The sequence below is a fragment of the Microbacterium sp. 3J1 genome, from assembly GCF_001049495.1.
In the GTDB taxonomy this organism is placed as follows: Bacteria; Actinomycetota; Actinomycetes; order Actinomycetales; family Microbacteriaceae; genus Microbacterium.
On record NZ_CDWI01000009.1, the window covers coordinates 169296 to 226404 of the forward strand.

Below are 57109 nucleotides of genomic sequence, written 5' to 3' on the forward strand. Positions count from 1 at the left end.
CCCCAGAGCGTCCATGGCGTGGTGGGGGCGTCGTCCCCGACGCCAAGCTCGGGATACGCCGCCACCGCCGCCTGGGCGTGGCCGGGCAGCTCGATCTCGGGGACGACGGTGATTCCTCGGGCGGTCGCGTAGGCCACGATCTCGCGGATGTCGTCCTGCGTGTAGAAGCCCCCGTGCGGGCGGCCGTCGGCTGCCGAGCCGTGGGCGGCGCCGACCTGGGTCTCGGGACGCCATCCGCCCACCTCGGTGAGCCGGGGGTATCGAGCGATCTCGATGCGCCACCCCTGGTCGTCGGTGAGATGCAGGTGCAGGGTGTTGAGCCGGTGCATCGCAAGCAGATCGATGAACCGCAGCACGTCGCGAGTCGGCGCGAAGTGGCGCACGACGTCGAGCATCGCGCCTCGCCAGGGGAACCTGGGGGCGTCCTGCACGGTGGTGACCGGGGTCGTCCAGCGAACCGGGGCGCCGGGAGAGCGGCGGTACACGGCCGACGGGAACAGCTGGAGCAGTGCCTGGACCGCCCACTGCCCACCGCGATCCGACGACGCGGCGAGGCGGATCGATCGGGTCGTCGTCTCGAGCTCGAACGCCTCGGGGGCGAGGGAGGGGTCGAGGTCCAGACGGATGCTCTGCGGTGCGTCGGGCGCGGAGCCGGGCGCGGAGGACCCGGCGACGGCGACGGGAAGGACGAATCCCGTCGCCGCTCGGAGGCGCTCCTGCAGCCGGAGGGCGGGTTCGACGAGATCGGGGTGGGCGGAGAGTGCGGTGTCGGGAGCGAGCTCGAACTCTCCGGGCGTGGTGGTCCGGGAGGCGGGTCGGGGCAGAAGGGTCGGCATCGGAGCAACTTCCTCGTGATTTCGCGAGGGCATGAATTAGTTGGTTACATGCCCTAATAGTTAGTAAATAATGTGACCTAATTCGACCGGCATCCTTTCCCGTGAAGGCGAAACAATGCCGTCATATTGCGGAAACCTAACAGTTCGGTCAATACCAACATAATGATTGACAAAGGATATGCAACAGATGTGTACTAACTTCACCGCACGGCACATCGACGTATCCGTTCGCGGTATCCCACCTACCAAGGAGAGTTAAGTGGCAATCAGGAAGTTGGCGACGGTCGGTGCGATGGGCATCGTCACCGCTCTCGCGCTCAGCGCATGTTCGGGTTCCGCCGGTGCGGGCAGCGCAGCTGCCCCGAGCGACGGAAAAGTGCCCGAGGTCGACGGGGCAGGCGAGAAGATCACCGTCTGGGTGATGCAGAACGACTACACGCAGGAGACGCTGGACGCGATCAATGCGGAATTCACCGAGAAGACGGGTGCAGAGGTCACCGTGCAGTCCCAGACGTGGGACGGCATCACGACCAAGCTGACCACGGCGCTGGCCACCGACACCCCTCCGGACGTGGTGGATGTCGGCAACACCCAGATCGCCAGCTACGCGGCGACCGGCGGACTCCTCGATCTCACCCCCTACCAGGACGACCTCGCTCAGGGGCAGACCTGGCTGGACGGACTCGTCGAGCCCGCGACGATCGAGGGGAGCCTGTACGGCGTCCCCGGCTTCGCCGGCGCACGAGCGGTCATCTACAACAAGAAGATGTGGGCGGATGCCGGGGTGACCGAGGCTCCGACGACGTACGAGGAGCTCACGGCCGCTCTCGACAAGGTGAAGGCGGCGAACGCTCAGACCCCCGACTTCTCGGCGTTCTACCTCCCCGGCCAGTACTTCTACGCCGGAATGCAGTTCGTCTGGGACGCCGGCGGCGACATCGCCGCGGAGGAGGGCGGCGAGTGGACCTCCGGCTTCAGCTCCGACGAGGCGATCGAGGGGCTCGAGGCATTCAAGACGTTCCAGAACGAGTACTCCACCGCGGCCTCCGCGACGCTCGACACCTTCGAGCCGAACCAGAGCCAGCTCTTCGCCGACGGCAAGACCTCCGCGATCCTCAACACCAACACCGGCGCGATCCTGAAGATCAACCCGGCGCTCGAGCCCGAGCTCGGCACCTTCCCCTTCCCCGGCATCTCGGGTGAGGCGCAGCCGGTGATGCTCGGCGGGTCGGACTGGGCGGTGCCGGTCAAGTCGAAGAACTCCGACCTCGCACTGAACTGGGTGAAGATCGCGGCCAGCCCGGAGATCCAGGAGGAGTACGTCTTCGGCACCGACGGGTGGATCCCGAACAGCGTCGAGGGCATCGAATTCGCGCAGGAGTCGCTCGACGACGTCAAGTCCAGCTTCTTCACCGCGGCCCTGACCTCGAAGGCCACCCCCGCCAACGCCAACTGGACGACCATCGAGAGCAACAAGGCGATCAACAGCCTGTTCTCGGCGATCGCATCCGGCTCGAAGAGCGTCGAAGAGGCGGCGAAGGACTTCGATGCCGACGCCGACAAGACCCTGAACACCCAGTGACGCGAACGGATGCCGTGCGGACGCGCGCGACCGCACGGCATCCGTTTCCCTCCGATCCCCGGCCGCTGCGCGTGCGCGGCGCCTCCGACCTGACGAAAGGCGAGTCCTTGGTCACCACGTCCCTGGAGTCTCCCCCGACGACTCCCCCCTCCTCTTCCCGGCCCGCGTCGACGTCGACGCGGCGCCGGTCAGGCGGCCTCACCCGCTCTACGGCGCCGTTCTGGCTGCTGACCCCCGCAGGCCTGATGATCGTGTTCGTCACGCTCCTGCCGATCGGGTTCCTCGTCTTCACGTCCTTCACGAACTACAACCAGCGCACGCTGTTCACCGGAGCCTTCGACTTCGTCGGCCTTCAGCAGTATGCGGCCGTCCTGTCCGATCAGGCGTTCTGGCTGTCACTGATCCGCACCATCATCTTCACCGCGGCGCTCGTCGTCGGCAGCGTGGCCATCGGCGCCGGCATGTCGCACCTCATGACGCGGCTGCCGTCGGGCATCCGCCACCTCACCACCGTCGTCCTGATCCTCGCCTGGGCCATGCCCAACGTGGCTTCCTCGATCGTCTGGTCCTGGCTGTTCCAGCCGCAGTACGGCGTGATCAACTGGATGCTCACGCAGCTGCGCGTCTTCGGCGACATGACCAGCCGCGACTGGGCATCAGACCCGGTCCTCGCCTGGGTGTGCATCTGGCTGCTCGTCGTGTGGGGAGCGGTGCCCTTCATCGCCCTGACCCTGTATGCGGCGGAGACGCAGGTCGCGGTCGAGCTCAAAGAAGCCGCGCGTCTCGACGGGGCGTCCGAATGGCGGATCTATCGCGTGGTGGTCCTCCCGTCGATCGGTCCGACGATCCTGCTCGTGACCATGCTCTCGATCATCTGGGACTTCAACGTCTTCAACCAGATCTGGCTCATCTCCGAGGGCGGCCCGAACGGCGCCACGTCGACGCTCGGCGTCTTCACGTACACCACGGCCTTCTCGGGCAACCTGCAGATCGGCGCCGGATCGGCGATCGCCGTCGCCTCGACGATCATCCTCGCGGCGCTGAGCGCCGTCTACATCCGCCACCTCGTGCGCTCGGGAGAGGACCTCTGACATGACCACTCGCACACGCCGGCTGCGTCGGCTCCCCTGGGTGAGCAGCAGCATCGCGATCCTGTTCTGCATCGTGTGGGCGTTCCCCGTCTACTGGATGGTCAACACCGCGTTCAAACCGCGCTCGGAGATGCTCAGCAGCACGCCGCACTTCTTTCCCGAGTCGCCGACCCTCGACAACTTCTTCACCGCGATCGGCTCCGGGCAGTTCCTCGTCTATCTGCAGAACTCGGTGATCGTGGTCGCAGGAGCGGTGATCTTCGCCATCGTGCTGGGGATCTTCGCCGCGGCCGCACTGTCGAGGTTCCGCTTCCGCGGACGTCGGCCGATCCTCGTCCTGATCCTCATCGTCCAGATGCTGCCGGGCACGGCGCTGCTGATCCCCCAGTTCCTCATCTTCAATTCGATGGGACTCCTCGGCACCTACTGGGGCCTCATCTTCGCGTACGTCGCGAGCGTTCTCCCGTTCTCGATCTGGGTCATGCGCGGGTTCTTCCTCGCCATCCCGATCGAGATCGACGAAGCCGCCCGCATCGACGGCGCCTCGACCTGGCAGGTGCTCACCAAGGTGCTGTTCCCGCTCGTCATGCCGGGCATCATCTCGAGCAGCGTCTTCGCGTTCATCGCGGCGTGGAACGACTACATCGTCGCGTTCACGTTCATGAAGGACCAGGCGAGCTACACGCTGCCGGTGTGGCTGAACTCGTTCACCGTCTCGGTCGGCGGCGACATGGGCACCGACTACGGGGGACAGATGGCTGCCGCCACGCTGTTCTCGCTCCCGGTGGTGGTGTTCTTCATGATCATCCAGCGCAACCTCGTCACCGGCATGTCGGCCGGCGCCGTCAAGGGCTGAGGTGGCGGCGCCCGACCCTGCCCTCGATGACCCCGCGCGGGAATCGTCCTCGACGACGAGCCCCGGCGGGGGACAATGGGCTGTGGCCGATCTCCGCATCACGACCAAGGCGCTCCCCGAGCACAACCGCGTGCGCAATCGGGCGATGCTGCTGCAGACCCTCTTCCACGAAGGGCCACGCAGTCGGGCGGACATCGCGCGCGGATCGGGGCTGAACAAGGTCACGGTGTCGACGATCGTCGGGGAACTCATCGACCAGGGCATCCTCGTGGAGGCAGGGCATGTCGGCGGCGGGCGCGTCGGCAAGCCGGCCACGCTCGTCGCCCTCGACGAGGATTCGCGATCGATCATCAGCCTCGACCTCTCCGACGCCCTGTCCTTCCGCGGAGCGGTGATGAACCTCCGCGGGGAGGTCTCGCATCAGCGCGAGACCGAGGTGCTCACCGAGCGCGGCGACGCGGCCATCGAGCGCGCCATGGAGCTCGCCGAGGAGCTGCTCGCCGTCGCACCGGCGCCCGTGCTGGGCATCGGCGTCGGCAGCCCCGGGATGGTCGATCGCGCCGGAGTCGTGCGCTACGCCCCGCATCTCGGCTGGTTCGACGCCGATCTCCGCGGGCCCCTGGCCGACCGATTCGGCATCCCCGTGCACGTCGTCAACGATGCGAACGGGATGGCCCTCGCGGTGCACACCTTCCGCGAGAACGACGGCCGCAGCATCCTGATCGTCACGATCCAACGCGGCGCCGGGGCGGGACTCATCGTGGGGGAGACGCTCGTCGACGGAGTCGACTTCGCGGCGGGTGAGATCGGTCACGTCGTCGTGGATCCGCGTCGCGAGACGGAGTGCCTCTGCGGACGGAACGGATGCCTCGACTCGATCGTCGCTGTTCCGCAGGTGCGACGGCGCCTCGACGACGGCGAGCACCGGGATGCCGTCATGGACGACGCTGCGGAGGCGCTCGCCGCCGCACTCGCACCGATCGTCTCGCTGCTCGGCGCCACCCGCGTCGTGCTGGTCGGGCCGCAAGACATCCTCGACGACGACTTCGCCGGACGCACGCGGCGGCACCTCACCGACCGGACCTTTCCGGCGACGACCAGTCAGATCGGCGTCGACATCGGATCGGACGGAGGGCTTCTCGCCCTGCAGGGCCCCGTGGTCGCGGTGCTCTCGGCAGAGCTGGGCATCTCGTGATGGCCGGCGGCAGACGCCCCGCAGGGCGGGAGGGCAGCTGATGGCCTCGAAGAAGGCGGATGCGATCGTGGCGAGCCGCGGGGCGACGAAGGCGCTGCCCGAGCACACCCGGCAGGTGAACCGCTCGCTGATCCTGCGGACGCTCTTCCGCAGCGAGGCGAAGAGTCGGGCCGACCTCGCCAGGGCGACCGGCCTCACGCGCGTGAGCGTGTCGCGCATCGTCGACGATCTCACGGCGGAAGGACTGGTGCGCGAGAGCGGCCCGAGCCCGGAGGGCAGGGTCGGCAAGCCGAGCACGCTCATCGCCCTGAACCCCGACGCGTACCACGTCGTCACCCTCGACCTCTCTGCTTACGCCGAGCTGAGCGGCGCCATCATGAACCTCGACGGCGAGGTCGTCCACTCGACGAGCGTGCCGACCGACGGGGCCCGGGGCGCCGCTCTCCTGACCAAGGTGTGCGCACTGGCGTCTGCGCTCGTCAAGCGCTCCACGGTGCGCGTGCTCGGGGTCGGCGTCGGGTCGCCGGGCGTCGTCAACGACGACGGAGTCGTGCGCGAGGCCGTGGCGTTCGAGTGGCACGACCTCGACGTCGCCGCGGCCATCTCGGCCGTCGTGCCGGTACCCGTGCACGTGGCGAACGACGCGAACGCCGCAGCCCTCGCGGCGCGCACGTACGGACAGCCCGGTGTCGACAACCTCGCGCTGGTGCGGATCGGCCAGGGGATCGGAAGCGGCGTGATCGTCGGAGGCACGCTCGTCACCGGTGATCGGTTCACAGCCGGCGAGATCGGGCATGTGCTCGTCGACGAGAGCGGCGAGGTGTGCCGGTGCGGACGACGCGGATGCCTCGAGGTCGTCGCCGCCGTACCCTACATCCGAAAGCGTCTCGCGGAGCCCGGGGCGCAGCCTCAGGAGATCCTGACCCGCGCCGGACACGCGCTCGGGCGCGTCCTCACCCCCGTCGTCGCGGCGCTGGGCCTCGAGCAGGTTGTCCTGTCAGGGCCCCTCGACGTCGTCGGAGGAGTGTTCCTCGAAGAGACGAGGGCCGCGATCGCACGCGAGGCGCTGGCCATCATCACGGACGACGTCGAGATCCGCGTCGCGGTGCGCGGCGACGACATCGTGCTGCTCGGCGGCACCGCACTCGTGGTCGCCGAGGAGCTCGGCATCCGCTGATCCCGAGACGGATGCCGGTGGCGCCGGCATCCGCTGCCGCGAATGTCTACGCGGCGACGCGGACGACCGCGGAGACCGCGCTCGTGAAGAAGTCGATCCCGTCGACGCCCGAGCGCATGGCGGCCGCCGTGTCGGGGCCGAAGCCGGCCTCGGTGGCGTGCTCGGGGTGCGGCATGAGCCCGACGACGTTGCCCGCCTCGTTGGTGAGGCCGGCGATGTCGCGCAGCGAGCCGTTCGGGTTGACGCCCGCGTAGCGGAAGGCCACGAGGCCCTCGCCCTCGAGACGGTCGAGCGTCTCCTCATCGGCGATGTAGCCGCCGTCCGCGTTCTTCAGCGGGATGACGATCTCCTGGCCCGTGCGGAACCGGTTGGTCCAGGCGGTGTCCGAGTTCTCCACCGTGAGTCGCTGATCGCGACGGACGAAGTGCTGGTGGTCGTTGCGGATGAGGCCGCCGGGCAGCAGGTGCGCCTCGACGAGCATCTGGAAGCCGTTGCAGATGCCGAGGATCGGCATGCCCTTGGCGGCGGCGTCCTTGACCTCGGACATGATCGGCGAGAGGGCCGCGATCGCTCCGGCACGCAGGTAGTCGCCGTAGCTGAACCCGCCGGGGAGGACCAGTGCGTCCACGCCCTCGAGATCGTGCGACCCGTGCCACAGGGCGACGGGCTCGGCGCCGGCGATGCGGACCGCGCGCTGCGCGTCGCGGTCGTCGAGCGAGCCCGGGAAGGTGATGACGCCGATGCGGACGCTCACTCAGCGACCTCGATGCCCACGACGTCCTCGATCACGGAGTTGGAGAGCACCTCGTCGGCGATGCGGCGTGCCTCGGCGAGGAGCTCGTCGGTGACATCGCCCTCGACGGTGAGCTCGAAGCGCTTGCCGATGCGGACGTCCGAGAAGCCCTCGACGCCCAGACGCGAGAAGGCGCCGGACACGGCCTTCCCCTGCGGGTCGAGCAGTTCGGGCTTGGGCATGACGTCGACGACGATGGTGGGCATGAACGGCTCCAGGAGTCGCGGGCGGACGGGCGCGACCAGTCTACCGTCCCCCGGTGAGGTGCTCTCGCGGGTGGCGCGGGGCGGCGCGGGTGGCGCGGGTCAGGCGTGGAAGACGGTGTGCAGGTCGCCGACGGCCTCGCGGCCGCCGAGCCCGTCGATCTCGAAGAGCACCGAGATGCCCACGACGTGGCTGCCGAGTCGCTCGACGAGTTCGCGTCCGGCGGCGAGCGTGCCGCCGGTGGCGAGGACGTCGTCGATCAGCAGCACGCGAGACCCTTCGGGCAGGTCGTCGTGCATCTCGATCGTCGCCGTCCCGTACTCGAGGGCGTAATCGACGGAGGCGGCCGGTCGGGGCAGCTTGCCGGCCTTGCGGATCGGGATGAGGCCCACGCCCGCGGCGATCGCGGCCGCCCCCGCGAGGATGAAGCCCCGCGCCTCGATGCCCGCAACGACGTCGAACTGCCCGGCGAACGGCTCGATGATCGCGTCGGTCGTCGCCTTCAGGGCCTCGGCGTCGGCAAGCAGCGGGGTGATGTCGCGGAAGATGATGCCCGGCTCGGGGTAGTCCGGGATGCTGCGGATCAGCGATGCGGCGCGGACGAGGGCAGGCGAGAGTTCGGTGTCGGGCACCGGTCAAGGGTACGCGGCGTGCACAACTCAGCAAAAAACGTCGCGATCGGCCGGAATGGGCCCGATTCTGCCCGTATCGGCCGATCCGTGCTGAATCACGCCCGCCGCCATTGGTGCTTGACTTCGTGGGAGCGCTCCCATAGAGTCGCTCATCAATGCGTGGGAGCGCTCCCACGCATCCCGAAGCACCGCACCACCACTGCACGACCCACCACAAAGGAGTGAACTGTGAACACACGTGCCCGCACCCGGATCCTGACCGCGACAGCGGTGGCATCCGTCGGAGCCCTCGCCCTCGCCGGCTGCGCCGCCAGCGGCTCAGGCGACGTTGAGGGAGGCGACGAGAAGATCACGCTGACCGTCACCACGTTCGGCACCTTCGGCTACGACGACCTCTACACCGAATACGAGGAGTCGCACCCGAACGTGACGATCGAGGCGACCAACATCGATACCGGCGGCAACGCCCGCACCGATGCCTTCACGAAGATCGCCGCAGGCTCGGGCCTCAGCGACGTCGTCGCGATCGAGGAGGGCTGGCTGGGCGCGGTCATGGACGTGTCCGACACGTTCATCGACCTGCGCGACCACGGCATCGAGGACCGCAAGGGCGACTGGCTGGAGTGGAAGTACGACCAGGCGACCGACGCCGACGGCCGCGTGATCGGCTACGGCACCGACATCGGTCCGAGCGGCATCTGCTACAACGGTCCCGCGCTCGAGGCCGCGGGGCTGCCCAGCGATCGCGAGGGCGTCGCGGAGCTCCTCGACGGCGACTGGGAGAACTACTTCGCCGTCGGCCAGGAGTACACCGACAAGACGGGCAAGGCCTGGTACGACCACTCGGGGTTCGTGTGGAACGCGATGGTGAACCAGCTCGACGAGGGGTACTACACCGCTGACGGCGAGCTGAACGTCGAGGGCAATGCCGAGCTCGAGGAGCGCTTCGCGCTGCTGGGCGGGGCGACCGAGGGCGGACAGTCCGCCGCGCAGAAGGCGTGGGACTGGAACGGCGGCAAGTCGTTCGTCGACGGCACGTTCGCGACGTTCGTCTGCCCGGGCTGGATGCTCGGCGTCCTGCAGGGACAGGTCGAGACCGGTGGCGGCGACGCCGCGACGGGCTGGGACTTCGCGGACGTGTTCCCGGGAGGTGCGGCCAACTGGGGTGGCGCGTGGCTGTCGATCCCGGAGACCTCTCAGCACCAGGAGGCGGCAGCCGAGCTCGCCGACTGGCTCACCCAGCCCGAGCAGCAGGTGAAGCAGTCGGCCGCCGCCGGCAACTTCCCCTCCACCGTGAAGGCGCAGGAGACGCTCGCCGAGGAGGCGACGCCGAACGCGTTCTTCAACGACGCGCCCACCGGAGCGATCCTGGCCGAGCGCGCCAAGGGCGTCGAGGCGCAGTTCAAGGGACCGCAGGACTCCGTCATCCAGGAGAACGTGTTCGGCCCGGCACTGCGGAGCCTCGACCTCGGTGAGGTGGACACCCAGGGCTCCTGGGACAAGGCGATCGACCTGCTGAACCAGTTGGTCGACTGACCCACCTCGGCCCTTCGACAGGCTCAGGGACCCTCTTGGGTTGCTGAGCCTGTCGAAGCACCTCCTCTCACGAAGGAACCCTCATGACTCTCACCGCCCCTCGGGCCGATGCCCAGAGCGCGGCATCCGCCCCGCTGCCGGACTCTCCGCCGAAGCGGCCCTGGCGTCACGGCATCTCGCGGTTCGACCAGCACGCCTCGCCGTACTTCTACATCTCGCCGTTCTTCCTCCTCTTCGGGCTCGTCGGCCTGTTCCCGCTGCTCTACACCGTCTGGGTGGCGGTCCACGAGTGGGATCTGCTGAAGGGCGAAGGCGACTTCGTCGGCCTGGGCAACTTCGGTGAGGTGCTCGCCGATGCGATGTTCTGGAACTCCATCTTCAACACCGTCAGCATCTTCCTGCTGTCGGCGATCCCTCAGCTCGCCGTCGCGCTGTTCATCGCGTACCTGCTCGACCGGGGACTGCGCACGCCCACGTTCTGGCGGATGAGCGTGCTCATCCCCTTCGTCGTGACCCCCGTCGCGGTCGCGATCATCTTCTCCAGCATCTTCAACGAGGCCGACGGCCTGGCGAACAACCTGCTCAACCTCGTCGGCATCGCCGACCAGCAGTGGAAGACGGACACGGCGCTGTCGCACATCGCGATCGCGGTCATGGTCAACTTCCGCTGGACCGGCTACAACGCCCTGATCCTGCTCGCGGCCATGCAGTCGGTGCCGCGCGACCTCTACGAATCCGCCGCTCTCGACGGCGCGGGGTCTGCTCGTCGCTTCTTCTCGATCACCATCCCGACGATCCGCCCGACCCTGATCTTCGTGATCATCACCTCGACGATCGGCGGACTGCAGATCTTCGCCGAGCCGCGGCTCTTCGACGTCTCCACCGCGGGTGGCATCGGCGGCAGCGACCGGCAGTTCCAGACGACGGTGCTCTTCCTCTGGGAGCTCGCCTTCTTCCGCCTCGACCTGGGCAAGGCATCCGCGGTGGCGATCCTGCTGTTCCTCCTCATCGTCGCGTTCGGCCTGATCAACTTCCTCATCTCCCGCAGGATCTCCACCGGAGACGACCGCAGGAACCGCGCCGCGCGCCGCCGCGATCGCTCGACCCTCACGGAGGACGCACGATGACCGCCACCCAGGCACTCAGCGTGCCCGAGAAGATCCGCCGCCGGCGCGAAACGTCATCCGGCACCGCCGGCATCGGCAGCCGGCCCGGGTTCCTCACCTACGGCCTGCTCGCCGCGTTCATCATCGGCAGCGTGTATCCGCTGTGGTGGTCGATCGTCGTGGCGAGCGGCACGAACGCGACCCGCGGCGAGACCCTGCCGCTGATCCCCGGGGGCAACTTCTTCGCGAATGCCGCGAAGGTGTTCGACGCCATCCCGTTCTGGCTGGCTCTCGGCAACTCGTTCCTGATCTCGGGCATCATCACGATCTCGGTCGTGACGTTCTCGACGCTCGCCGGCTACGCCTTCGCGAAGCTGCGCTTCAAGGGACGCGACGGGCTCATGATCTTCGTGATCGCGACCATGGCGATCCCGACGCAGCTCGGCATCATCCCGCTGTTCATGGTCATGCGCGAACTCGGCTGGACCGGCACGATCGGTGCGGTCATCGTGCCGACGCTCGTCACCGCGTTCGGTGTCTTCTTCATGCGGCAGTACCTCGTCGACGTCATCCCCGACGAGCTGATCGAGGCGGCGCGCATGGACGGCGCCAACCAGTTCCGCACCTTCCTCACCGTCGGCCTCCCGGCGGCGCGGCCCGCGATGGCGATCCTCGGGCTGTTCACGTTCATGACCGCGTGGACCGACTACCTGTGGCCGCTGATCGTGCTCTCCCCCCAGAACCCGACCCTGCAGACGGCGCTCAGCCAGCTGCAGTCGGGCTACTACATCGACTACTCGATCGTGCTCGCCGGCGCGGTGCTCGCGACCCTCCCGCTGCTCGTCCTCTTCGTGGTGGCGGGCCGGCAGCTGGTCAGTGGCATCATGGCGGGCGCGGTGAAAGGATGACCCGTATGACCCGCGCCTTCCCCGAGAACTTCCTGTTCGGCGCCGCGACAGCGGCGTACCAGATCGAGGGGGCGGCCTTCGAAGACGGGCGCACCGCGTCGATCTGGGACGCCTTCTGTCGAGTGCCCGGAGCGGTCATCGGAGGGGACGACGGCGACGTCGCGTGCGACCACTACCACCGCTACCCGCAGGACGTGGCGCTCATGAAGGAGCTCGGCCTGCAGACCTACCGCTTCTCGACGTCGTGGTCGCGCGTGCGCCCCGACGGCGGCGAGGTCAACGCGAAGGGCGTCGACTTCTACAAGCGACTGGTCGACGAGCTGCTCGCGAACGACATCCTGCCGTGGCTCACCCTCTATCACTGGGACATGCCGCAGGCGCTGCAGGAGACCGGCGGCTGGACGAACCGCGACACGGTGAGCCGGTTCCTCGAGTATGCGGGCACCATGCACGACGCCCTGGGCGACCGGGTGAACGTGTGGACGACGCTCAACGAGCCGTGGTGCTCGTCGTTCCTCTCGTATACGGGAGGCGAGCACGCCCCGGGCCATACGAGCATCGCCGAGGGTCTTCTCGCCTCGCATCACCTGCTGCTCGCGCACGGCGAGACGGTGCGCGAGCTGCGCGGGAGGGACGCGAGCCTCAACCTCGGCATCACGCTGAACCACACCGTGGCCGACCCCGCCGACCCGACGAACCCGCTCGACCTCGACGCCGCGCGCCGGGTGGACGGACAGTTCAACCGGTGGTTCCTCGACCCGATCTACCGCGGGGCGTACCCGGCGGACATCATCAGGGACATCAGGGCGGTGGATGCCGACGCCGTGGCCAGATTCGCGGATGCTGTGCACGACGGCGACCTCGACGCGATCTCCCAGCCGATCGACACGCAGGGCGTCAACTACTACCACGGCGACCTCGTCTCGGGCACGGCTCCGGTCGCGGAGGCGGTCAGCGGAGGGCCGGCGACCGCTCGCCCGACGCGCAGCCCGTACCCGTCGCACGACGGCATCCATCCCGTGGAGCGGGGTCTTGCGCGCACGGCGCAGAACTGGGAGGTGCAGCCGGAGGGGCTGACCCGGCTGCTGCAGCGAGTGTGGAGCGAGTACGCCGAGCCCGCGGGCACCGTGCTCTACATGACCGAGAACGGCGCCGCGTACGACGACGTCGCGGTCGTCGAAGACGGCGAGACGCGGGTGCACGACGAGGACCGCACCGAGTTCCTGCGTCTGCACCTCGAGGCGGTGCTCGATGCGGCGGATGCCGGGGTCGATGTGCGCGGCTACTTCTACTGGTCGCTGTTCGACAACTTCGAGTGGGCGTGGGGGTACGACAAGCGGTTCGGCATCGTCCGCGTCGATTACGACACCCAGGAGCGGACTCTGAAGGACTCGGGTCGGGAGTACGCTCGCATCATCGCCGCTCGCGCTCTCTGACGCCGGGGCGGCGGTGATGGAGCATCCGACCATGCTGTCGTCGGACGGAGGGAGAGCTGTGACGTCACGAGCGACCATCGAAGAGGTGGCCTCGGCCGCCGGGGTGTCACGGTCGACCGTCTCGCGCGTCGTGAACGGCTCGACGGCGGTGAGTCCCGAGGCGCTCGCCGCCGTGCAGCGGGCCATCGAAGAGCTCAGCTACGTGCCGAACCGCGCCGCGCGATCGCTCGCGTCGAAGCAGACGCACGCGATCGCGCTGATCGTGCCCGAGGACACGACCCGATTCTTCGGCGATCCCTTCTTCGCGGCGATCGTCGCCGGCATCACCGGGGCGCTGCGGGGATCGGACTACCTGCTCAACCTGCTGATCGCGAGCGACGACCCGGGCGACAAGATGACGAGCTTCGTGCGCAACGGCGGTGTCGACGGGGCGCTCATCGTCTCGCACCACACCAGCGACGCCTTCATCGACCGGGTCGCCGACGCGGTGCCGGTGGTGTGGGGCGGTCGCCCGGTGCGGCTGCGGGAGGGCGACTACGTCGTCGACGTCGACAACGTCGAAGGAGCCCGCACGGCGACCAAGCACCTGATCGCGACGGGACGCCGTCGCATCGCGACGATCGCCGGCCCGCTCACCATGGTGTCCTCCGTCGATCGTGTGCAGGGGTTCCGCGGCGCGCTGGCGGATGCAGGGCTCGTGCCGTTCGCCGAGGAATCGGGCGACTACAGCGAGAGCAGCGGTGCGGATGCCGCGCGTCGCATCCTCGCGGCCGGTCGCCCTGACGCGATCTTCGTCGCGAGCGACCTCATGGCGCGGGGAGCGCTCACGGCGCTGCGCGCCGCCGGCATCCGGGTTCCCGAGGACGTGGCGCTGGTCGGATTCGACGACTCGTCGGTCGCGCTCAGCACCGACCCGCCGCTGACGACGATGCGGCAGCCGATGTACGCGCAGGGCGAGGGCATGGCCGGCGTGCTGCTGTCGCGTCTCGCCGGCCGCGACACCGCGCACACGACGATCCTGCCGACCGAGCTCGTGGTGCGCGCCTCGACCTGACCCATCGGGGTGCGCCGGGCGCCCGGGCGGATATCTCCCCGTCGGGAGGACGACTGAGCCCGAAACCTCCGCCCCACGCCGAGAAGTCCGCCCGACGGGGTGGACTCAGGTACGGGGTGGGCGGCTTTTCGCGACCGCAGGCCGATGTGCGCGGGCCTGTCTGCTCCGTAGCGTCGGGAGCGAACGAAAGGCGCGAGATGATTCGAGTTCAGTCTCTGACGAAACACTATGGCGAGAGGGTCGCGGTCGACGGCATCGACTTCACCGTCGAACCGGGAAAGGTCACCGGGTTCCTCGGCCCGAACGGTGCGGGGAAGTCGACGACGATGCGGATGATCGTCGGATTGGATCGGCCCACCGCCGGCACCGCCGAGGTCAACGGGCGCGCGTATGCGGATCTCCCGGCTCCGCTCCGCGAGGTCGGCGTCCTGCTGGACGCACGGTCGGCGCACAAGCACCGCACCGCGTACAAGCACCTGCTGTCGATCGCGGCGACGCACGGCATCCGTGCCCCCAGGGTGCGGGAGGTCATCGACCTCGCCGGTCTCGACGCGGTCGCCGGACGGCGCGTCGGAAGCTTCTCCCTGGGGATGAATCAGAGGCTCGGCATCGCCGCCGCGCTGCTGGGAGACCCGCAGACCATCATCCTCGACGAGCCGGTCAACGGACTCGACCCCGACGGCATCCTCTGGATCCGCGGCCTGTTGCGTCGACTCGCGCAGGAGGGACGTACCGTGCTGCTCTCGTCGCATCTGATGACCGAGATGGCTCAGACCGCCGATCACCTGCTCGTCATCGGTCGGGGGACGATCCTGGCCGACGGCTCGCTGACCGACGTCGTCGGGCGTGCCACCTCATCCGCTGTCCGCGTGCGCACTCGCGAGGTCGAACGGCTGACGAGCGTCATCACCCGAGCGGACGCGACCGTGACGGCCTCGGCGGACGGGGCGCTGGAGATCTCGGATCTCACGGCCGAGGAGGTCGCTCGCATCGCCGCCGACGCGGGGATCGTGCTGTACGAGATCACCGCGATCGAAGGGTCGCTGGAGAACGCGTACCTCGCTCTCACCGCGCAGGACACCGAGTACCGCGCATCGGCGCGATCCGACATCGAAGGAGCGAACTGATGGCCATGACCGCGAACCCGCATCGGGCGGATGCGCGCACCCGCCGCCCCGCGTTCTCGAACATCCTCCGATCGGAGTGGATCAAGCTCCTCAGCCTGCCGTCGTTCGTGCTGGCGCTGGCGGCGATCTTCCTCATCGGAGTCGGCGGGAGCCTGTTCCTCGGCGTCACGCTCGAGTCGTCCGGGGTTCCGTCGGTCCCGTCGATCGAGCGCACCATGGCGGACGTCACGGTGCCCACGGTCGTTCTCGGTCAGATCATCGCCGGTATCCTCGGTGTCATGGTGATCGGCACCGAATACGCATCGGGCGCGATCCACCCCACGTTCGTCGCGATCCCCGACCGACTTCGAGTCCTGCGAGCGAAAGCCACCGTCGCGTTCGTCGCCGTGTCGGCCACCGCGGCGGTCACCGTGGCCACGTCGTGGGCCGTCACCACCCCGATCTACGGCCGGTTCGGCCTCGACGCACCGCTGTCGGCTCCGGGTGTCCTCGTCGCGCTCGTGAGCTCCGCGATGTACCTCGGGCTCTGCGCGCTGTTCGGGGTCGGCGTCGGAGCGCTCGTCCGCTCGACGACGGTCGGCTCCATAATCGTCTTCCTCGCCACCCTGCTGCTGCCGGTGATGACCTCCCTTCTCCCGTACGGGCTGCTCTCCCGCGTTCTGCGCATCGTCCAACTGGGCAACGCGGGTGACGCGATGAGCAGGATCGGAGCGGAAGGCGGACCGTTCCTCGATCTGTGGAGCGGTCACATCAGCGTCGGTGCGGGGTGGCTCATCGCCAGTCTGTGGGCGGCGACGGCACTCGCGGCGGGCGCGATCGCACTGCGCACGAGGGACGTGTGACCGGGCATCCGCGCCTCGGCCTCGAACGATCCGACATCCTCGTTCTCGTCGCCTACACCGCGCTCTCCGTCGCCTTCGGCTGGCTGTCGCTCGAGTCGTCGTTGGCCACCCCTTGGTGGTCGCTGACGGTCTCGTTCGTCGGGGGGATCGCGACGATCCTGCTCGTGCGACGGAACCCGGTCGCGTCGTTCATCGGCGTCCTGGTCCTCCTGCCGGTCTCGTTCGCGGGCGGTTCCGGCCTCGAAGCGGTTCTCCTCGTCGTCGCGGTCTCTCGCATCGGGACCATCGCTCGACCGCGACGAGTCTGGACCGCCTTCGCGCTCGCCGTCGCCTCCTCGGTCGTCGCCGCGCTCGTCCTGTCGTTCCGGGTGCGGACGGGGCCGCCGCTGCTCGGCCTCGCGCTGCGAGCGGACATGGATGCATGGCCGCTGGACTGGCTGAGCATCACTGTCGTCATCGTCGCAGCTCTGCTGATATCGACGCTGCTGGGTCTCAACGTCGGTCACCGTCGCAGCGAACTGCGCCGGCTCGAGGAACGAGCGGAGCAGCTGCGTCGAGAACGCGACCAGGAGGCCGACCTCGCCGCAGCCGCCGAACGCGAGAGGATCTCCCGCGAGATGCACGACGTCATCGCGCACAGCCTGTCCGTCATGATCGCCGTCGCCGACGGCGCGCAGGCGACGGCCGAGTCCCGCCCGGACGAGTCCCGGCGAGCGATCGGGCGGGTCGCGGAGACCGGACGTCGAACACTCGCCGAGATGCGACGCCTGCTGACCGCCGTGCGCGGCGAGGACACGTCGCGGTCCTCGTCGGCACGACCCGGGATCGATCAGATCCCCGCCCTCGTCGAGGAGTTCCGCGCCGCGGGCCTGCCCGTCCGCCTCGAACGCACGGGCACGCTCGATGAGGAGGCCGTCGTCGGGCTCACGATCTACCGGATCGTGCAGGAATCGCTGACGAACACCCTGCGTCACGCGCGGGACGTCCGCGAGGTCGTCGTGCGTCTAACGGTCACCGACCGGGACGTGTCGATCGTCGTCGAGGATCGGTCGGCGCCTGCAGCTCCGCCCCTCGACCCGGGGCGGGGTCTCGTCGGCATCCGCGAGAGAGCCGCGTTCTACGATGGATCCGTGGACGCCGGCCCGAGACCCGGCGGAGGGTGGCGCATCGTCGTCCGACTGCAGACGGAGGATCGATGACCGCGCAGGATGCCACCATCGTCCCGATCCGCGTGATGATCGCCGACGACCAGGAACTCGTCAGATACGGTCTGCGGCTCGTCCTCGAGGCAGAACCCGACATCGAGGTCGTCGGCGAAGCCGGAGACGGCGCGACCGCTGTCTCCGCCGCGCTGCGGCTGTCGCCCGACGTCGTGCTCATGGACGTCCGCATGCCGGGGACGGACGGGATCCACGCCACCCGCGAGCTCAGCACCCGACTGCCCGGCGCGCGCGTGCTCGTGCTCACCACGTACGACCTCGACGAGTTCGCCTTCGGGGCTCTCCGGGCGGGAGCCGTCGGGTTCCTCCTCAAGAACACCCGCCCCGCCGAGCTGGTCGCCGCCATCCGCACCATCGCATCGGGGGACGCGGTCATCTCGCCGCGTCTCACCTCACAGCTCGTGGAGATCGCCCTCCCGCAGCTGTCACGCCGCGGTCGCGAGGCTGAGGATCGAACTCTCGCGGCGCTCACCGAGAGGGAGCGGGATGTCTTCGAGCAGGTGGCTCGTGGCCTGACGAACACCGAGATCGCCGCCGCCCTCCACCTCAGCGAGTCCACCGTCAAGGCGCATTTCGGTCGGATCCTCGTCAAACTCGACCTGCCGAATCGTGTGCAAGCCGTGATCCTCGCCTACGAACTCGGAATCGTGGGCGTCGACGACTGACATCCGGCACCAGCGCTCGGCATGCCGCTCGTGCGCGTCGGACGGAAGGGGCGCGCTTGCTCCGACGGTGAGATCTGCGTCTCCCGTACGTCTCGATCCGGCCGATGCGAAACCTTCCGGTCTTCTCCCGGTGCGCACCTCGTTACCTGCGCGTTGCCGCACCCGGTGAGGGTGGCGATCGTGCGCGCCTCCGTGGCTGCGCCTTCCGGCATCCATCAGAAGGAGAATCGTGACATCCCCCGCCCCCAGCCCCTCGCGCCACCGAGGGCGACGCTGCAGCGCCGCCCTGGTCTCGACCGGCCTCGTCGCAGGCCTTCTCATCGGGGGTGTCGCCCCGGCGTCCGCCGTCGAGTCGGCCCCTCCGGCCGAGCCCGAGGCCTCCCGGTTCACCTTCGCCGTTCTGCCGGACACCCAGTTCTACTCCCGGTACTCGGTCGATCAGTTCGTCCCGCGCTACGGCACCGACCCCTTCTCCACGCAGACCACCTGGCTGACCGAGCACGCCGGCGAGCTGAACATCCCCTTCGTCGCGCATCTCGGCGATGTCGTCGACCGCGCCACGGTCCAGTCCGAGTGGGAGGCGGCGGACCGGGCCATGCAGCAGCTCGACGACGCCGATCTGCCGTACTCGATCCTGCCCGGCAACCACGATGTGCTCGACGCGGGCAAGCAGGACACCCAGCTCGACGCCGCGAACGAGCCGTTCAACCGCTGGTTCGGCGCCCCTCGCGCCGCTGAGCAGGCGACTTTCGTGGCGTCCGACCCGACGGGACTCAGCCAGGCACACATCTTCGAGGCCGAGGGGCAGCAGTTCATGTCCCTGGCCATCTCGTGGAACTCCTCCGATGCCACCCTCGCCTGGGCGCAGAGCATCCTGGACCAGCACCCCACCGTCCCGGTCATCCTCACCTCGCACGCGCTCATCAACATCGCGGGCGATCAGGTCTCTCCGATCGAGACCGGAGACAGCCAGCGCATGTGGGACAAGCTCATCAGGGGCAACGATCAGATCTTCATGACCCTCAACGGTCACTTCCACGGCGCCACTCGTCAGGTCAAGCAGAACGATTTCGGCCATGACGTGCACCAGATCCTCATGGACTACCAGATGGCGTACGAGGGCGGGAACGGGTACCTCGGCCTGTTCGAGTTCGATCTGACGAACAACACCATCTCGTTGGAGACCGGGTCGCCGTGGGTGGTCTTCAAGCCGCAGGACACGCTCACCAGCTACGACCAGCCGCTGCTCGACGGCGCCAACCAGCGATACACGCTGGACGTCGACTTCGCCGATCGCTTCGCCGGCTTCGCTCCGGAGTTCACCGCGGGCACCGCCGACGAGCCGTCGCTCTCGGCACGGGCGCGGGACATCCTGCTCGACGGCTTCGAGGGTCCTGACCCGATCTCGACCGAGCCTCCGGGCAACGAACTCGACTTCGTCGAGGCGGAGGGCACTCTCGCCCACTGGCGCTTCAACGGTGCCGAGGGCGTGCTCGACGACGAGGTCATCGAGGACGTCGCGGGCGACAACGACCTCACGCGGGTCGATCCTGCCGACACGAACGCAGTGGGCGCCGTGTGGGACGACGTGACAGTGGAGACCGGCGACGCGCACGCCTTCTCGTCCGACGGTGCGTCGGTGTGCTTCGACAACTCGTCGGGCTCGCGCTTCAGCTACCTCACCACGGCGGCGGATGCCCCGATCAACGAGGCGGATCTTCGTGACGGCTACACGATCGAGACGTTCGTGAAGATGGATGCCGACTGGAGCACGTCGGCCAACGCCTGGTCGAAATTCCTCACCCGCACGGGAAACCGGTCGCAGATCGGCGTTCCGCAGACGCGCTGGGACTGGACCGCATCGCCCAGCGCCCTCGGCATCTCGAGCCTGCGCGAGTTCCAGTGGACGAGCCTCGACGCCGACGCCTCGCTGGGCGATCGCGTCAACTGGTCGGGCGAGATCATGGTCGACAACTGGGTGCACCTGGCGGTCGTGAACGACGCTGCGAAGCGGACGACCACGATGTACGTCGACGGCGCCCCGGTGCTGCGCAATGCGAACGACGTCGGCGGAATGGCGTGGCAGCAGGGTCACTCGTGGATCCTCGGCTCGGACTGGGTCGATGACGCAGCCCGCAACGGCTGGCACGGATGCATCGGCGAGACGCGCATCATCGACCGCCCGACGGCGCCCTCCGAGTGGCTCACTCAGCGCGCCGACCTCTCGGGCTTCGCGGTGACGGACGCTCCCGAGGGCGAGCTCACCGCTCCTGTGGAGTCGGTGACCTTCGAGGGGACCGGCTTCCCCGGTGCAGAGGTGCGCATCGCGAACGCCCCGGCCGCCGACGCCTCCGCTCGCGCCCTCGAGGGTGCGACCGCGGTCGTGGCTGAGAACGGCGAGTGGTCGATCGAGGTCACCGAGGGGCTCACGACGGGAGCGCACCGGCTCTCCCTCTCGCAGGCACTCGGCGCGCGAGCGTCTGACACCAGCATCGTGGAGTTCGCGATCGTCGCAGCTCCCGTGGAGCCCGAGCCCTCGCCGACGCCCACCCCTGTCCCGGATGCGGGCGGCGAACCGCCTGTCTCCGGTGGCGGTGCGGCGGCCGGACCTGACGGGCTGGCAGACACCGGTGCCGATGGCGTGATGGCGGCCATCGCCGCCGGGGTGGGCGCCCTGCTGCTGCTCCTCGGAGCCGCGCTCGCGGCTGTGCGGGCCCGGCGCAAGCCCGTGAACGAAGGCTGATCCGCACTCGAGGGGCCTCGCCGTCGGCGGGGCCCCTCGATCTACTTCTCCTCGAACTCGGCGTCGAACCGTTCGCGTGCGAGCCTCACATCGGGGAGGTGCGTGGTGGTCCACCGCAGGAGCGCGTCGATGAGTTCCTGCAGACTGTGCCCGACCGGGGCGATGCGGTACTCGACGGCTACGGGGCGGTCGCTGAGGACCACGCGGTCGATCATGCCGTTGCGCTCGAGTCGACGGAGGGTCGAGGTCAGCGACTTCTGGGTGATGGTGGGAATCGCGCGCCGGAGTTCGTTGAAGCGCAGTGCACCCTGCTCGCAGAGCTGGTCGAGGACGTGGAGCGACCACTTGTCGAGCAGCTGGTCGAGCAGCTCGCGGTGGTCGCCGGTGATCACGGGTGCGTTCTCGGTTTCCTGCATGACACCTAGTCTCGTTGAAGTTTCCTTTGGATACCAGGTAGACAGGGTATCCCGCAAAGGAAAGAGAGACGCTCATGTCAGTCACCACCTTCAGCCCCGACGGTCTGCTGCAGCCCGTTCCCTACCACCACGTCTCGATCGGCTCCGGCTCTCGCCAGATCCACGTCGCAGGGCAGATCGCCCGTACCGCCGAAGGAGACGCCGTCGCACCCGGTGATCTCGCCGGCCAGGTCGAGCAGGCGCTGCGCAATACGGCTCTGGCGCTCGCGGGTGCGGGAGCCTCGTTCGCCGACGTGGTGCGCCTGCGATTCTTCGTCACCCGGTGGCACCCCGACCAGATGGGGGCGTTCATGGCGGGAGTGCAGGGTGTAGCCGCGGAGATCGGCCTGCCGCTGCCCATGCCGCCGGCCTCGCTCATCGGCGTCGAGATCCTCTTCGAGCCGGACGTGCTGGTCGAGGTCGAGGCATACGCGATACTCGATTGACTGGTTCAGACAAGCTGGCTGAACGCCTCTGCCTTCCGGGTCGGACCGGCGATCAGCATGACGTCGCCCGCCTCGATGATCGTCTCCGCGGTCGTGTACGTCCAGTCGCTTCGCGGCTTCTTCACTGCGGTGATGGTGACGCCGTATCGCGAGCGGATCCCCGCGTCTCCCAGCGGGATCCCGCTGACGGTCTGGTTGGCCGCCGCCTTGACGAGCGCGAAGTCGTCACCGATCTCGATGTAGTCCTGCATGGCACCACGGACCAGATGTGCGACACGTTTGCCCATCTCCTTCTCGGGGTACACCACATGCGTGACCCCGAGTTGCTCGAGGATCGTGCCGTGAGCATCGCTGACGGCCTTCGCCCAGACGTGCTGGATGCCGAATCGAAGGAGCAGCGACGTGGCGAGGATGCTGGCCTCGAGGTCGCTGCCGATCGCGACGACGACCCGGTCGAAGCTGGGGACGGCGAGCTGTCGGAGGACCTCTTCGCTGGTGGCATCGGCGGTCACGACATGCGTGAGCTGCCCGTTCAAGGACTGTACGATGTCCTCTCGGCTGTCGATGCCGAGCACCTCGGTCCCTTTCGACATCAACTCGAGCGCGAGGGCTCGACCGAACCTGCCCAGCCCGATGACCGCGACGGAGTCCGCCTCGGCGATCCGGGACAGGTCTCTGCCGCCGAGGAAGGGAAGCTTAGCCAATGATCGGCCTTTCTTTAGGAAGCTCGTAGAGCACCCGGCGCTCTCTGAGCGCAAGGGCGGAGGCGAACGTGATCGGCCCGAGTCGACCGATGAACATGAGCAGGATGAGGATCACCTGCGCGGCGACGGGGAGGTCTGCGGTGATGCCCGTGGACAGTCCGACGGTGCCGAAGGCGGACACGACCTCGAACAGCACGCGGTCCAGACTGAATTCCGTCATCAGCATGATGGCGGTCGTCGCGCTCATGACGACGGCGACCGAGAGCAGTGCCACCGTGAGCGCCTGACGATGCACGGCTCGAGAGAGCCGCTTGCCGAACACGTTGACGGCGCCGTCGCCGCGGATCTCGGCGAGGAGGATGAAGAACAGCACGGCGAAGGTCGTGACCTTGATGCCGCCGGCCGTGCCCGCGGGGCCACCGCCGATGAACATCAGCGCATCCATCCCGATCAGCGTGGCCTCGTCCAGCGCGCCGATGTCGATGCTGTTGAAACCGGCGGTGCGGGTCTGCACCGATTGGAAGAAACCGGCGAGCAGCTTGGCGGGCCACTCGAGCGGACCCAGCGTCGCGGGATTGTTCCACTCGATCGCGGTGATGTACGCGGTGCCGGCCAGGAGAAGCGCGACGGTGGCCGCCAGGACGATGCGCGTGTTCATCGTCCATCTCAGGGGGGAGCGCGCGTGCTTCCGCAGCTGCATGATGACCGGGAACCCCAAGCCGCCGACGATCACCGCCGCGGCGATGGGCAGGCAGATGAAAGGATCGGCGACGAACGACATGAGGTTGTCGCTGAAGAGCGCGAAGCCGGCGTTGTTGAACGACGACACCGCGTGGAACAGCGCCAGCCATGCGGCCTCGCCGACCGTGTGCTCGAAACCCGTGGCGAACCGGGCGAACAACAGCACGAAGACCACCGCCTCGACGGTCAACGAGATCCCGACGACACCCCGCACGAGGCCCTTCACGTCGTCGAGGCCGACGCTCTTGACCTCGGTCGCCGCCAGGAGCGTGGAGCGGAGGGACAGTCGGCGCATGACGGCGAGTCCGATGACCGACGCGAACGTCATCACTCCGAAGCCGCCGATCTGGATCAGCACGAGGATGACCACCTGCCCGAAGGGTGACCAGAAGGTCGGGGTGTCGACGATCACATGACCGGTGACGCACGCCGCCGAGACGGCCGTGAAGAGCGCTTCGATCAGGGTTGCACCGCCGGGACCCGTCTTGGCTATCGGAAGCGACAGCAGCACTGTCCCGAGAACGATGACGAGGAGGAATCCCCCGAGAACCGCTTGTGCGGGGTGCAGCCGCCATCTCGTACGTCGACCGGCCGATGTCGACGCGAGTGGGGTCCTGGTCACGAGCACACTCTAGTCGTGCGTCGTGATCTCGCGGCTGCGCCGACAGGCGATCACGGATGCGGACCCGACGCCCCTCCGGAGGGGTCCGCACCCGCGAGCTCAGAGGCCGCCCGGACGTCTGGGCAGGTGAGCGGATGCGGGCAGCGTCCACGGCAGCGTCGCCCAGGGGCCGCCGCGCTTCGCCGAGAGTGCCGCCTTCATATCGATCCACCCGTCGCCGTACTGCTCGAACGCCTCGTCGTCGACGGCGCCGTCGCTCCAGTGCATCACCCGTCCGGCGAGGTAACTGAGGCCGAAATCGGCCCAGGAGGTGAACGAGCGGCGGGCGTCGATGTTGATGCGATGGATGAGCTGCCGCGCCTCGTGGACGTCTGCGAATCCCAGGGCGACGCCCCAGGTCACCATCGCGACCGCCTGTCCGACGGCGTAGCCGTCGAGGGTGCGCACGAAGAGCTCCGGTGTCACGGTCTCGGCGCCGACCAGGCGGCGGACCCGCTGCTCGATGTGCTCGATCCCCGCCACGAAGGCGGGGGAGTCGTGCGCGTCGTCGCCGTCGGCGGCGATGGCATCGAGCCACTCGCGAGCGCGGGGGACGCGACCGAGGGACGTGGCGATTTCGTTGCGGACGGCGAGGTGCAGCATCCAGCTCTTCCGGCGCCGCCGCACCGTCGTGAGGTACTGGATCATCTCGAGCCACTCGTGCCGAGACCGCACGCCCCACTGCTCGCTCAGCGCCTCCTTCTCGACGGCGCCGAGGTTCGAGGCGGTCGGATCGTTCCACGGGCCCGAGGGTAGAGTGCGGATCTGCAGGAAGCCCAACGCGATCTCGTCGGCCTCGACGCCGGTGGTGGCGAAGTCCGAAGACGCCGACAGCTTCGGGGCCGGGATGATCCTCGTGAGGGGATTCATATCGCTCCTGTGCGTACGGCTGTGATCGCTCATAGCTTGAACGGACGTTCAGTCAGTAATATATAGGGTTCTTCGTCTTTCTCGAAGTCGTCCAATCCTGGGGAGGCGGACACGGTATGGCACGTTCCGACGACCGCCACCGCGTCGCTCGAGAGCGCGCGCGCGAGAGCATCCTGCAGGCCGCGATCGAGGTCTTCTCAGAGCGGGGCGTGCCCGGGGCGAGCATCGCCGAGATCACGCACCGCGCCGGTGTCGCCCAGGGTCTCGTGAACTACCACTTCGGCGGCAAGAGTCAACTCGTAGCCGCCGTGATCGACCGCTGGTTCGAGACGCTGTTCGGCATCCCCACCGTCGACGGCACGGCCGACGAGCGACTGGCCGGCATCATCGACGGCGCACTCACCGCCACGGGGTTCGCCCTTCCGGTGCAGCGTGCGGTGTTCGCGATGCAGCAGCAACCCGACACCCACCGCCTGTTCGCGGAGTCGGAGACCCGATTCCTCGCGCAGACCATCGCGTCGGAGGACATCGTCCGGCAGGTGTTCCGCGACAGGGGCGCCGCCGACCCGCCGCTCGAGGAGATCATGCTGCGCACGACGCTCGAGGGCATCTTCATGAAGTACGCCGTGTACGGCGACACCTATCCGCTGGAGGATGCCCGCCGCTGGGTGCGTCGGCTCTACGGACTCCCCGAACCCGAGGCTCCGCTTCCGCTGCAGCTCGCTCCTCGCAACCCCGATGCGAGGACCCGAGCCTCGGGGGCGGTGCGCCCGGTCGACTGACGGGTCTCCCTCCGACGCGAAGATCCCGGATGCCGCAGCGGCAGCATCCGGGATCTTCGTGGTCGGGCGCGTGTCGCGCTCAGGCGGGGTCGCCCCCCAGTGGTCCGACGGGCTCGAGCGGCTTCGGGTCATCCGCGCCCGTCTTGCGGGCGCGGGCGATGAGGTTGCCCAGGTGGTAGATGAGAAGGGCTGCGACCGTGCCGAGCACGATGCCGCCGAAGGAGAAGTCGCCGAGCTGCATCGAGAAGCCCGCGATGCCGATCACGAGTGAGACGGCCGCCGTGTACTGGTTGACCGGACGCGAGAAGTCGACCTTGCTGTCGACCCAGATCTTGATGCCGATGATGCCGATCAGTCCGTAGAGAGCGGTGGTCGCGCCACCCAGCACGCCGGCGGGGATCGAGTTGAACACCTCGCCCACCTTGGGCGAGAACGCCAGCAGGATCGCGAAGAGACCGGCCACCCAGTAGACCGCCGTCGAGTAGACGCGCGTCGCGGCCATGACGCCGATGTTCTCGCCGTAGGTCGTGGTGCCCGAGCCGCCGAAGCCGCCGGCGATGGTCGTCGCGACACCGTCGGCGATGAGCGCGCGGCCGGTGTGTCGGTTGATCGCGGGGTCCTCGGTCATCGTCGCGACGCCGCGCACATGGCCGACGTTCTCGGCCACGAGCACCAGGACGACGGGCAGGAACATCGCGATCGTCGACCACGTGCCGGGCTCGACGAAGTCGGGGAACTGGAACTCCGGCAGGCCGATCCAGGGGGCGTCGGCGATGAGCTCGGCGGGCGTCTTGTCTCCGCGCAGGGCATTGGGGACCTCGAACGAGCCGGTGAAGGCCGCGTAGACGAACCCGACCGCCACGCCGAGGAAGATCGAGATGCGGCCGAGGAAGCCGCGGAACAGCACCGCGAACAGGATGATCGCGACGAGGGTGATGGTCGCGGTCACCGGGTCGAGCTGGAAGTTGCTCCACGCCGTCGGGGCGAGGTTGAAGCCGATGAGCGCGACGATCGCACCGGCCACGACCGGAGGCATCAACGCATCCACCCAGCGGAGACCGGCGAACTGCACCACGAGACCGACGACGGCGAGCAGGATGCCGACCGCGACGACGCCGGCGAGGGCCGATCCCGTGCCGCCCGCAGCGACCGCAGCGGTGATCGGCGCGATGAACGCGAACGACGAGCCGAGGTAGCTGGGCAGCTGGTTCTTCGTGATCAGCAGGAAGATGAGGGTGCCGAGGCCGCTGAACAGCAGCGTCGTCGAGACCGGGAAGCCGGTCAGCGTCGGCACGAGGAAGGTGGCGCCGAACATCGCGACGACATGCTGAGCGCCGATCGCGATCGTCGCGGGCCAGCTCAGGCGCTCTTCCGGGGTGACGACGGCGCCGGGTTCGACGGTGCGGCCGTTTCCGTGGATCTTCCACAGGGGCATGCGGGCTCCTCAGTATCGGGGGGTGTGGGAGTGCTCCCGCAACTTTACCGATTCCTGAGTGTTGGCTGGGTGCCGTCGGACGCTATCAGGCCCCGAGCCGCTCGATGAGTTCGCGGTAGCGGTCGGCCGTGCGCCCGACGACGTCATCCGGCAGCACCGGCGGCTCGCCCTGCTTGTCCCAGTTGGCGGCCAGCCAGTCGCGCACGAGCTGCTTGTCGAAGCTCGCCATCCGCTCGGCGGGCGTCGTTCCGGCGCGCCACGTCTCGGCATCCCAGTACCGCGAGGAGTCGCTCGTGAGCACTTCGTCGGCCAGACGCAGGATGCCGTCGGCATCGGTCCCGAACTCGAACTTCGTGTCCGCGAGGATCAGGCCCTTCTCCTCGGCGATGGCCGCGGCGCGCGTGTAGATCGCGAGGGAGACGTCGCGGAGCTCCGCGGCGCGCTCGGCGCCGACGAGCTCGACGGTCTGCTCGAAGGTGATGTTCTCGTCGTGCTCGCCCATCGGCGCCTTGTACGCCGGGGTGAAGAGAGGCTCCGGAAGGCGGTCGCCGTTCTGCAGGCCGGCGGGGAGCGGGATGCCGCACACCGTGCCGCTCTCGGTGTACTCGGCCCACCCGGAGCCGGTGATGTACCCGCGGACGACGCACTCGATGGGGAGCATCTCGAGCGACTGGGCCAGCATCGCACGGTCGGCGACCACGGCCGGGATCTCGCCCTCGGCGAGGTGGTTCGGGGCGTCGGCGAGCTGGTCGAACCACCAGCGGCTGAGACGTGTGAGCAGCGCGCCCTTCTCGGGAATGCCGGGCGACAGCACGAAGTCGAACGCGCTGACCCGGTCGGAGGCGACGACGAGGATGCGGGTGTCGCCGGGGTCCTCCGAGGCGTAGAGATCGCGGACCTTGCCCGAATAGATGTGGCGCCAGCCGGGGATGGTCTGCGCTGTGCTGTCCGAAGGTGTGCTCACCCGCCCCATTATCCCGGTTCACCGGCCCGCATGTCGGCGGGGGCCGGTTGTCCGGGCCGCTGGAAGGGCGTATAGTCCATGTGGACTATTCGAGGGGATCGCATGCCGAAGCCACCCACTGAGCGCCTCACCTCCATGGCGGTGATGGTGCTGGCGCTGCTGCGCGAGGGCGACATGCATCCCTATGAGATGGTGCGTCTCATGCGCGCGCGGCGCGATGAGCGGCTGCTGACCGTCACGAACGGCACGCTGTACCACACGGTCGGTCGCCTTCAGCGGTCCGGGCTCGTCGAGGAGATCGGCACCGACCGCGACGGAAACCGCCCCGAGCGCACGACCTACACGCTCACGGATGCCGGACGCGACGCGCTGCTCGGATGGCTGCGGCGAGAGCTCGCGACCATCGACAGCCCCTCCGCCTTCCGCATCGCGCTCTCGGAGGCGCACAACCTCGAACGCCCCGAGGTGATCGACTGCCTGAGAGTCCGGAGGCAGGCGCTCGACGAGGCGCACGTGCAGCACCGGGACGGGCTGCGCGGCGCACGCGCGTCGTCCGTGCCCGAGCAGGTGCTCGTCGAGTTCGATCGCCAGGAGGTGCTGCTCGAGGCCGAGCTGCGCTGGCTCGACTCGCTCCTGTCCCGCCTCGAGGCGCACGCGTTCCCCTGGGGTCCGACCGCTTTCGAAGACACCGACCGCTACCTCGCTCAGCGAAAGGCCGCACAGCAATGACCGAATCACGCCAGGCGTCAGGACCCGACACGGGCACCTTCGCCGCAGGGCACCGCCCCGCCAGCCCCTGGCCCGCCCTCTGGGCGCTGGTCATCGGGTTCTTCATGATCCTCGTCGACACGACGATCGTCTCGGTCGCGAACCCGGCGATCAAGGCGGCCCTCGACCCGACGACGAACAACCTCGACAACGTCGTGTGGGTGACGAGTGCGTACCTGCTCGCCTACGCGGTGCCGCTGCTCATCACCGGCCGCCTCGGCGACCGCTTCGGCCCGAAGAACATCTATCTCATCGGACTCGCGATCTTCACGCTCGCCTCGCTGTGGTGCGGACTGTCGAGCTCGCTCGAGATGCTGATCGCGGCGCGCGCCGTGCAGGGCCTCGGTGCTGCATTCATGACGCCGCAGACGATGGCCGTGATCACCCGCACGTTCCCGCCCGAGCGCCGCGGCGCCGCGATGGGGCTGTGGGGTGCGACCGCCGGTGTCGCGACGCTCGTCGGCCCGCTCGTCGGCGGCCTGCTCGTCGACGGCTTCGGCTGGGAGTGGATCTTCTTCGTCAACATCCCCGTCGGCATCGTCGCCTTCGTGCTGGCATGGCGCCTGGTGCCGAAGCTCGCCACGCATCCGCACCGGTTCGACCTCGTCGGCGTCGTGCTGAGCGCCGTCGCCCTGTTCCTCATCGTCTTCGGACTGCAGGAGGGCGAGAAGTTCGACTGGGGTGTGATCTGGGGTCCGGTGTCGGTGTGGGGCCTCATCATCGTGGGACTCGTGGTGCTCGCCCTGTTCATCGTGCAGCAGGCGCGGACCCGCAGTGAGCCGCTGGTACCGCTCGCCCTGTTCCGCGATCGCAACTTCTCGGGCGCGAACGTCGCCATCGCAGCCGTGGGCTTCACGGTGACGAGCATGTCGCTGCCGATGATGTTCTTCCTGCAGACGGCACGCGGGCTGACTCCCACCCAGGCCGCATTGCTGCTGATCCCGATGGCGGTGCTGTCGGGGGTGCTCGCACCCTTCGCGGGCAAGCTGCTCGACCGCGTCGACCCGCGCATCATCCTCATTCCCGGTCTGCTCTGCGTCGCCGTCGCCCTGCTCTGGTATTCGGCGCTGATCAACATGGACACCGAGATCTGGATGTTCCTGCTGCCGTCGGCGCTGATGGGCATCGGCAACGCCGGCATGTGGGGACCCCTCGCGACCACCGCGACGCGCAAGTTGCCGCGGAGCCAGGCGGGAGCAGGTGCCGGCATCTACAACACCACGCGCACCATCGGATCCGTCGTCGGCTCGGCATCCATCGCGGCGTTCATGCAGTCGCGTCTCGAGGCGAACCTCCCCGGCCTCGCCGACGCTCCGTCCGGCATCAGCGGAGGCACCTTGCCGCCGCAGGTCGCCGAGGGCTTCGCCGCCGGCATGTCGCAGGCGATCCTGTTGCCCGCGTGCGTGATCGTCGTGGCGCTGATCGCCGCGCTGTTCCTCGGCCGCTACGACACAGCGGATGCCGCGGCGGCTTCGCCGGGCTCCCCGGACTGAGCGCGCCTGGTCGGTCTCCTCGTCTGCGCTCGGCGCTCTGCGCTGATGATCTTCTTGGCTCGACGGCCGCTGCGCGGAGTTTGCGAACAGGGACGCGGTGTGGTCTCATCGTGCGATGACCATCGAGCTCACGAGGCCCACCGCCGACCTGTTCGACTCCTGGGCGGAGGCCGTGGCCGAGTTCGGCGATGGCCACGTCGACGGATCGGGTCTGCAGGCCCCGGTCACCCCGGATCGGGAGACGCTCGACGAGCTCATCGAGAGGTCGACGCAGCTCGCCGACACCACGGTGACGCCGCCCGACGACCTCGTTCACAATGACCTGTACTGGATCGTGGATGACGGCGAGGTCGTGGGTTTCCTCTCTTTCCGACATGACCTGAACGACTACCTGCGCGAGGTCGGCGGTCACATCGGCTACTCCGTGCGTGAGTCACGCCGTCGTCGGGGCTACGCGTCGGCCGCACTGCGGCTCGGGCTCGAGCGAGCGCGCGAGATCGGGCTCGAGCGAGTGCTGGTCACGTGCGACGACGACAATGTCGGCTCCTACCGCACGATCGAGGGCGCCGCAGGCGTGCTGCAGGACGTCCGCGACCAGTCGGCGCGAGGGCACGCGATGGTCCGCCGGTATTGGATCACGCTCTGACCACGGCTCCCCGGATCCGGCCCGGGCACTCTCGGCCGGCACAGCTTCGGAGATGAATTCCGACACTCCGGGGGCAGGGCGGATGCTGCGGCGCGCCGCGCGCGGCATCCGAAGTTGTGCCCGGTGGCGGGGACCCGTGTCGGGGGGAGAGGGGACTACTCGGCGACGCGGGCGGCGATGTCGCTGCGGTGGTGCGAGCCCTCGAGCGAGATGCGGCCGATCGCGTCGTAGGCGCGATCGCGCGCCGTGCGGAAGTCGGAGGCCACGGCGACGACGTTCAGCACGCGTCCGCCGGTGGCGATGAGCGAGCCTCCCGGTGCGTCCGGGCTGGCCGTCGCGGCGTGCACGAGGCGCACACCCTCGACCGACGCGGCGTCGGCGAGCCCCTCGATCGGGCGGCCGGTCTGTGGAGCCTCGGGGTAGCCCTCGCTGGCCACGACGACGGTGATCGCGACATCGTCGCTGAAGACGGGGTCCGGCTGGTCCTCGAGAGTTCCGGATGCTGCGGCGAGGAGCAGCTCCGAGATCGGTGTCACGAGGCGCGGCAGCACGATCTGCGTCTCGGGATCGCCGAAGCGGGCGTTGAACTCGATCACGCGCACACCGGCGGGGGTGAGGATGAGACCGGCGTAGAGCAGGCCGATGAAGGGCGTGCCCTCGCTGTCGAGCTGACGGATGACCGGCATCGCGACGTCGCGCGTGACCTCTTCGACGAAGGCCTGCTCGCTGCCGAACTGCTCATCGAGCCAGGGGAGCGGCGAATAGGCGCCCATTCCTCCGGTGTTCGGACCCTCGTCGCCGTCGAAGGCGCGCTTGAAGTCCTGCGCGGGGCTCAGGGCCCGCACGGTGTCGCCGTCGCTGAGGAAGAAGAGCGAGACCTCGGGGCCCGACAGGAACTCCTCGATGAGCACCGGTCCCGAAGGCAGGTAGTGCTGGGCGTGCGCGAGGGCCTCGGCGCGGTCGGAGGTGACGATGACGCCCTTGCCTGCAGCCAGGCCGTCGGCCTTGACCACGTGCGGAGCCCCCAGGTCGTCGAAAGCGGCCTCGACCTCGGCCGTGGTGGTGGCGCGCACGGCGCGGCCGGTGGGCACGCCCGCGGCATCCATGATGCGCTTCGCGAAGGACTTGGAGCCCTCGAGCTGAGCCGCGGCCTTGCCGGGGCCGAAGACGGGGATCCCGTGGGCGCGCAGCACGTCTGCGACGCCCGCGACGAGCGGGGCCTCGGGCCCGACGACGACGAGGTCGATCGCGTGCTCGTTCGCGAACGCGGTCACGGCGGCACCGTCGAGCATGTCGACGACGACGGGGGTCGCGTCCTGTGCGATGCCGGCGTTGCCAGGGGCGACGAAGAGCTCGTGCTCCGCCTGCTCGGCCTTGAGGGCGAGGATGATCGCGTGCTCACGGGCACCGGAACCGAGGACGAGGATCTTCACCCGTCCAGCCTACCGAGGAGGGCGGGCGGGTTTCGGCGGAAGTCGAGTCCGACGCCCGGGCACAATTCAGCACACACGGTGGGTGGGAGCGCGTTCATCGCCGGAATCGGGCGGTCAGCCGCGATCCATGCTGAATACTGCCCGGGTCACCGGCGGGACCGGGTCAGAGCTCGATCGGCCGCTCGACCGACGGGTCCCAGTCACGCGTCCAGCCCGCGGCGTCGAACAGCGCATCGAGCACCATGGCGGTGAAGCCCCAGACGATCGTGCCGTTGATGTCGAACGCGGGCCCGCGCCAGGTGCGACCGAACCGCTGAAGGGTGGACGTGAAGCGGATGCCGGGGTCCAGCAGCTGAGCGACCGGCACCCGGAACACGTCGACGGTCTCGGCGTGGTCGACGGCGGCGACGCGCGACGGCGAGCGCCACCATCCGAGCACGGGGGTGACCACGTGGCTGCTCGCCGCGAGCGGCAGCTCGGCGAGGGTCGCGAGGATCTCCACGCCCGCAGGGTCGAGGCCGGTCTCCTCCTCGGCCTCGCGGAGGGCGGTGGCGACGGCATCGGCATCCTGCTCCTCGCGCCGGCCGCCGGGGAACGACACCTGCCCCGGATGCGACGACAGCGTGGCGGCGCGGCGCTGCAGCAGCACGTCGAGGTCTGCGGCGACGGTCGATGCGTCGCTCTGCGCGGGCACGCTGTCGAGCTGTCCGAACAGGACGAGGACGGATGCCGGCTGTGCGGCCCCGACCACCGGCGGGAACGGCTTCGCCCAGGCCTCGCTGCGCCGCGCGGCGGCGACCAGCTCGGCCCGCGCTCCGCGCAGGCTGTCGGGATTCTGGCTCATCGACTCGAGCCTATGCCCGCGGCGAGATCACGGCGCCGGTGCGCGAGGGCGTGCGTGCACACGGCGACCTGATCCGCACGGCTCGGCGTACGCTGGAGCGCATGCCTCCTCGTCGGATCGACATCATCGACGGGCGCGCCGCGCTCGATGCGGTGCGCGCCGCCGACGCGGCGGGTGAGAAGCCCGGCCGCACCGCGCTCGCGACGGCCGTCCGCTACCTGCTGCAGCTACTCGACGAGAAGGCGCCGGGCAACAGCGTCGAGGTCAGGGTGCCGCCGTTCGGTGCGGTGCAGGTCATCCAGGGCCCGCGGCACACGCGCGGCACTCCGCCCAATGTGGTCGAGATGGATGCCGCCACCTGGATCGCCGTGGCCACCGGTGCCGAGCACTGGTCGGATGCCGCGTCGGCCGGCCGCATCCAGGCCTCCGGAACCCGCGCCGATCTCGTCGACGTCCTGCCGCTGCGCCCCTGACGCGCAGACGACGGGGCCCGGCCGCTCAGCGAACGCGTCGCGCGACGACGAGCGGCACACCCGTGACGGGATGCGGGAACACGTCGACCGCCTGCCCGTAGACCGCCTCGATGCGCTCGGCCGTCAGCACGTCGGCAGGGGTGCCCGTGGCGGCGACGCGACCGTCGGACAGCAGCGTCACCCGGTCGGCATGGGCGAGCGCGGCGTTGAGGTCGTGCAGCACGACGGCGACGGCGATGCCGGCATCCGCCTGCTGCCGGATCAGCCGCATGACGTCTTCGTGATGCTTGAGGTCCAATGCGGCGGTCGGCTCATCGAGCAGCAGGGCGCCGGTCCGCTGCGCGAGCACCCGTGCCAGAGCGACCCGGGCGCGCTCCCCGCCCGACAGTGACGTCACGGGCCGCCCGGCCATGGCCGTCACCTCGGTCGCCGCCATCGCCTCGGCCACGACCTCGTCGTCGTCTTCGGAGGCCTCGGTGCGCGCCCACGGCGCTCGCCCCATGCGGACCACCTGCTCGACGCGGAACGGAAAGGTCACCGCGTTCTCCTGCAGCAGCACGGCTCGGGTGCGAGCCATATCCTGCGAGCGGATGCCACCGATCGGCGCGCCGTCGATGACGACCTGACCGGCGGTCTGCGTCACGTCTCCGGCGAGGACACCGAACAGAGTGGACTTGCCCGCGCCGTTCGGCCCCACCAGCGCGTGGATCTCACCGGCTCGCACGGCGATCGACGCGTCAGCGAGGATCGCGCGCCCGCCTGGGACGCGGACGGTCACGCCCGTCGCCTCGATGCGCGCGCTCATGCCCACCCTCCCGAGCGGCGTCGGGTGCGCACCAGCAGCCAGAGGAAGAACGGCCCGCCGACGAGTGAGGTGATCATGCCGATCGGCAGGTCGGCGAGCGGCACGGCGGTGCGGGCCACGAGATCGGCGATCGCGATGAGCAGCGCTCCGCCGAGCGCCGAGGCGATCATGAGCGGAAGGTGCGCGGGGCCGATGATCATGCGCATGAGGTGCGGCACGACGAGGCCTGCGAATCCGATGATGCCCGCGAACGCGACAGCGGCGCACACGAGAATCGCCACCGTGACGATCACGACCATCCGCAGCACCTCGACGTTCACGCCGAGGTGTCGGGCGGTGCGCTCGCCGAGGGCGAAGAGGTCGAGCTGCGGCGACACGATCAGGGCGACGACGACGCCGACCGCGACGAGCGGAGCGACGAGCGCGGCGTTCGACCACAGCGCGCCGTTGAGCGAGCCGAGCTGCCAGAACACGATCTGCTCGCGCGTCGACGTGGTGCCGAGGAACGTGAGGAAGGCCATGCCGGCACCGGCGATCGCGTTGATCGCGATACCGGTGAGGAGCAGGGTGACGACCTCGGTGCGGCCTCCTGAGCGGCTGATGAAGTACACGGCGAGCACCGCGGCGAGTCCGCCGAGGAACGCGAAGACCGGTGTCGTCCACATGCCGAACGACGCCAGGCCGAGAGTGATGCTCGCGGCCGCACCGAGGGCCGCGCCGGAGGAGACGCCGACGACGCCGGCATCTGCCAGCGGGTTGCCGAAGATGGCCTGCATGAGCACACCCGACACTGCGAGTGCGGCGCCGACGAGCAGGCCGAGAACGATGCGGGGGAGGCGGAGGGTGTAGATCACGCCGTAGTCGGTCGTACCGATCGGCGCCCAGGCGGTGTCGATGCCGACGCCGCGCAGCAGCACTCCGACGAGGTCGGTCGGCGACAGCGAGTACTGCCCGCTGGTGATCGACACGATGCAGGTCGCGACGAGTGCGATCACGAGGCCCGTTGTGACGAGGGCGAAGCGCAGCCCGCGATGCGTCGACGGCGTGCGGGTGACGACCTCGCCGCTCACGCCGACGGCTCAGACGATGCGGTCGGTGCGTAGAGGGCGCGGGCGATCGCGTCGATGACGTCGGCCGATCGGGGCCCGAAGCTGAGGATCTCGCTGTCGGCCATGTCGATCACGCGACGGTGGGCGCCGGCGGGCGTCTCGGCGAGGGCCGGGATGCGTGCGAGCAGGCCGTCGATGCCGTCGACCGACTCGAGGCCGTCGGTCATCATGACGAGCACATCGGGCTGCGCGGCGACGAGCGCCTCGGCGGTCATGGGCTTCATGCCCTCCCACCCGATCTCGGCGGCGACATCGACGCCGCCCACCGCATCGATGAGGGAGTCGGCGCCGGAGTCCGCGCCGAAGATGTAGTAGATGTTCGCATTGCCCCGTACGTAGAGGAACAGCATCCGCGCCCTGTCGTCGCCGTCGGTCGGAACGACCTCCGCGATCTCCGCGAGGGACGCCTCGAGGTCGGCGTCGAGCCGCTCGATCAGCGCCTGCCCCCGGGTGGGCACGCCGAGGGCGGTCGCGATCTCGGTCACCAGCTCGTCCGTGGTGTCGAGACGTCGATCGCTGGAGATGACGACGATCGCGATGCCGGCGTCGCGCAGCTGCTGGCGGATCTCCTTCGGGCCGATCGTGGTGTCGGTGAGGACGACGGTCGGCGCGAGCTCCAGGATCGCCTCGGCATTCAGCGTGTGACCCGTCTTCGTCACGACCGGGAGGTCTTCGGTACCGGTGAACACGGTCGACGAGTCGCGTCCGACGACCTGATCGCCGAGCCCGAGCGCGAAGACCGTCGATGCGATGGTGCCCGAGATGTCGATGGGGAGGATGCGGTCGACGTCGGTGATCTCGACCGCGCGTCCTTCGCTGTCGGTGACCGTGACGGGGAGCTCGGGCGCGGTGTCGTCGCCGACCGGTTCGATCGCGTGACTCGAGAGGCAGGCGGTCGAACCTCCCGTCGTGGCACGGACGTCGTCGACGAGGTCGAGCGACGAGAGGGGCGCGGATGCCTGTGGGCAGGCGTCCGCGGCATCGGTCGAGTGCGGGGTGGCAGATGCTCCGGCGCCGGCGCATCCTGCCAGTCCGAGGGCGAGAGCGGCAGCGAGGACGATGACGGGAACGCGGCGCATTAGGCAAGGCTATCCTAAAACTTGACGCCGACTCGCGGGCCGCTCTAGTCTTCGGAATGGAGCTTACTTAGCTGAGCCTAACCAAAACCCACCCTCTCGTCCGACTGCATTGCGGCACCGCCGGCGCGCGTCCGCTGCGCACCCCGGAGCCTGGAGAATCGTGAACGCCACAGCCACAGCATCCCCGGGGAGCAGCCGCATTCGCGTGCTGCTCGCCGCCCTCATCTCCTTCCTTCTGATAGCGGCCGGAGCGGTGATCGCGCCGCCGGCCCACGCCGACGGCGGATCCGTCACCGCGTCCGTGACGTCGGCGAGCACGACCGGCATCACTGTGCAGGTCGAGGCTTCCGGCCTCCCCGAGGTGCAGAGCATCTATGCCGCGCTGATCGTGGAGGGCACCGAGAGCGGACTCTCGGGCCCGGGCGGCGGATACGCCGCCTTCGCCATCCCGTTCCCCACAGTGGCGGCCGGGGCCAGCTCGTTCACGCTCACCGCGCCGGCAGGCTCGCTCGACCGCACCCAGGCGTACGAGGTGCTCGTCTGGCAGCAGCACTCGGTGCCGAACGCGGAGACGATCTACGCACGCGGCGACGTCGCGGTGTCAGGCGCGCAGTGGGACGCGGTCTTCGGCCCGGTGACCCCCGACCCCGGCACGGACCCGGGAACAGACCCCGGCACGGACCCTGGCACGGACCCGGGAACAGACCCAGGCACGGACCCGGGAACCGACCCCGGCACGGACCCCGGAACGACTCCGGAGCCGGCCGCACCCTCGCTCGAGGTCTTCCTCGCCGACGGCACGACCCCGGTCGGCACCACCCCCCTGACGACCGGCGACACGATCGTCGTCGCGGGCTCGGGCTACGACCCGACCGCGAACGTCGGCGGACGCGGAGTGCCCATCCCGGCCCACCTCCCGCAGGGCACGTACGTGGTGTTCGGCAACTTCGCCGCCGACTGGCAGCCGTCGGCGGGTGCCGCCAGCTCCGCGCGCTCGGTGGGCTCGCAGGCGTGGGCACTGTCGGAGGCGGTGCTGGACGAGGTCCCGGCCCAGTACCAGGGCGCGATCCGTGCGCAGTGGGTCGACATCGCCGACGACGGCACCTTCCGCGCGACGCTGACGCTCACGGACCCGAAGGCGACTCCCGGCTCGTACGGCGTCTACACGTACGGCGCGGGCGGTGTCGTCAACGCCGCCCAGGAGCGCAGCGTCGCTCTCACCTACTCGGTCGCCCCGAAGATCACCGCCGCGGCCGCGCTCGCCGAGGGCGAGCCCGGCCTGACGACCACCGTCACGGGAACCGATTTCGGTGCGGCGACCGGCGTCTACGCGGCCGTCATCGAAGCCGGCACCGAGGCCGAGGTCACGGCAGGCGGCGGCTACGCGGCGATGCAGTACGTGCGCGGCATCTCGGGCGGCGCCTTCAGCGTCGATCTGACCGCGAAGGCCGCCGCGCTCGACCGCACCGCGAACTACGAGGTGATCGTGTGGAGGCAGCACACGCTGCCTGACGCCCAGAGCATCCTCGCGCGCACCCCCCTCGCGATCAGCGACGCCATCTGGGACGTCCTCGAGCCCGCGGATCCCGCCATCGAGGTGTTCCTCGCCGACGGCGTGACGCCCGCGGGGACGACCGCGCTGAAGGCCGGCGACAAGGTCGTGGTGAAGGGGTCGGGCTATGACCCGACCGTGAACGTCGGCGGTCGCGGCGTGCCGATCCCCGCCGATCTGCCGCAAGGCACCTACGTGGTGTTCGGCAACTTCGCCTCGGCCTGGCAGCCGTCGACCGGCGCGGCGTCGTCGTCGCGTTCCGTCGGTGCACAGGCGTGGGCCCTCGCCGAGTCCGTGCTGGAGAAGGTGCCGGCCCAGTACCAGGGCGCGATCCGCGCACAGTGGGTCGATATCGCCGCCGACGGCACGTTCGAGGCGAGCCTCACGCTGAAGGACTCCGCGGCGACTCCCGGAACCTACGGCGTGTACACGTACGGCGCAGGCGGCGTGGTCAACGCGGCCCAGGAGCGCAGCGTTCCGCTGAACTACGGGGTGGCGGCGGCCGTCATCCCGACGGTCGAGAACGCCACCGCCGCCGAGGGCCTCACGGTTCGGGCGACCGGCTCGAACCTCGGCGCCGTCACCGGCGCGTACGTCGCGCTCATCGAAGCCGGCACCGAGGCGGACGTCACGGCCGGCGGCGGATTCCTCGCCATGCAGTACGTCCGCGGCATCACGGGCGGTGCGTTCACGGTCGACCTGACGGCGGCAGCCGACGCGCTCGACCGCACGAAGACCTACGAGGTCATCGCGTGGCAGCAGCACACGATGCCGACCGCGAGCACGATCCACGCGCGCGCGGCGGTGACGATCACCGAGGAGCAGTGGGACGCTCTGACGGGCGACGAGACCGAGGTGCCGACGACACCGCCCACCACGCCTCCCACGACCCCTCCGACGACGGCTCCGACGACCCCCGCGGTCTCCGTGCCCGGAGGCTCGCTGCGCTGGGCGATCTCGACGTCGTTCACGAAGTACATCACGGGCGCTATCGCGAAGGGCGCCATCGACGTCTCGAACGGCGCGACCCGGGCCGACGGGCTCTTCCAGTTCGGGCAGACCGTCGGAGGCGACTACGACGCGGCATCCGGCCTCGGCAGCGTCGTGTACCGCGGATCCGTGCGCTTCACGGGCCACAACGGCCTGCTCGACGTCACGGTGTCCGACCCGCGGGTGAGCGTCACGTCGTCCGGCGCGGCCACCCTGTCCGTGACCAGCGGCGGCGCACAGGTGCCGTTCGCGACGCTCGACCTCTCTCGCGCGGTGATCACTCGAGCGAACGGAGCCGTCACCTACTCGGCGGCTCCCGCGGCGCTGACGGCCGACGGCCGCGACCGCGTGCTCGCCGGCAACCCGACGACCCTCGATCCGGTGACGTTCACGATCGGGTCGGTCGCGGCGGCACCCTCGGGAACGACCGGCACCGTGGCGGCCGCCGTGGTGAAGGCAACGGCCGCGATCCCGTCCGCGCCTCCGGCGACCTCCGGCATCCAGATCGACGAGGCCAACCTCGCCGCGCTGCAGTCCGGCAGGACGGCCACGTTCTCGGCATCCGGATTCGAGCCGAACGAGAAGGACATCCGCGTGGTGGTGTACTCGACTCCGGTGGTGCTCGACACCGTGACGGCCGACGCGTCCGGCGTCGCCGGCTGGACCGGCGCGCTTCCCGCGGGTCTGGAAGACGGCGCCCACACGCTGACCCTGCAGGGCTCGGTCGATCGGGGCCTGGAGTTCACCCTGACCCGTGAGGCCGCCGCGATCGGCGCCTGCACGGTCGAGGGCGCGACTCTGCAGTGGGGGTACAAGGAGTCGTTCCGCACCTACATCGAGGGCATCGCGCAGGGCGGCTGGACGCTGACCGGCGTCGAGTACCGCTACCCCGACTACGTGTGGGAGAACGGCACCGGGTCGTTCGACGACGAGACGCTCACCGGGCTCGTCACGTTCGGCGGCAGCATCGGGTTCACCGGCCACGGCGGCGCCCTGAACACGACGCTCTCGAACGCCCGCCTCGAACTCGCCGAAGACACGGGCTACCTCGTGTTCGATGTGCTCGGAACTACGCAGGACGGCCAGAGCGTCGACCAGCAGGGCGTGCGTCTCGCGGAGTTCGCGCTCGGGGACGCGGCGGTGGCCGACGGTGTGCTGTCGCTCGACGCCGTGCCCACCACCCTCACCGAGGCAGGTTCGGCCGCGTTCGGCACCTACGGGGCCGGCGAGGAGCTCGACCCGGTGACCGCGTCGATCCCCGTGGCGGCGGACTGCGGAGTCGTGGCCGATGACGAGCAGGAGCCGGCCGAGGCCGAGACGACGGATGCTGCGGCATCCCTCACGGCCGAGATCGAGGCCGACGGTGCCCCGATCTGGCCGTGGATCGTCGGCGGCCTCGTGATCGTCGCGCTCGCAGCCGGCGGCGGCGTGCTCGTCGCGCGACGTACCCGCGCGAAGGCCGAGCACGGCGAGGTCACGACCGAGGTCTGACTCCCACGACGGCGACGCCCTCCTCGCAGCGGACGCGGGGAGGGCGTCGCTTCGTCCGACGGAGGACCCTAGGTCCGCGCAACGGTGGGAGAATGGAGACATGTCCTCCCCCGAGACCCACCAGACGGTCGAGGCGACCGTGCGCCGCGTGCCGCGCTTCGGCGTGTTCATGGGAGTCGGCGTCGTGCTCGGCATCATCGCCGCCGGCATCCTGACGATGATGGGCAGCTTCGAGCCGTCCGAGGCCGCAGGTGTCGTCTACCCTCCCGGCCAGGTCTTCGGATTCCTGCTGCTGTGGACGGTCCCGGCGGGCCTCGCACTCGGCGCCGTGGTCGCGCTCATCCTCGAGCGCACCGCCCGCCGACACGACCGCGTCGTGCGGGTCGAGCACGAGACGATCATCGAAGCGGACTGAGTCCGCTCACGCCAGTTCGGCGATGATCGGCCGGATCGCGGAGTCGAACGACACGACATCGCGACGCAGACCGTCGGTCACCGCGACCGTCAGCGCCCCGATCCACCAGATCCCCCGCTGCGAGAACGGCAGCACCTGCACGTTCAGCTCGAACGAATGGGCCCTGCGCCCGATGTCGCGCTCGAACTCGGCGATCGCGCTCGCGTAGGCCCGATAGGCATCGCCGCCGGTGGAGCCTGCATGCGAACGCGTGCCCATCGACGCCCGGATCGAGGCCACGTACCGGTCGTGCGCGAGCCGCGCGAAGCGGAGAGCGGATGCCGAGTGCGGCACGATCGCCTCGGCCAGCTCCTCGGAGCCGGACGCCGGCAGGGCGACGAGCGTGTCGAAGCCCTCGACGAGTTCGAGCGGCACGCCGGACGGGTGAGCGCGAGGCTCGACCGTCATGTCCCAGTAGTCGCGCCACTGCTTCTCGAGCTCGGGGGTGACCTCGACGGCATCCGGAGCCCGGACGGGAAGATCCCGCAGGCTCGGCAGGTCTTCGGGGGCACGGATGCCGAGGGCCTGACGCAGCGCGAGCGCCACGAGCACGGGGACGCTCGCGTCTTCGCGGATCAACCACTGCGGCTTGTCGGCCATGGCCCCATCGTAGGAGATAGGGGGAGGGGAGAGGAGGTCCGGACGGGCGGTAGTCTTGAGGTGTGGCTGCCTCCCCCACCAATCCCTATTCCGAAGCCGGCGTCGACACCGCTGCAGGTGATCTCGCCGTCGAGCTGATGAAGTCGTCCGTGCGCGCGACGCACGGCCCCGAAGTGCTCGGCGGTGTCGGCGGATTCGCCGGACTGTTCGACGCCAGCGCGCTGCGCGACTTCCGTCGTCCGCTGCTCGCGACCAGCACCGACGGCGTCGGCACGAAGGTCGCGATCGCGCAGGCGATCGACAAGCACGACACGATCGGCCAGGACCTCGTCGGCATGGTCGTCGACGACATCGTCGTGGTCGGAGCCAAGCCGCTCTTCATGACCGACTACATCGCCTGCGGCAAGGTCTTCCCCCAGCGCATCGCCGACATCGTGCGCGGCATCGCCGAGGCGTGCTCCGCCACCGGCACCGCCCTCGTCGGCGGCGAGACGGCCGAGCACCCCGGCCTCCTCGGGCCCCGCGACTACGACGTCGCGGGAGCGGCGACCGGAGTCGTCGAGGCAGACACGATCCTCGGAGCCGACCGTGTGCAGGACGGCGACGTCGTGCTCGCGGTCGAGTCGAGCGGTCTGCACTCGAACGGATACTCGCTCGTGCGCCACATCGTCACCAACGCGGGCATCGGCTACGGCGACAACGCGGCCGACTTCGGCACGACCTGGGGCGAGGCGCTGCTCGAGCCCACGCGCCTCTACACGCTGCCGCTCCTGCGTCTCATCGAGCAGCTCGGTGCGTCGACGGGCGTGGGCGGGGTCCACGCCCTCAGCCATGTCACCGGCGGCGGCATCGCCGCGAACCTCGCCCGTGTCCTGCCGCAGGGCAGCTGGGCCGAGGTCGACCGCAGCACCTGGACGCCGAGCCCGGTCTTCCGGGTGCTCAGCGACATCGCCGGTTCGACGCTGGAGTCCGCCGAAGGCACCTGGAATCTCGGCATCGGCTTCCTCGCCGTCATCGCGTCCGAGAAGAAGGACGCCGCGATCGCGGCCCTCGCAGCCGAGGGCATGCCGGCGTGGCAGGTCGGGACGGTGGGCTTCGGCCCGCGCCCGGCAGGAGAGTTCGAACAGGGCGCCAAGGGCGTCGACGGCGGAGCGGTGCGCCTCGTGGGCGCATACGCAGATGGAGCGAAGTAACCACACATGTGCGGCATCGTCGGAATGGTCGGGGCGGCCCCGGTCAATCAGGACATCTACGACGCTCTCCTCCTGCTGCAGCACCGCGGGCAGGACGCAACGGGCATCGCCACCGCTGAGGCCAACGGCGTCATGCACAACGCGAAGGCGCAGGGCATGGTCCGCGAGGCCTTCCGCACCCGCGACATGCGCGCGCTGCTCGGCAACGTCGGACTCGGGCACGTGCGATACGCGACCAAGGGCACGGCGTCGAGCGAAGAGGAGATGCAGCCGTTCTACGTGAACGCGCCCTACGGCATCATCCTCATCCACAACGGCAATCTCACGAACACGCGTGAGCTCACGGCCGACATGGCCAAGCGCGACCGCCGTCACCTCAACTCGTCGAGCGACACCGAGCTGCTCCTCAACGTGCTCGCCGGAGAGCTGCAGGCGACCACGTCGACCGTGGACCTCGACCCCGAGCGCATCTTCGAGGCCGTCGCCCGCACGCACGAGCGAATCGAGGGCGCGTACGCGGTGATCGCCGTGATCGCCGGTTACGGCCTGCTCGCGTTCCGCGACCCCTTCGGCATCCGTCCCCTCATCCTCGGTCGCCGCCCGTCTACGGTGCCCGGTGCCGAGGGACGCGACGAGTGGGTCGTCACCAGCGAATCGCTCGTGCTCGAGAACGCCGACTACGAGGTCGTCCGCGAGGTCGAGCCCGGCGAGGCCGTCTTCATCACGAACGAGGGTGAGCTGTACTCGCAGCAGTGCGCCGCCGACCCGACGCTCGCCCCGTGCGCGTTCGAGTACGTGTACCTCGCGCGTCCCGACTCGATCATGAACGGCATCTCGGTCTACGAGTCGCGCCTGCGCATGGGCGACCGTCTCGCCGACACGATCGCGAAGCACGTGCCGATGGACAAGATCGACGTCGTCATGCCGATCCCCGACTCCTCGCGCCCCGCTGCCATGGAGGTCGCCCGCAAGCTCGGCATCGAATACCGCGAGGGCTTCTACAAGAACCGCTACGTCGGCCGCACGTTCATCATGCCCGGCCAGGCGGTGCGCAAGAAGAGCGTGCGGCAGAAGCTCAACGCGATGTCGGCCGAGTTCCAGGGCAAGAACGTCCTGCTGATCGACGACTCGATCGTGCGTGGCACGACGTCGAAGCAGATCATCCAGATGGCGCGGGATGCCGGTGCGGTGTCCGTCACGTTCGCCTCCGCGGCGCCGCCCGTGCGCCACCCTCATGTGTACGGCATCAACATGCCGTCCCGGCACGAGCTCATCGCCCACGGACGCACGATCCCCGAGATCGCCGAGGAACTGGGCTGCGACCACCTCGTGTACCAGGAGGTCGACGATCTCAAGGCCGCGATCACCGAGGGCACGGTCCTGGACGACCTCGACATGAGCTGCTTCGACGGACGCTACGTCACCGGCACGGTCTCCGACGAGTACCTCGCGTGGGTGGAGGGGTCGCAGACCTCGTGACGACGGCTGCCCGGCCGCTGTGGCAGGGCCGCGCGCTCGCCCTCATCGGCATCGTGCTGGTCGCGTTCTCGCTGCGTTCGGCCGTGGCGTCCCTCTCACCGGTGATCGACCACGTCGCCGAGGACTTCCCCGTCTCCTCCGTCGTCGTCGGCCTCATCGGCGCGGCGCCGCCCGTGTGCTTCGCCGTGTTCGGCCTGCTCACCCCGCTGTTCGAACGCCGGTTCGGGCTCGAACGCGTCGCCGTCGCCGCCATCGCCCTGATCGCGGCAGGGCTCCTGCTGCGCGGGTTGTCGATCGACTCCACGACTCTGCTCGCATCGACCGCCGTGGTGTTCGCCGGCGTCGGGTCCGGCAACGTGCTGCTGCCGCCGCTCGTGAAGAAGTACTTCCCCGATCGGCTCGGCGTCATGATGACGGTCTACTCGACCACCATGGCGGTGTCGACGTTCGTGCCCCCGCTGGTCGCGGTGCCTCTCGCCGACACGGCGGGGTGGCGGGTCTCCCTCGGTCTGTGGGGCGTCTTCGCGGTGATCGCGCTCGTGCCCTGGGTCGCGATGCTGATCGCGAGCAGGACGGATGCCGTCGCCACCGCGACTCCGCAGAGCGATTCGACGTCCTCCGAGGCCACCGACGACGGGGCCGATGCCGCGTCCATGGCGACCGGACCCATCGTCACGTCACCGGCGAGCGCCCGGGTCTTCGGTCGACTCTGGCGACTGCCGCTCGCCTGGTCGATCGCGCTCGTGTTCGGCACCTCCTCGACGGTGGCGTACGTGTCGTTCTCCTGGCTGCCGACGATCATGATCGACGTGGGCGGGGTCTCGCCGTCGAACGCCGGGCTGCTGCTGTCGCTGTTCGGGCTCATGGGCCTGCCGTGCTCGCTGCTGGTGCCGATCCTCATCGTGCGCTTCCAGGCGACGCGTCCGGTCTTCTTCATCGCGATCGCCTGCGGGCTCGCCGGGCTCGCCGGGTTCCTGTTCTTCCCGACGGCGGCGCTGCCGCTGTGGGTGGCGCTGTTCGGCCTCGCGCCGGCGCTGTTCCCGCTGGCGCTCGTGCTGCTCAGCATCCGCGCTCGCACGCCCGAGAGCGCCGTCGCGCTCAGCGGGTTCGTCCAGAGCATCGGCTACGCGGTCGCCGCGGTGTTCCCGCTGCTCATCGGCCTGCTGCACGACCTGACCGACAGCTGGCTGATCCCGCTCTGGCTGCTCGTGGGCGTGCTGATCGCCGTGATCCCCGCAGGATGGATCGCCGGACGTCGACGCACCATCGAAGAGGACTGGGAGCGACGGCACGGCCGCTGGTGATCCCGGGCCCTCTCGTGACCCAGGGTCGCTCGGAGCTCCGGGCACGACGAAACCCCCGTGTCACGCACGGGGGAGACGGCGACAGAATCGGCGGTCAGGCCTTTTCTAGTTCGTCCTCGTCTTCGTCGGCATACTCGTCTGCCCACTTGTCGACGTATGCGTCTTCGGAGTCGCTCGGGTGCCCGAGTTCGCGCTCCAGCGCAGAGTAGTTCACCGACGGACTGAAGGACTTCAGTTCGCGGGCGATCTTGGTGTGCTTCGCCTTTTGACGGCCACGGCCCATGCGCGAGACCCCCTCACGAGTTAAGCTGCGGGCAACCAGGGGCCCGATGCATTCACGACACCGGCTCGCGGCCGGTAAGAGTAGCATTCAGAATAGCACGCGGGTAGACCGCTCCGGCCGATGCCAGGCTGGGGAAGGGAGTGATCGTCATGACCGACAGCACCTCGACGCCCTCGGAAGAGAGTGCTCAGAACGCGACGCTGCAGAAAGCCGTCATCGTCGGCATGCAGCCGCATCAGCCTCGACACGTGATCGAGGAGGCCGCCCGATTCGCTCGGCTCCTCCGGGTGCCGCTCGTGGTCGCGCACGTCGACGTCACCCGCTTCGTGACGTACGAGGACCCTGACGGGTATGTGCACTCGGCCCCCATCGACATCAACTTCGACGCCGGAACGGCCGAGTTCGAGGCGGTGCAGGCCGAGGCCGCAGCCGCGCTCGACGGCACCGGCGTCACCTGGACGGCGCGGCAGCTCGTCGGGGATCCGGCGCTCGCGATCAAACAGCTCGCGAACAAGCTCGACGCCCAGCTCATCGTGGTCGGAACCCGCAAGCGCGGCATCGGCGAGTCGATCCGGGAGTTCTTCACCGGTTCGGTGGCGGCCCGCCTCGCGCACCGTCAGCACCGATCGGTGCTCGTCGTGCCGCTCGAGGACCCGGTGCCCGACAACCAGGCCGAGATCTGGACCGAGTAGCTCCTCCTCGTCGATTCGGACCGCGCGAGCCGACCGAGACGAAACGCGCCGAACCCCGCGGAGTGTTCTCCGCGGGGTTCGACGCGTTTCGTTCCGGTGCTGCGCTCCTCGCTCCACGACCGGGAGGAGCGGTGGGGGTCAGCGTCCGAGGGACGCCAGTGCGGTCGTGATGCTGCGAGCCGCGGCATCCAGTCCGTTCTCCAGCTCGGTCACGACGGACGACGGCAGGCTGCCGCCCTTCGCGACATGCGTGCGGAGGTCGGTGCGCACCCGGGCGCGGAAGGCGTTGATGACGGCATCCGCCCGGTGCATCTCCTCGCGGCTGACGATGCGCTCGTCATCCCCGGCCGTGCGGGGGCGGCCCTTCGATGCGGCGCGATCGTCCTTCTCGGCTGTCGCGAGATCGGCGCGGAGGCTCTTCATGGCCTCCTTGACGCTCTGACGCACCTCGTTGGCGATGAGCCGAACCGAGTCGGTGAGGCCCGCCTCGATGCCGGCGAGGTCGCCCTCGCGCGATGTGAGCTCGGCGCGCCCGGCATCCGTGATCGCGTAGATGGTGGTGCGGCCGTCGACTGTCTTCGTGACGAGCCCCTCCTCCTCGAGCTTCGCGAGTCGCGGGTAGATCGTCCCGGCGCTCGGCGTGTAGGTGCCGCCCGTCCGGTCGGTGAGCGCCTGGATGATGCCGTAGCCGTGCTGCGGCGCCTCGGCGAGCAGCGACAGCAGGTACAGACGCAGATCGCCGTGGGAGAAGACTGCGGGGCTCATTCTTCCCACTCCGCATCGTTCGTGATGGAGGCGGGCGTGCGACGCAGGATGGTCACGCCGCCCGAGACCGAGTTGGCACGCAGGTCGACGAAGCGCCCGGCGAGCTCACCGGACGAGCCGGTGTAGTTGTTGATCCCGGAGGATCCGCGCTCGACGCCGTCGATGAGCAGGCGTCCGCTCAGCGAGCGCACCACGTAGTTCGCGGCGAGCGACTCGTCGAGGCGCACGGTGGTTCCGCCGGACACCGAGTTGACGTTGATGGCGTTCACATCGCCGGCGGCGTCGACGAGCGTCGAGCCCGACACGATGTCGACCGTCGCACGCCGGATGGTGCCGGTGACGGCGACATCGCCGGAGACGCTGTTCGCGGTGATCGAGCCCGTGAGCCCACGCACCTGCACGTCGCCGGAGACGGAGTTGACGGTGAGGTCGCCGATGAGGGTGTCGACGATGAGGTCGCCCGACACGGTGTTGAGGCGGGCGTCGTTGCGGATGCCGGAGACCAGCGCTCCGGCGCTGACGACGCCGAGGTTGAGGGCGATCGAGCGGGGCACGGCCACGCTGACCTCGGCCTTGGGGCCGCCGGAGCCGAAGTTGCGGAAGACCTCGAGGAAGTTGTCCCAGCCGAGCTGCGGGTGGTCGATCTCGACCTCGCCGTTCTGGGCCTCGATGCGGAGGTCCTTGGTGGTGACGCCGTGCACCTCGATGCGGATGCCGGGTTCGTCGTGCGCGATGACATCGACCTGTCCGCCGACCAGGCCGATCTTCAGCCGGGTGACGTTCTCGATGTCGATGACGCGTTCCTCGCCGGGGGCGATGAGCCACTTCTCGGTCATGTCTGCTTCTCCTGGGTTGAGGGATCACGATATATCGTGTGTGCCGAGCGTAACACGATATATCTCGATCTTGTCAAGAGCGTCTTCCGAGCGCGTGCCCTGATCGCACTTGACATTGACGCAGCGTCAACTTCTACCGTGGAGTCATCGAAGAACGGTTCCACGGAAGGAGGACGCCATGACCGGTCGTGACTGGTCGATCCAGGAGATCGCCCGACTCGCGGGCACCACCAGCAGGACGCTGCGTCACTACGACGACGTCGGCCTGCTGCGACCCTCGCGCATCGCGCACAACGGCTACCGCCACTACGACGAGTCGGCGCTCGTGCGCCTGCAGCGCATCCTGCTGCTGCGCGAGCTCGGTCTCGGGCTGCCGCAGATCGCCGAGGTGCTCGACCCTTCGACCGCTCCACAGAGCGAGGAGTCCGCACTCGAGACGCACCTCGCGCTGCTGCGCGAGGAGCAGAGCCGGCTGGCGCGACAGATCGCGTCGGTCGAGAACACCATCAACGCATTGAGAGGAGGTGAAGAACTCATGGCAGAGAACATGTTCGACGGTTTCGACCACACCCGGTACAAGGAGGAGGTCGAGCAGCGTTGGGGTCGCAAGGCCTACGCCGACAGCGACCGCTGGTGGCGCGGGATGAGCGACGCCGAGCGTGCCGACTGGCAGCAGCGCGTCTCCGACCTCGGTCGGGACTGGATCGCCGCCGCCGAGAGCGGCATCGATCCGGCATCCGCCGAGGCTCAGGACATCGCCCGCCGTCACGTCGACTGGCTCACCGGCATCCCCGGTACGCCCGCGGCGGCCCTTCGACAGGCTCAGGGACCGGACGATGCGGTCAAGGCGTACGTGCTCGGACTCGGTGAGATGTACGTCGCCGACCCGCGCTTCGGCGCGAACTACGCGACGTCCGCCGGCGGCACGCAGGGTGCGGAATTCGTCCGCGACGCACTCCGCATCTACGCGGAGGGCAACCTGTAGCGCGTTGCGTCTCGCTCCGCTCGCTCAACGACCGGGTCGTCGGCGCGTGCGGGGTCAGAAACGCATCCGAATCACCTGATTCGGGTGCGTTTTCGGCCCCGCACGCAGCAGACGGTGCGTTTTCGGCCCCGCATGCAGCGGACGCCGCGACCACGCTTCGCACAGATCCGGACACCAGGGCAAGGGCGGCGACCGGATGCCGGGGCAGGGCGTAGGGTCGTGCCATGCCCCACCGCCGCACACGCACGAACGCGGCTCCGCTGTTCGGGGCGGCACTCGTCGCCTACGCCGCGAACGCGGCCCTCGGCACGGCCGTCGCGATGAGGCTCGTCGACACCCGCGACTTCCGCTGGCTGCACCACGCGATGTACATCGCCACGTGCGTCGCGTCGGCCGCCGCGTTCTCCGCGATCCTCTGGGCTCGCCCGACGCAGGCGAGTCGCCGCGCGGCCCTCGCCCTCGCCCCCGCCGCCGTGCCGCTCGCCGCGATCCCGTACCTCGGCACGCACGGCCGACGGCATCCGCTCGTCGCGCTCGCCGCGGCACCCTTCATCGTCGCGGGCCTCGTCTGCTCGCGCATCCCGTCCGACCGGAAGTGAATGCATGGAACTGCTCGACGCCATCCGCCGCCGCAAGACCACCAACGGGCCGTTCCTGCCCGACCCGGTGTCGGAGGAGCATCAGCGCATCCTCCTCGAGGCTGCGGGGCGAGCACCCTCGCAGCTGAACAGCCAGCCGTGGCGGTTCGTGGTCATCGAGAACCGCGAGACGATCGACAGGATCGCTCGCATCTCGGGCGAGAGCATGACCGAGGCGATGTCGAACGGCACGTTCTTCGAGCGCTACAAGCCCTACTTCCGCTTCAGCCAGGTCGAGATGGAGGAGAAGCGCAGTGGGATGCTGTTCGACAAGCTCCCCGCGGCCCTGCGTCCGTTCACCAACCAGGTGTTCACCAGGCGCGGCCAGAAGCTGATGAACACGTTCGGGGTGCCGAAGACCCTGGGCGAGGAGAACCACAAGCTCGTGGCGGGGTCGCCGCTGCTGCTCGGCGTGATGCTCGACCGCAGCGAGTACCGCCCGGGTCAGTTGTCGTCGTTCTACTCGGTGTTCAGCATGGGCGCGGCGATGGAGAACGTGTGGCTCACGACGGTCGAGCTCGGCATGGGCATCCAGTTCATCTCCTTCCCGATGGAGGTGCCGGGGCGCTGGGAGGAGATCATCGACCTTCTGCACGTGCCCGACGACCTGGAGCTCATGGCCGTCTATCGTCTCGGCTACTTGCCGCCCGATCAGCGGCGGCCCGCGATCGACTGGTCGAGTCACCAGCGAAAGCTCGCCTCGCAGTACGTCTTCCGCGAGAGCTGCGACCAGCCGCAGCAGGGGTGGGACGAGCCCCTCGGGGGCTGACCGTCACTCCCCGCTGGTCCGGGGAAGCGACTTCAGGTCGCGCAGCGCCGGACCCTCGATCCGCGTGCCGTCGGGCGCGAAGCGCGACGCGTGGAGCGGGCAGTCCCACGTGCACTCCGCGTCGTTCCAGTCGAGAACGCCGCCCAGGTGCGGACACACGACGTCGACCGCGCGGGTGACGCCGTCGACCGTCGAGATCCCGACCGGAAGCCCGCCGCGGTTCGCGACGACGCCGTCGCCCTCTGCAGGACGAGGCACGGGCACGGACCGCGACTCGGCCTTGATCCAGCCGGTGGTGGCGGCGGCAGCGACCTTCAGGCCCTCGACGGCGCCCTGTGCGAGGTCGGCCGGCACGGTGAGCCTCGTGCCGAGGACGGTCATCCACGAGGGGCGCTCGGTACGGTGCGCTCCGAGGATCTCGGAAGTGAGGCGGAGGGCGGCGGCCGGGGCGTTCGAGAGGCCCCACTTCGCATAGCCGGTCGCGAAGCGGATGCTGCCGAGACCGCGTGGCATCGCGCCCACGAACGGGATCAGGTTGTGCGACTCGTAGTCCTGAGCCGACCAGCGGTGGGTCTCCTCCGCGCCGGGGAAGTGCTCGCGCGTCCAGGCGACGAGGTCGTCGACCTGAGCGGCCTCGCCGTCCGACCGGCCGACCGGGTGCCCGTTGCCTCCGACGATCAGCTGCGCGGTGCCCCCGGGACCGTCGGCCGCCGAGACGGGACGGATCGAGCGGCTCGGGCTGTCGACCGAGATGAAGGTGGATGCCGGCACGTCGCCGTCGATCCGGAAGGAGACGCAGTACGACCGGAACGCCCGCATCTTCGAGAAGTACAGGCCGCGGTCGAGGATCGGGTAGCCGGTCGCGATGACGATGTGGTCGGCGAACATCGGGCCTGCCGTCGTCTCGACCCGGGGCTCGGGCAGCGCGTGCGTCGCCGTGACTCGGGTGCCCGTGTGCAGAGTGCCTCCTGCGGCGAGGAGTTCTTCGGCCAGCGCTTGCGCGACGAGCATCGGGTCGATCGTCACCTGGTCGTCGAGTGCGACCGCTCCGACCACGGGAAAGGGGGTGTCCGACAGGTCGGCGCCCGACAGCATCCGTGTCGGCAGCCCCGCTTCGCGCGCGGCCGCATGCTGCTCGTGCACCGTGCCGAGTCCGTCGGTCTGCTGCGCGTACGTGTGGTCGGTGCGGCGCTCGTAGGGGACCCCGGCGTGATCGGCGAAGCCGACCAGCCAGTCCATGCCGTCGCGGTTGGCGTCGACGTAGGCGCGCACGAGGTCCGCGGAATGATGCCGTCGGATCTCGGCCAGCCGCTGTCCCTGCAGGAGCGACAGCTTGCCGGTGTTGCCTCCGGTCGTGAGCTCGCCGACCGAGCCCGCGTCGATCACGACGACATCGAGGCCCGCACGGGTGAGCATCACCGCGGTGGTCAGGCCGGTGACTCCCGCTCCCACGACGATGACCTCATGGCGTGCACCGGGGTCGAACGGCGAACCGGCGGGCGGAGTGCGGTCGAGCTTCCACAGTGGCTTCATGGTGTCAGTCTTGGCCGTGCGAAGTCCCCTGCGCACCGGGTTGACATCCGGCCCGCGGATCGCAATGCGCACGCCTCGGGCCTCTTCGCGCCTCCGGACGCCGCACTAGAGTTGCCGCGTGACCCTCCGCCGACTGCTTCTCGTCCTCCTGGGCGGCAGCGTCGGAACCGCGGCGCGTCTGGCCGTCGGCCTCTGGATGCCCGAGCCCGACGGCATCCCGATCGCCACCCTCGTCGTGAACATCGTCGGGGCGCTGCTGATCGGCATCCTCGCCGCACGCATCCCGCAGACCACCGATGTGCGCGTGCTGCTGGGGACCGGGGTGCTCGGCGGATTCACGACCTACAGCGCGTTCACGACCGGAACGATCGCGCTCTGGGCCGATGCTCCGCTGGCCGCGTTCTCGTACGCGATCATCAGCCTCGCTCTCGGCCTCGTCGCCGCCGCGCTGGGATTGCGGATCGGACGTCCGCGCGACCGTGCGGGTCGAGAGGCTGCCGAGTGAGCCCGATCGTGTTCCTCGCCGCCGCGCTCGCCGGAGGGGTGGGCGCGGTGCTGCGCTACACCCTCGACCTCGGCGTCGCGAAGCTCTCCGGTCGGCGGTTCCCCTGGGGCATTCTCATCGTGAACCTCACCGGCTCGTTCGCGCTCGGAGTCGTGACGACGGCGCTGCCCGGCGAGGCGTTCATCGTCGGGGCGGGGCTGCTCGGCGGGTACACGACGTTCAGCACCGCCATGCTCGACGCCGTCGCCCTCTGGCGCGACGGCAAGCGCGCGGCATCCGCCTTCGATGCGATCGGGATGCTGCTGCTCGGACTCGTCGCGGCGGGTCTCGGCCTCGCCGTGGGCTCGGGGTTTGCGGTGTTCGGCGGGTTCTGAGCACGGGGCACCGGGGTCCGCCCGCCCGGCCGACGCACAGCTTCGAGATGCAGACTGTACAGACGTACATGTACGGGTGTACACGGTCGATTCCGGAGGACGCATGAGCGAAGGCACACGCCGCCGCCGCGATCCCGAAGCGCGCCGCCGCGAGATCGTCGCCGCCGCCGCCGAGCTCATCATCGAACTGGGCGTGGATGCGGTCACGCACCGCAAGGTCGCTGCGCGGGCGGGAGTGCCCCTCGGCGCCACCACGCAGTACTTCGCCACCCTCGACGACCTGCGCGAGACAGCGCTCGGCGCCTTGGCCGTCGAGATCCAGGAGCGCATCGACGACACCCGACGCGCCGTCGCCGCAGAAGGCGTCACACCCGAGGGGATCGCCCGGCTCGTCCGCCAGGCCCTCGACGACGCGCGTGCGATCCAGACAGACCGCGCCGTGGTCACCGCGGCGGTCCACGATCCCCGCGTGCGCGCCTTCGCCAGGCAGTGGTCCGACGAGGTCGTCGGCTTCATGTCGCCCGTTCACGGACCGGATCGCGCCAGGGCCGCCGCCGTCTTCATCGACGGCGTACTGTGGCATGCGCAGATCCACGACGAGCCGCTCGACGAAGAGCTCATCCGCGACGCCCTCGCCGGGATCCTCACCCCCGGTCAGGCGTCCGCATCCTCATCCATCGCCGCAGCACCCGCCTGACCCGACCGAGAGAGAACCGCCTTGTCGACACTCGCCGTCCTGAGTCTCAAGAACCGCGCACTGATCGCGTTGATCACGATCGTCGCCGCCGTGTTCGGCGGGCTCGCTCTGACGAACCTCAAGCAGGAGCTCATCCCGTCGCTCGAGCTGCCGAACCTCATGGTCATGACGACCTACCCCGGTGCCTCGCCCGAGGTCGTCGAGAACGACATCTCGACGCCGATCGAATCGGCGATCCAGGGCGTGCCAGGGCTCGAGGGCACCACGGCCACGAGCACGACCAACGCCTCGATCGTGCAGGCGACCTTCGCCTACGGCACCAACCTCGCGACCGCCGAGCAGAAGATCCAGCAGGCGATCAACCGCGTCTCCGGTCAGCTGCCCGAGGACGTCAGCCCGCAGGTGCTGACCGTGTCGATCGACGACTTCCCGGTGATCCAGGTCGCCGTCACCGGATTCGAAGACGCCGAGAACGCGCAGGCCGAGCTCCAGAGCGTCGCGATCCCCGACCTCGAGGACGTCGACGGCGTCAACGCCGCCGAGATCATCGGCGGCGTCGGTCAGCGGATCACGATCACCCCCGACCTGGCCGCGCTGGCGGCGATCGGCGAGAGCCCCCAGGCCATCAGCGACGCACTGCAGCAGAACGGCACGCTCTTCCCGGGTGGAGACATCACCGAGAACGGCCAGACGCTCACGGTGCAGACCGGCGCGAAGATCACCTCGGTCGAGGAGATCGCCGCCCTGCCCCTCGTCGGCACGGATCAGACGGTCGGCGACGTCGCCACGGTCGTGCAGGAGACCGATCCGATCTCGTCGATCTCCCGCGTCGACGGCGAGGACGCGCTCTCGATCTCCATCACCAAGCTCCCCGCAGCGAACACGGTCGAGGTCTCGCAGGGCGTGATCGCCGCCCTCGACGAGATCGGCGAGGCGTTCCCCGATGCCGAGTTCACGATCATCTTCGACCAGGCGCCGTTCATCGTTCAGTCGATCGAGACGCTCGCGACCGAGGGGCTCCTCGGCCTCGTCTTCGCGGTGATCGTCATCCTCGTGTTCCTGATGTCGATCCGCTCGACGCTCGTCACCGCCATCTCGATCCCGACGAGCGTGCTGATCACGTTCATCGGCCTGCAGGCGTTCGGCTACTCGCTGAACATCCTCACGCTCGGTGCGCTCACGATCGCGATCGGACGCGTGGTCGACGACTCCATCGTCGTCATCGAGAACATCAAGCGGCACTACGTCGGCGACGCCGACAAGGGCGACGCCATCCGTCTCGCCGTGCGCGAGGTGGCGATGGCGGTGACCTCGTCGACCATCACCACGGTCGCGGTGTTCCTGCCCATCGTGTTCGTCGGCGACATGGTGGGGGAGCTGTTCCGGCCCTTCGCCATGACCGTGACCATCGCGATGGTGGCCTCGCTGCTCGTGTCGCTCACGATCGTGCCGGTGCTCGCGTACTGGTTCCTGCGCCCCGGCAAGCCGCTGCTCGACGAGAACGGCGTGCAGATCGACCCCGAAGACCCCGCGGCTCCGCCCACGCCGCTGCAGCGCGCCTATCGTCCGATCCTCGGATGGACCCTCAAGCACTCCGGTGTGACGGTGATCCTCGCGGTCGTCGTGCTCGGTGCCACGCTCGCCGCCGCGCCGCTGATGAAGGTCAACTTCCTCAGCGACTCGGGGCAGAACACGATGACGGTGACGCAGGACCTCGGTCCGACCGCGAGCCTCGAGACCAAGTCGGAGGCCGCCATCGCGGTCGAGGACGCACTGCTCGACATCGACGGCATCACCCACGTGCAGGCCTCGATCGGATCCAGCGGATCGGCGCTGCGCGACGCCTTCTCGGGAGGGGCGGGCGTCACGTACTCGGTGCTCACCGACGACGCCGCCGACCAGGAGAAGCTGCGCGCCGACGTTCAGGACGCGATCGACGGGCTCGAGGACGTCGGAGAGGTGTCGGTCGCGGCATCGGCCGGCCTCGGGTCGAGCGACATCGAGATCACCGTCTCCGCGTCGAACGCCGACGACCTCGAGACGGCCACCGCCGCACTCGTGGACGAGCTCGACGGACGCGACGGCGTCGGCCAGGTCACCGACAACCTCGCGGCGGCCCTTCCGTACCTCGCCGTCGTGGTCGACCGTTCGGCGGCTGCCCAGCGTGGCCTGTCGGAGGTCGCCGTCGGCGGGATCGTCTCGAACACGATGCGTCCGCAGCAGCTCGGCACCGTCGAGATCGACGACACCGCGCTGACCGTCTATCTCTCCACGTCGGAGCCGCCCGCCACCGCCCAGGCGCTGCGCGAGCTGACGATCCCGACACCCGGCGGCGTCGTCCAGCTTCAGGACATCGCGACCGTCGAGGAGCGCAACGGCCCGACCTCGATCACCACCGAGCAGGGACGCCGCACCGCCACGATCACCGTGCCGCCGGCATCCGACAACCTCGCCGTCGCAACCCAGTCGGTCACCGAGGCGCTCGCCGCGGTCGACCTGCCGGACGGGGCGTCGGCCGAGGTCGGCGGCGTCGCGTCGCAGCAGGCCGACTCGTTCTCGCAGCTCGGTCTCGCGATGCTCGCGGCGATCCTGATCGTCTACGTCGTGATGGTGGCGACGTTCAAGTCGCTGCGTCAGCCGCTGCTCCTGCTCGTCTCGGTGCCGTTCGCGGCGACCGGCGCGATCCTGCTGCAGATCATCACGGGGGTGCCGCTCGGGGTCGCGTCGCTGATCGGCGTGCTGATGCTCATCGGCATCGTCGTGACCAACGCCATCGTGCTCATCGACCTCGTCAACCAGTACCGGGAGAAGGGGCTGTCGACGATCGATGCCGTGAAGGCGGGTGGCGAGAAGCGTCTGCGTCCGATCCTCATGACGGCGCTCGCGACGATCCTCGCGCTGACGCCGATGGCGCTGGGCATCACCGGGCACGGCGGGTTCATCTCGCAGCCGCTCGCGATCGTCGTGATCGGCGGACTCCTGTCGTCGACCGTCCTGACGCTGATCGTCCTCCCGACGCTGTACAACCTCGTCGAGGGCGCGAAGGAGCGGCGCCGCGCGCGCAAGGGTGACGGCGGTTCTGCGTCGGGCGGCGGGGCGGAGCCCTCGGACGGTCCGACGCCTTCGGGCGGCGTGCTCGTCGGCGGCGCGCCGGATGGCGGCGCGTCGGGGCTGCCGCATGCGTCGCAGTTGACCCGCAAGGAGCTGCGCGAGCGCGGCGAGTAGCCGACGCCCCGCGCACAATTCAGCAAGAATCTG

The 57109-nt window shown here is 69.3% G+C and carries 54 protein-coding genes (1 of these 54 running past the window's edge); 34 read left to right on the plus strand and 20 right to left on the minus strand.

From position 1 onward, the window contains the following. Positions 1 to 836 carry the 5' portion of a beta-N-acetylhexosaminidase gene (locus BN2660_RS07370; RefSeq protein WP_218054104.1) on the minus strand. The gene continues 814 nt to the left of window position 1, outside the view, so only the first 836 of its 1650 coding nucleotides appear in the window; its start codon is at positions 834 to 836; its stop codon lies off the left edge, out of view. Between the two features lie 259 nt (positions 837 to 1095). Between BN2660_RS07370 and BN2660_RS07375 the strand changes: the two genes are divergently transcribed. From BN2660_RS07375 to BN2660_RS07395, 5 genes are all read left to right on the plus strand, one after another. Further along, entirely contained in the window at positions 1096 to 2418 is a 1323-nt protein-coding gene (locus tag BN2660_RS07375; protein WP_218054105.1) for an extracellular solute-binding protein, read from the plus strand. Positions 2419 to 2525: 107 nt separating this feature from the next. Next, positions 2526 to 3509, plus strand: coding sequence for a carbohydrate ABC transporter permease (locus BN2660_RS07380; protein WP_218054106.1), 984 nt, complete (start codon positions 2526 to 2528; stop codon positions 3507 to 3509). 1 nt (position 3510) lies between these two features. Then, the gene (locus BN2660_RS07385; RefSeq protein ID WP_091229415.1) at positions 3511 to 4365 is read left to right on the plus strand and encodes a carbohydrate ABC transporter permease; all 855 of its coding nucleotides are present in this window, start codon (positions 3511 to 3513) and stop codon (positions 4363 to 4365) included. An 82-nt stretch (positions 4366 to 4447) separates the two neighbouring features. Further along, positions 4448 to 5560 carry an ROK family transcriptional regulator gene (locus BN2660_RS07390; RefSeq protein ID WP_091229419.1) on the plus strand — a complete coding sequence of 371 codons (1113 nt, stop codon included), beginning with the start codon at positions 4448 to 4450 and terminating at the stop codon, positions 5558 to 5560. 40 nt (positions 5561 to 5600) lie between these two features. Continuing rightward, entirely contained in the window at positions 5601 to 6737 is a 1137-nt protein-coding gene (locus tag BN2660_RS07395) for an ROK family transcriptional regulator (RefSeq protein ID WP_176697123.1), read from the plus strand. 46 nt (positions 6738 to 6783) lie between these two features. On the opposite strand, the gene purQ is transcribed toward BN2660_RS07395, so the two are convergent. The 3 genes from purQ to BN2660_RS07410 form a co-directional block, all read right to left on the minus strand. Next, on the minus strand, positions 6784 to 7491 hold the full coding sequence (gene purQ / locus BN2660_RS07400) for a phosphoribosylformylglycinamidine synthase subunit PurQ (RefSeq protein ID WP_091229428.1): 708 nt from the start codon (positions 7489 to 7491) through the stop codon (positions 6784 to 6786). Continuing rightward, the gene (gene purS / locus BN2660_RS07405; protein ID WP_091229431.1) at positions 7488 to 7736 is read right to left on the minus strand and encodes a phosphoribosylformylglycinamidine synthase subunit PurS; all 249 of its coding nucleotides are present in this window, start codon (positions 7734 to 7736) and stop codon (positions 7488 to 7490) included. The genes purQ and purS overlap by 4 nt, the downstream gene beginning before the upstream one ends. A 99-nt stretch (positions 7737 to 7835) precedes the next feature. After that, positions 7836 to 8366, minus strand: coding sequence for an adenine phosphoribosyltransferase (locus BN2660_RS07410; protein ID WP_091229435.1), 531 nt, complete (start codon positions 8364 to 8366; stop codon positions 7836 to 7838). 228 nt (positions 8367 to 8594) lie between these two features. Between BN2660_RS07410 and BN2660_RS07415 the strand changes: the two genes are divergently transcribed. The 10 genes from BN2660_RS07415 (at position 8595) to BN2660_RS07460 (ending at position 21003) form a co-directional block, all read left to right on the plus strand. Further along, entirely contained in the window at positions 8595 to 9902 is a 1308-nt protein-coding gene (locus BN2660_RS07415; protein WP_091229439.1) for an ABC transporter substrate-binding protein, read from the plus strand. An 83-nt stretch (positions 9903 to 9985) separates the two neighbouring features. Further along, the gene (locus BN2660_RS07420) at positions 9986 to 11029 is read left to right on the plus strand and encodes a carbohydrate ABC transporter permease (RefSeq protein ID WP_091229442.1); all 1044 of its coding nucleotides are present in this window, start codon (positions 9986 to 9988) and stop codon (positions 11027 to 11029) included. Further along, positions 11026 to 11916, plus strand: coding sequence for a carbohydrate ABC transporter permease (locus BN2660_RS07425; protein WP_091229448.1), 891 nt, complete (start codon positions 11026 to 11028; stop codon positions 11914 to 11916). The genes BN2660_RS07420 and BN2660_RS07425 overlap by 4 nt, the downstream gene beginning before the upstream one ends. Before the next feature lie 5 nt (positions 11917 to 11921). Next, positions 11922 to 13352 carry a GH1 family beta-glucosidase gene (locus BN2660_RS07430; RefSeq protein ID WP_176697124.1) on the plus strand — a complete coding sequence of 477 codons (1431 nt, stop codon included), beginning with the start codon at positions 11922 to 11924 and terminating at the stop codon, positions 13350 to 13352. Positions 13353 to 13410: 58 nt separating this feature from the next. After that, the gene (locus tag BN2660_RS07435) at positions 13411 to 14406 is read left to right on the plus strand and encodes a LacI family DNA-binding transcriptional regulator (protein WP_091229456.1); all 996 of its coding nucleotides are present in this window, start codon (positions 13411 to 13413) and stop codon (positions 14404 to 14406) included. A gap of 197 nt (positions 14407 to 14603) precedes the next feature. Next, positions 14604 to 15533, plus strand: coding sequence for an ATP-binding cassette domain-containing protein (locus tag BN2660_RS07440; RefSeq protein WP_091229458.1), 930 nt, complete (start codon positions 14604 to 14606; stop codon positions 15531 to 15533). Then, a complete protein-coding gene (locus tag BN2660_RS07445) occupies positions 15533 to 16375 on the plus strand; it encodes a hypothetical protein (protein WP_091229461.1) in 843 nt (280 codons plus the stop codon). Before BN2660_RS07440 ends, BN2660_RS07445 begins: the two co-directional genes overlap by 1 nt. Continuing rightward, positions 16372 to 17574, plus strand: a complete 1203-nt coding sequence (locus tag BN2660_RS07450; RefSeq protein ID WP_091229464.1) for a sensor histidine kinase — start codon at positions 16372 to 16374, stop codon at positions 17572 to 17574. Before BN2660_RS07445 ends, BN2660_RS07450 begins: the two co-directional genes overlap by 4 nt. Further along, positions 17571 to 18260, plus strand: coding sequence for a response regulator (locus BN2660_RS07455; protein ID WP_091229466.1), 690 nt, complete (start codon positions 17571 to 17573; stop codon positions 18258 to 18260). The genes BN2660_RS07450 and BN2660_RS07455 overlap by 4 nt, the downstream gene beginning before the upstream one ends. 229 nt (positions 18261 to 18489) lie before the next feature. Further along, positions 18490 to 21003 carry a LamG-like jellyroll fold domain-containing protein gene (locus BN2660_RS07460; RefSeq protein ID WP_091229469.1) on the plus strand — a complete coding sequence of 838 codons (2514 nt, stop codon included), beginning with the start codon at positions 18490 to 18492 and terminating at the stop codon, positions 21001 to 21003. 41 nt (positions 21004 to 21044) lie between these two features. On the opposite strand, the gene BN2660_RS07465 is transcribed toward BN2660_RS07460, so the two are convergent. Beyond that, positions 21045 to 21419 (minus strand): winged helix-turn-helix transcriptional regulator, encoded by a 375-nt coding sequence (locus BN2660_RS07465; RefSeq protein ID WP_091229472.1) that lies wholly within the window; start codon positions 21417 to 21419, stop codon positions 21045 to 21047. 74 nt (positions 21420 to 21493) lie between these two features. Here BN2660_RS07465 and BN2660_RS07470 point away from each other — a divergent pair, with 74 nt between their 5' ends. Next, a complete protein-coding gene (locus tag BN2660_RS07470; protein WP_091229475.1) occupies positions 21494 to 21904 on the plus strand; it encodes a RidA family protein in 411 nt (136 codons plus the stop codon). A gap of 5 nt (positions 21905 to 21909) precedes the next feature. On the opposite strand, the gene BN2660_RS07475 is transcribed toward BN2660_RS07470, so the two are convergent. The 3 genes from BN2660_RS07475 to BN2660_RS07485 all read right to left on the minus strand — a co-directional run bounded on the left by BN2660_RS07475 (position 21910) and on the right by BN2660_RS07485 (position 24880). Then, complete coding sequence (locus BN2660_RS07475; RefSeq protein WP_218054107.1) at positions 21910 to 22608, minus strand: potassium channel family protein; 699 nt, start codon at positions 22606 to 22608, stop codon at positions 21910 to 21912. Beyond that, complete coding sequence (locus BN2660_RS07480; protein ID WP_176697126.1) at positions 22601 to 23971, minus strand: TrkH family potassium uptake protein; 1371 nt, start codon at positions 23969 to 23971, stop codon at positions 22601 to 22603. The genes BN2660_RS07475 and BN2660_RS07480 overlap by 8 nt, the downstream gene beginning before the upstream one ends. A 99-nt stretch (positions 23972 to 24070) precedes the next feature. Next, positions 24071 to 24880, minus strand: coding sequence for a DUF1266 domain-containing protein (locus BN2660_RS07485; protein WP_176697127.1), 810 nt, complete (start codon positions 24878 to 24880; stop codon positions 24071 to 24073). Positions 24881 to 24996: 116 nt separating this feature from the next. Between BN2660_RS07485 and BN2660_RS07490 the strand changes: the two genes are divergently transcribed. Then, the gene (locus BN2660_RS07490; protein WP_091229479.1) at positions 24997 to 25662 is read left to right on the plus strand and encodes a TetR/AcrR family transcriptional regulator; all 666 of its coding nucleotides are present in this window, start codon (positions 24997 to 24999) and stop codon (positions 25660 to 25662) included. Between the two features lie 79 nt (positions 25663 to 25741). Here BN2660_RS07490 and BN2660_RS07495 read toward each other — a convergent pair whose 3' ends face one another. Both BN2660_RS07495 and BN2660_RS07500 read right to left on the minus strand, forming a co-directional pair. Beyond that, positions 25742 to 27097, minus strand: coding sequence for a uracil-xanthine permease family protein (locus tag BN2660_RS07495; RefSeq protein ID WP_091229482.1), 1356 nt, complete (start codon positions 27095 to 27097; stop codon positions 25742 to 25744). An 85-nt stretch (positions 27098 to 27182) separates the two neighbouring features. Next, positions 27183 to 28070, minus strand: coding sequence for a phosphoribosylaminoimidazolesuccinocarboxamide synthase (locus BN2660_RS07500; RefSeq protein WP_176697128.1), 888 nt, complete (start codon positions 28068 to 28070; stop codon positions 27183 to 27185). A gap of 93 nt (positions 28071 to 28163) precedes the next feature. Here BN2660_RS07500 and BN2660_RS07505 point away from each other — a divergent pair, with 93 nt between their 5' ends. From BN2660_RS07505 to BN2660_RS07515, 3 genes are all read left to right on the plus strand, one after another. After that, on the plus strand, positions 28164 to 28790 hold the full coding sequence (locus BN2660_RS07505; protein WP_091229486.1) for a PadR family transcriptional regulator: 627 nt from the start codon (positions 28164 to 28166) through the stop codon (positions 28788 to 28790). After that, positions 28787 to 30322, plus strand: a complete 1536-nt coding sequence (locus BN2660_RS07510) for a DHA2 family efflux MFS transporter permease subunit (protein ID WP_091229488.1) — start codon at positions 28787 to 28789, stop codon at positions 30320 to 30322. Before BN2660_RS07505 ends, BN2660_RS07510 begins: the two co-directional genes overlap by 4 nt. A gap of 115 nt (positions 30323 to 30437) precedes the next feature. Beyond that, positions 30438 to 30968 carry a GNAT family N-acetyltransferase gene (locus BN2660_RS07515; RefSeq protein ID WP_091229490.1) on the plus strand — a complete coding sequence of 177 codons (531 nt, stop codon included), beginning with the start codon at positions 30438 to 30440 and terminating at the stop codon, positions 30966 to 30968. A gap of 155 nt (positions 30969 to 31123) precedes the next feature. Here BN2660_RS07515 and purD read toward each other — a convergent pair whose 3' ends face one another. Beyond that, positions 31124 to 32401 (minus strand): phosphoribosylamine--glycine ligase, encoded by a 1278-nt coding sequence (purD, locus tag BN2660_RS07520; protein WP_091229493.1) that lies wholly within the window; start codon positions 32399 to 32401, stop codon positions 31124 to 31126. A 163-nt stretch (positions 32402 to 32564) separates the two neighbouring features. Next, on the minus strand, positions 32565 to 33245 hold the full coding sequence (locus BN2660_RS07525) for an NUDIX hydrolase (protein ID WP_091229496.1): 681 nt from the start codon (positions 33243 to 33245) through the stop codon (positions 32565 to 32567). Positions 33246 to 33346: 101 nt separating this feature from the next. Here BN2660_RS07525 and BN2660_RS07530 point away from each other — a divergent pair, with 101 nt between their 5' ends. Then, a complete protein-coding gene (locus tag BN2660_RS07530; RefSeq protein WP_091229712.1) occupies positions 33347 to 33718 on the plus strand; it encodes a sterol carrier family protein in 372 nt (123 codons plus the stop codon). Positions 33719 to 33743: 25 nt separating this feature from the next. Here BN2660_RS07530 and BN2660_RS07535 read toward each other — a convergent pair whose 3' ends face one another. From BN2660_RS07535 to BN2660_RS07545, 3 genes are read right to left on the minus strand one after another with little or no spacing between them, the layout of a single operon-like run. Then, complete coding sequence (locus tag BN2660_RS07535; protein WP_091229498.1) at positions 33744 to 34523, minus strand: heme ABC transporter ATP-binding protein; 780 nt, start codon at positions 34521 to 34523, stop codon at positions 33744 to 33746. Then, positions 34520 to 35593 carry a FecCD family ABC transporter permease gene (locus BN2660_RS07540; RefSeq protein ID WP_091229500.1) on the minus strand — a complete coding sequence of 358 codons (1074 nt, stop codon included), beginning with the start codon at positions 35591 to 35593 and terminating at the stop codon, positions 34520 to 34522. The genes BN2660_RS07535 and BN2660_RS07540 overlap by 4 nt, the downstream gene beginning before the upstream one ends. Next, on the minus strand, positions 35590 to 36711 hold the full coding sequence (locus BN2660_RS07545; protein WP_091229502.1) for a heme/hemin ABC transporter substrate-binding protein: 1122 nt from the start codon (positions 36709 to 36711) through the stop codon (positions 35590 to 35592). The genes BN2660_RS07540 and BN2660_RS07545 overlap by 4 nt, the downstream gene beginning before the upstream one ends. 160 nt (positions 36712 to 36871) lie before the next feature. Between BN2660_RS07545 and BN2660_RS07560 the strand changes: the two genes are divergently transcribed. Then, entirely contained in the window at positions 36872 to 40744 is a 3873-nt protein-coding gene (locus tag BN2660_RS07560) for an HtaA domain-containing protein (RefSeq protein WP_176697129.1), read from the plus strand. Between the two features lie 100 nt (positions 40745 to 40844). After that, complete coding sequence (locus tag BN2660_RS07565; protein WP_091229513.1) at positions 40845 to 41159, plus strand: hypothetical protein; 315 nt, start codon at positions 40845 to 40847, stop codon at positions 41157 to 41159. Between the two features lie 6 nt (positions 41160 to 41165). Here the strand turns inward: BN2660_RS07565 and BN2660_RS07570 are convergent, their stop codons facing one another. Next, the gene (locus BN2660_RS07570; RefSeq protein WP_091229516.1) at positions 41166 to 41798 is read right to left on the minus strand and encodes a zinc-binding alcohol dehydrogenase; all 633 of its coding nucleotides are present in this window, start codon (positions 41796 to 41798) and stop codon (positions 41166 to 41168) included. A 62-nt stretch (positions 41799 to 41860) separates the two neighbouring features. Here BN2660_RS07570 and purM point away from each other — a divergent pair, with 62 nt between their 5' ends. Genes purM through BN2660_RS07585 form a run of 3 tightly spaced genes read left to right on the plus strand, consistent with a single transcriptional unit; the run spans position 41861 to position 45774 of the window. Next, on the plus strand, positions 41861 to 42991 hold the full coding sequence (gene purM / locus BN2660_RS07575) for a phosphoribosylformylglycinamidine cyclo-ligase (protein WP_091229519.1): 1131 nt from the start codon (positions 41861 to 41863) through the stop codon (positions 42989 to 42991). A gap of 6 nt (positions 42992 to 42997) precedes the next feature. Beyond that, positions 42998 to 44470, plus strand: coding sequence for an amidophosphoribosyltransferase (gene purF, locus BN2660_RS07580; protein ID WP_091229523.1), 1473 nt, complete (start codon positions 42998 to 43000; stop codon positions 44468 to 44470). Continuing rightward, positions 44443 to 45774 (plus strand): MFS transporter, encoded by a 1332-nt coding sequence (locus BN2660_RS07585; RefSeq protein ID WP_255305073.1) that lies wholly within the window; start codon positions 44443 to 44445, stop codon positions 45772 to 45774. The genes purF and BN2660_RS07585 overlap by 28 nt, the downstream gene beginning before the upstream one ends. A 94-nt stretch (positions 45775 to 45868) precedes the next feature. Here the strand turns inward: BN2660_RS07585 and BN2660_RS07590 are convergent, their stop codons facing one another. Continuing rightward, positions 45869 to 46057, minus strand: coding sequence for a DUF3073 domain-containing protein (locus BN2660_RS07590; RefSeq protein ID WP_067119623.1), 189 nt, complete (start codon positions 46055 to 46057; stop codon positions 45869 to 45871). 149 nt (positions 46058 to 46206) lie between these two features. Between BN2660_RS07590 and BN2660_RS07595 the strand changes: the two genes are divergently transcribed. Then, entirely contained in the window at positions 46207 to 46749 is a 543-nt protein-coding gene (locus tag BN2660_RS07595; RefSeq protein ID WP_091229717.1) for a universal stress protein, read from the plus strand. Positions 46750 to 46887: 138 nt separating this feature from the next. On the opposite strand, the gene BN2660_RS07600 is transcribed toward BN2660_RS07595, so the two are convergent. Both BN2660_RS07600 and BN2660_RS07605 read right to left on the minus strand, forming a co-directional pair. After that, the gene (locus tag BN2660_RS07600) at positions 46888 to 47514 is read right to left on the minus strand and encodes a PadR family transcriptional regulator (RefSeq protein ID WP_091229526.1); all 627 of its coding nucleotides are present in this window, start codon (positions 47512 to 47514) and stop codon (positions 46888 to 46890) included. Further along, positions 47511 to 48350 (minus strand): DUF4097 family beta strand repeat-containing protein, encoded by an 840-nt coding sequence (locus tag BN2660_RS07605; RefSeq protein ID WP_091229530.1) that lies wholly within the window; start codon positions 48348 to 48350, stop codon positions 47511 to 47513. The genes BN2660_RS07600 and BN2660_RS07605 overlap by 4 nt, the downstream gene beginning before the upstream one ends. Before the next feature lie 178 nt (positions 48351 to 48528). Between BN2660_RS07605 and BN2660_RS07610 the strand changes: the two genes are divergently transcribed. The 3 genes from BN2660_RS07610 to BN2660_RS07620 all read left to right on the plus strand — a co-directional run bounded on the left by BN2660_RS07610 (position 48529) and on the right by BN2660_RS07620 (position 50742). After that, positions 48529 to 49335 carry a MerR family transcriptional regulator gene (locus BN2660_RS07610; protein ID WP_091229533.1) on the plus strand — a complete coding sequence of 269 codons (807 nt, stop codon included), beginning with the start codon at positions 48529 to 48531 and terminating at the stop codon, positions 49333 to 49335. Between the two features lie 224 nt (positions 49336 to 49559). After that, positions 49560 to 49934, plus strand: a complete 375-nt coding sequence (locus BN2660_RS07615) for a hypothetical protein (RefSeq protein WP_091229536.1) — start codon at positions 49560 to 49562, stop codon at positions 49932 to 49934. A 4-nt stretch (positions 49935 to 49938) separates the two neighbouring features. Beyond that, positions 49939 to 50742, plus strand: coding sequence for a nitroreductase family protein (locus BN2660_RS07620; RefSeq protein WP_091229541.1), 804 nt, complete (start codon positions 49939 to 49941; stop codon positions 50740 to 50742). Between the two features lie 3 nt (positions 50743 to 50745). Here BN2660_RS07620 and BN2660_RS07625 read toward each other — a convergent pair whose 3' ends face one another. Next, the gene (locus BN2660_RS07625; protein ID WP_091229544.1) at positions 50746 to 52275 is read right to left on the minus strand and encodes an FAD-dependent oxidoreductase; all 1530 of its coding nucleotides are present in this window, start codon (positions 52273 to 52275) and stop codon (positions 50746 to 50748) included. 118 nt (positions 52276 to 52393) lie between these two features. On the opposite strand from BN2660_RS07625, the gene BN2660_RS07630 reads away from it, so the two are divergent. The 4 genes from BN2660_RS07630 to BN2660_RS07645 all read left to right on the plus strand — a co-directional run bounded on the left by BN2660_RS07630 (position 52394) and on the right by BN2660_RS07645 (position 57076). Next, the gene (locus tag BN2660_RS07630) at positions 52394 to 52780 is read left to right on the plus strand and encodes a fluoride efflux transporter FluC (RefSeq protein ID WP_091229548.1); all 387 of its coding nucleotides are present in this window, start codon (positions 52394 to 52396) and stop codon (positions 52778 to 52780) included. Further along, entirely contained in the window at positions 52777 to 53154 is a 378-nt protein-coding gene (locus BN2660_RS07635; protein WP_176697130.1) for a fluoride efflux transporter FluC, read from the plus strand. Before BN2660_RS07630 ends, BN2660_RS07635 begins: the two co-directional genes overlap by 4 nt. Positions 53155 to 53257: 103 nt before the next feature. Further along, positions 53258 to 53851: a TetR/AcrR family transcriptional regulator gene (locus tag BN2660_RS07640; RefSeq protein ID WP_091229723.1), complete on the plus strand. Its 594-nt coding sequence runs from the start codon at positions 53258 to 53260 to the stop codon at positions 53849 to 53851. 21 nt (positions 53852 to 53872) lie between these two features. Beyond that, entirely contained in the window at positions 53873 to 57076 is a 3204-nt protein-coding gene (locus BN2660_RS07645; protein ID WP_091229551.1) for an efflux RND transporter permease subunit, read from the plus strand. Positions 57077 to 57109 lie beyond the last annotated feature (33 nt).

Bases quoted from the DNA above. Each gene is read 5' to 3' on its own strand.
- BN2660_RS07505 (WP_091229486.1), top strand. From the start codon at position 28,164: ATGCCGAAGCCACCCACTGAGCGCCTCACCTCCATGGCGGTGATGGTG.
- BN2660_RS07425 (WP_091229448.1), top strand. From the start codon at position 11,026: ATGACCGCCACCCAGGCACTCAGCGTGCCCGAGAAGATCCGCCGCCGG.
- BN2660_RS07485 (WP_176697127.1), bottom strand. From the start codon at position 24,880: ATGAATCCCCTCACGAGGATCATCCCGGCCCCGAAGCTGTCGGCGTCT.
- BN2660_RS07470 (WP_091229475.1), top strand. From the start codon at position 21,494: ATGTCAGTCACCACCTTCAGCCCCGACGGTCTGCTGCAGCCCGTTCCC.
- BN2660_RS07640 (WP_091229723.1), top strand. From the start codon at position 53,258: ATGAGCGAAGGCACACGCCGCCGCCGCGATCCCGAAGCGCGCCGCCGC.
- BN2660_RS07570 (WP_091229516.1), bottom strand. From the start codon at position 41,798: ATGGCCGACAAGCCGCAGTGGTTGATCCGCGAAGACGCGAGCGTCCCC.
- BN2660_RS07430 (WP_176697124.1), top strand. From the start codon at position 11,922: ATGACCCGCGCCTTCCCCGAGAACTTCCTGTTCGGCGCCGCGACAGCG.
- BN2660_RS07610 (WP_091229533.1), top strand. From the start codon at position 48,529: ATGACCGGTCGTGACTGGTCGATCCAGGAGATCGCCCGACTCGCGGGC.
- BN2660_RS07510 (WP_091229488.1), top strand. From the start codon at position 28,787: ATGACCGAATCACGCCAGGCGTCAGGACCCGACACGGGCACCTTCGCC.
- BN2660_RS07565 (WP_091229513.1), top strand. From the start codon at position 40,845: ATGTCCTCCCCCGAGACCCACCAGACGGTCGAGGCGACCGTGCGCCGC.
- BN2660_RS07525 (WP_091229496.1), bottom strand. From the start codon at position 33,245: ATGAGCCAGAATCCCGACAGCCTGCGCGGAGCGCGGGCCGAGCTGGTC.
- BN2660_RS07605 (WP_091229530.1), bottom strand. From the start codon at position 48,350: ATGACCGAGAAGTGGCTCATCGCCCCCGGCGAGGAACGCGTCATCGAC.
- BN2660_RS07445 (WP_091229461.1), top strand. From the start codon at position 15,533: ATGGCCATGACCGCGAACCCGCATCGGGCGGATGCGCGCACCCGCCGC.
- BN2660_RS07625 (WP_091229544.1), bottom strand. From the start codon at position 52,275: ATGAAGCCACTGTGGAAGCTCGACCGCACTCCGCCCGCCGGTTCGCCG.
- BN2660_RS07530 (WP_091229712.1), top strand. From the start codon at position 33,347: ATGCCTCCTCGTCGGATCGACATCATCGACGGGCGCGCCGCGCTCGAT.
- BN2660_RS07465 (WP_091229472.1), bottom strand. From the start codon at position 21,419: ATGCAGGAAACCGAGAACGCACCCGTGATCACCGGCGACCACCGCGAG.
- BN2660_RS07495 (WP_091229482.1), bottom strand. From the start codon at position 27,097: ATGCCCCTGTGGAAGATCCACGGAAACGGCCGCACCGTCGAACCCGGC.
- BN2660_RS07500 (WP_176697128.1), bottom strand. From the start codon at position 28,070: ATGGGGCGGGTGAGCACACCTTCGGACAGCACAGCGCAGACCATCCCC.
- BN2660_RS07595 (WP_091229717.1), top strand. From the start codon at position 46,207: ATGACCGACAGCACCTCGACGCCCTCGGAAGAGAGTGCTCAGAACGCG.
- BN2660_RS07515 (WP_091229490.1), top strand. From the start codon at position 30,438: ATGACCATCGAGCTCACGAGGCCCACCGCCGACCTGTTCGACTCCTGG.
- BN2660_RS07490 (WP_091229479.1), top strand. From the start codon at position 24,997: ATGGCACGTTCCGACGACCGCCACCGCGTCGCTCGAGAGCGCGCGCGC.
- BN2660_RS07440 (WP_091229458.1), top strand. From the start codon at position 14,604: ATGATTCGAGTTCAGTCTCTGACGAAACACTATGGCGAGAGGGTCGCG.
- BN2660_RS07615 (WP_091229536.1), top strand. From the start codon at position 49,560: ATGCCCCACCGCCGCACACGCACGAACGCGGCTCCGCTGTTCGGGGCG.
- BN2660_RS07600 (WP_091229526.1), bottom strand. From the start codon at position 47,514: ATGAGCCCCGCAGTCTTCTCCCACGGCGATCTGCGTCTGTACCTGCTG.
- BN2660_RS07545 (WP_091229502.1), bottom strand. From the start codon at position 36,711: ATGCGCCGCGTTCCCGTCATCGTCCTCGCTGCCGCTCTCGCCCTCGGA.
- purF (WP_091229523.1), top strand. From the start codon at position 42,998: ATGTGCGGCATCGTCGGAATGGTCGGGGCGGCCCCGGTCAATCAGGAC.
- BN2660_RS07395 (WP_176697123.1), top strand. From the start codon at position 5,601: ATGGCCTCGAAGAAGGCGGATGCGATCGTGGCGAGCCGCGGGGCGACG.
- BN2660_RS07590 (WP_067119623.1), bottom strand. From the start codon at position 46,057: ATGGGCCGTGGCCGTCAAAAGGCGAAGCACACCAAGATCGCCCGCGAA.
- BN2660_RS07455 (WP_091229466.1), top strand. From the start codon at position 17,571: ATGACCGCGCAGGATGCCACCATCGTCCCGATCCGCGTGATGATCGCC.
- purS (WP_091229431.1), bottom strand. From the start codon at position 7,736: ATGCCCACCATCGTCGTCGACGTCATGCCCAAGCCCGAACTGCTCGAC.
- BN2660_RS07385 (WP_091229415.1), top strand. From the start codon at position 3,511: ATGACCACTCGCACACGCCGGCTGCGTCGGCTCCCCTGGGTGAGCAGC.
- BN2660_RS07535 (WP_091229498.1), bottom strand. From the start codon at position 34,523: ATGAGCGCGCGCATCGAGGCGACGGGCGTGACCGTCCGCGTCCCAGGC.
- BN2660_RS07420 (WP_091229442.1), top strand. From the start codon at position 9,986: ATGACTCTCACCGCCCCTCGGGCCGATGCCCAGAGCGCGGCATCCGCC.
- BN2660_RS07620 (WP_091229541.1), top strand. From the start codon at position 49,939: ATGGAACTGCTCGACGCCATCCGCCGCCGCAAGACCACCAACGGGCCG.